Raw genomic sequence first — 57,671 nt, forward strand, 5'->3', positions numbered from 1 at the left:
CGGCCGACCCGCGCCGGATGGCGGAATGGCTGGACTGGTTCGACGCGCACAAGGTGGAGGCGGTCGGCTTCGGCCTCGTCTCGCTGCGCCGCGCCGGCCACGACGACCCGGTCGTACGCGTGGAGGACCTGCGCCAGCGGGTGCAGGCGCCGCTCGGCGACCGGATCGGCACCTGGTTCGACCGCCAGGACTGGCTGCGCGCCCGCGACACCGACGGGCTGCTCGCCGCCCGGTTCCGGGCCGCCGACGGCCTCCAGCTGCGGCAGGAGGCCACCATGGGTGACGAGGGCTGGGCGGTGGACCGGCAGGTGCTGGCCATGCCCCACGGGCTGCGCTGGACCGAGGAGATCGACCCGCTCGTGCTGGCCCTGGTCGGCGGGGCCGACGGGCGGCTGCCGCTGCGCGACCAGCTCGCCCTGCTCGCCGCCGCGCACGACGTCACGCCCGGGGAACTGGCCGAGGCGGCGGGCCCGATCGTCGCGCACCTCGTCGAGCGCGGCTTCATCGAGCCGGTGACCGACTGATGCGGGCCGTGGTGCAGACCGTCGGCCGGGCCGGTGTGACGGTCGACGGCGAGCTGGTCGGCGCGATCGACGACGGGCTGCTGGTGCTGCTCGGGGTCACCCACACCGACACCGTCGAGACCGCCCGCACGATGGCCCGCAAGGTGCACGAGCTGCGGATCCTCGACGAGGAGCGGTCCGCGGCCGACACCGGCGCGCCGATCCTGGTGGTCAGCCAGTTCACGCTCTACGGCGACGCCCGCAAGGGCCGGCGTCCGAGCTGGACGGCGGCGGCCCCGGCCGAGGTCGCGGAGCCCCTGGTGACGGCGGTCGTGGAGGCGCTGCGGGCCCGGGGCGCGAAGGTGGAGACCGGCCGCTTCCGCGCCCACATGCTGGTCGAGAGCGTCAACGTCGGCCCGCGCACGGTGCTGCTCGAACTCTGACCGGCCCGGCGTCCGGCACCGGAGCCGGTCGGTGGCGGAGTCGCGCCGTGGCGCAACCCCGCCGACGGGAACTGTTCACGGGGCGCGACGATGGCGGTAGAACCGTCGCATGTCATCCCCCTCACAGCCCTTCACCTGGGCCTACGCGAGACGGCGGCTGACCGCCGCCGCCGCGTCGGCCGGCCTGGTCGCGGCCGGCCTCGCCGCGGTCCAGACGCCGGCCACGGCGGCCGGCCCGCCCCCGGCCGCCCCGGCCGCCACCCGGGACACCCACACGGTCACCCTGATCACCGGAGACGTGGTCACGGTGACGACCTTCGCCGACGGCAAGGCCACCGCCGAGGTCGACCGGCCCGACGGCGCCACCGGCGGCGTACGCGTCCGGCAGAGCGGCGACGACCTGTACGTGCTGCCCGACGAGGTGCTGCCGCTGCTGGACGGCGACAAACTCGACCGGCGGCTGTTCAACGTCACCGGCCTCATCGAGATGGGGTACGACGACGCGAAGACCCCGACGCTGCCGCTGATCGCGGCGTACACCCCGGCGAAGGCCCGCACGGCGAAGCCGGCGGCTCCGCGCGGCGCGAAGCTGGTCCGCGACCTGCCCAGTGTCGGCGGCGCGGCGCTGGCCACGGAGAAGAAGCAGGCCCGCGCCTTCTGGTCCGCCGTCGCGCCCGCCACGGCGACGGCGCCGGTCCGGACTCTCGGCGGCGGGGTGGCGAAGCTCTGGCTCGACGGCCGGGTGACGGCGGCGCTGAAGGAGAGCGTGCCGCAGGTCGGCGCGCCCGCCGCGTGGGCCGCCGGGTACGACGGCAGCGGGGTGACCGTCGCGGTGCTCGACACCGGGGTCGACCCCGACCACCCCGACCTGGTCGACCAGGTCGACGACAAGGCCAGCTTCGTGCCGGGCGAGGACACCTCCGACGTCCACGGGCACGGCACCCACGTCGCCTCGACGATCGCCGGCACCGGCACGGCCTCCGGCGGCGACAACCGGGGCGTCGCCCCGGGCGCCGACCTGATCGTCGGCAAGGTGCTCGACAACGGCGGCTACGGCCTGGACTCCTGGATCATCGCCGGCATGCAGTGGGCGGCCGAGTCCGGGGCCGACGTGGTCAACATGAGCCTCGGTGACGGCTCGCTGACCGACGGCACCGACCCGATGGCCGCCGCCGTGGAGACGCTGTCCGCGCGGCACGGCACGCTCTTCGTCGTCGCCGCCGGCAACTCCGGCCCGCAGACCATCGGGTCGCCCGGCACCGCGCCGAGCGCGCTGACGGTCGGCGCGGTGGACAAGCAGGACGCGCTGGCGCCCTTCTCCAGCACCGGGCCGCTGGCCCGCACCGGCGCGCTCAAGCCGGACCTCGCCGCGCCCGGCGTCGGCATCGTCGCGGCCCGCTCGCAGCAGGCCGCCGGCGAGGGCGCGTACCAGAGCATGGACGGCACCTCGATGGCCGCGCCGCACGTCGCCGGGGCCGCCGCGATCCTCGCCCAGCGGCACCCCGACTGGACCGGGCAGCAGCTCAAGGACGCGCTGATGAGCAGCGCGAAGGGCCTGGCCGACGACTACCGGCCGTACCAGGTCGGCACCGGCCGACTGGACGTGGCGGCGGCGGTCCGTGGCACCGTACGGGCCACCGGGTCGGCGTTCTTCGGCACCTTCGACTGGCCGCACGAGCCGACGGACGCCCCGGTCACCCGGTCGGTCACCTTCACCAACTCCGGCACCACCGCGGTGACCCTCGACCTCGCCCTGGCCGGCGGCGGGCCGTTCGCGCTGGGCGCCTCCTCGGTGACCGTACCGGCGGGCGGCAGCGCCGACGTGGCGGTGACCGGCGACCCGCGCGGCGACGCGCACGGCGAGCTGACCGGCTACCTGGTCGGCACCGACACCGCCACCGGCACGGCGGTCACCCGTACCGCGCTGGGGCTGCTGAAGGAGAACGAGCGGTACGACCTGAAGGTCAGGCTGGTCGGCCGGGACGGCAAGCCGGCCAGCGCGATGGTCCTGGTGAACCGGGCCGGCGACCTCAACCCCGGGCAGTACCCCGTCGCCGGTGAGCGGACGCTGCGGCTGCCGGCGGGTACGTACACGGTGGAGGCGGTGCTGGACGTCCCCGGCGAGCGGGCCGACCGGCTCGGCTTCGCCCTGCTAATGGACCCGGAGACGGTGCTCGACCGGGGCGCCGAGGTGGTGCTGGACGCGCGCCGGGCACGGCTGCTCGACACCGCCGCGCCGGAGCGCACCGAGGACCGGCAGCGCAAGCTCGACTACACCGTCGGGTACGCCGACGGCAGCGACTTCCGCGCGGCGTACCAGCTGCCGGTGCGCTACGACGACCTGTACGTCCTGCCGACCGAGCGGGCCGGCACCGTCTCGTTCACCATGGCGGCGCGGTGGCGCAAGGGCGAGCCGATGCTGAGCCTGCGTGTCCCCGGCCGGGCCCCGATCGACGCCACGGTCCAGCCCGGCAGCACCGTCACCGCCGGCACCGAGACCCTGCGGCCGGTCTACGCGGGCACCGGCGCCCCGGACGCGTACGCCGGTCTCGACGTCAAGGGCCGGGCCGTGGTGGTGACCCGCAGCGACGCGGTCGACCCGGTCGCGCGCGCCACCGCCGCGACGGCCGCCGGGGCGAAGTTGCTGCTGGTGGTCAACGACGGTGCCGGCATCCTCACCGAGTACGTCGGCGAGTCCGCCATCCCCGTCGCCTCCGTGCACCGTGACGCCGGCAGGCAGCTGATCGCCGCGACCCGGGGCGGGCCGCGGAAGCTGACCGTCACCGGGGTCCCGTACGCCGGCTACGTCTACGACCTGGCCCGGGTCTTCCCCGGTCAGGTGCCGGACCGGCCGCTCGTCTACCACCCCCGGCAGCGGGACCTGGGCCGGATCGACGCCCGCTACCACGCGGCCGTGGACTCCCCCGGCTCCGGCTACCGCTACGACATGGTCTTCAGCCCCTCGTTCGGCTTCCCGGAGGCCGAGTCGCACCCGGGCACCCGCACCGAGTGGGTCACGCCCGACGTGGTCTGGCACGAGGTGCACGACCAGGGCGGCTGGACCGACACGGCCTACCTCAACACGTACGCCAGGGGCACGACGACCAGGCTGGACTGGTTCGCGCCGGCCGTCCGGCCGGCGTTCAACCGGGCGTTCGGCGTGCGCAACAGCCGCTACCGGGACTACCTGACACTGAACGTGCAGGCCTGGAGCCCGTCGGACGACGTGCTGGAGCACGGCGGCAACATGGAGTGGGGCTCGGTGCCGACCAACCTGAAGCTCTACCAGGGCGACACGCTGGTGGACGAGAACACCTGGAGCTCGGACCTGCAGTGGGTGCCGGTGCCCGCCGGCACGCTGCCGTACCGGCTGGTGCTGGACGCCTCGCGGCCGGCCGAACGGTGGCGGCTATCCACGCGCACGCACACCGAGTGGGACTTCGTCTCCGGCTCGAACGACGCCGACAACTTCGTCCCGTTCGCGCTGCTCCAGCTCGACTACGCGCTGGAGACCGACCTGCGGGGCGACGTGCGGGCGGGCACCAGCCGGCAGATCAGCGTCAAGGCCGGGCCGCAGCCGGGCGGGACCGGCACCGGCACGGTCACGTCGGTCACGTTGGACGTCTCGTACGACGACGGCACCACCTGGCGGAAGGTGACTCTGCGCAAGGGCCCGGGTGACCGCTGGACCGGTTCGCTCGACCTGCCGGAGCGGCCGGGCGGCTTCGTGTCGGTGCGGGCCAGCGCCGCGACGGACGCCGGCTTCGGCATCCGGCAGGAGCTGATCCGGGCGTACGGCCTGCGGTGAGATGGCTGGCGGGGCCCCGGGACGGTACGCGCCCCGGGGCCCTTCCCGACGATCGGACAGGCTTCCCGGGCTGGTCGGGACCGTTCGGCGTGTCCCATACTCTGCGTGCCGCAGGGGGCAGAGGGAGGCAGCCACCGATGCTGGGCGCGTTGGGTCTGAGCCCCGAGGACGAGGCGGTCTACGGCCTGCTGGTCCGGCGGGACCAGGCCGGCGTGGCCGAACTGGGTGACGCCCTGCGGATGCCCGCCGCGACGGTCGAGGAGGCGCTGACCCACCTGGCGGCGTGCGGCCTGGTGAAGCGCGGCCCGGACGGGCAGTTCTCCGTGGCGCCGCCCGCCGTCGCGCTCGGAGCGCTGATCAGCGAGCAGCGGGGCGCCCTGCACAGTGCGGAACTCGAGCTGGTCAGGCTCGCCGAGGAGTACCGCTCCTCGATCGCCGGGCGCTCCATCGACGAGCTGATCGAGGTGGTCAGCGGAATCGACGCCGTCCGGCACCGGTTCGCGCAGGTGCAGCACGCCGCCCGTACGCAGGTGCGCAGTTTCGTCACGACGCCGTTCATCGCGGTGCCACCGGGCGCCAACGCGGTGGAGTCGACGGCGGTCGGCCAGGGGGTGCGCTTCCGGGTGGTGATCGACCGGCCGACGCTGGCCGAGCCCGGGGTCGTCGCCGAGACGCTGGAGTCGCTGCGCGACGGCGTCGAGATACGGGTCGTCGACCACCTGCCGATCAAGCTGATCCTGGCCGACGCGGAGCTGGCCCTGGTGCCGTTGACCGCCACGCCCGGCGGTGAGCCCGGCGCGGTGCTGCTGCACCGCACCGGGCTGCTCGCCGCGATGGACGCGCTGTTCGAGATCGTCTGGCGGCACGCCCACCCGCTCGACCCGTCGGCGATGATCGCCCCCGCCGGGGACGACGGCGCGGGCCCCACGGCCGACGGCCCGACCGAGCTGGACCGGAGGATCCTGGCGCTGCTGCTGGCCGGGCTCACCGACCCGGTCGTCGCCGCCCAGCTCGACCTGTCGTTGCGGACGCTCCAGCGACGCCTGCGCCACCTGATGGACCTCGCGGGGGTGGAGACCCGGATGCAGCTCGGCTGGCACGCCGCACGCCACGGCTGGGCGTGACGGTCGGCGGGCAACGGGCGGCTCGCCGTGCCTGCCGCTGCCGGCCGCACCCGTCGGGGCCCGCCCGCCGTCAGAAGAAGAGACCGCGCCGCTGCATCGACTGGCTGATCCAGGAGTCGAGCTGGGCCGTCCAGTCGGTGCGCTCGGCGGTGGCGTGGTCGATGCTGAAGCGGCCGAACGCGTCCCGGCCCTCGGTGAACACGCCGCCGCGCTTGTCCAGCTCCAGCACCACCTGGATCTGCTGCGGGTCGGTGACGAAGGTGACCTCGAGCTGGTTGATCCCCCGGGCGTACTGGGGCGCCGGGTAGAACTCGATCTCCTGGTAGAAGGGCAGGCTCTGCCGCACGCCGTAGATGTGGCCCCGCTCCACGTCGGCACGGGCGAACCGGAAGCCCAGCCGCAGGAACGCCTCCAGGATCTTCTCCTGGGACGGCAACGGGTGCACCGCCACGGCGTCCACGTCGCCCTTGTCGATCGCGCGGGCCACCTCCAGCTCCGTACGCAGCCCCATCGTCATCCCGTGCAGGTGCTGCCCGTACAGCTCGGTGAGCGGCGTCTCCCACGGCACGTCGAAGCGGAACGGGATGTCGTGGCGCTGCCCCGGGCCGAGCTGGAACGCGCCTGTCGCCGCCTGCCGGTGGAACTCCTGTGTGGTCTGGTACTCGTTGTCGCCACTCTCCACCTCGACCCGGGTGACCAGGCCCAGCGAGATGTAGGAGATGTCGACGGGGTGGTCGCCGCCCGCGACGTGGATGACGCCCTCCAACTGCCCGCCGGGACGGCAGTTCGGGTTGGCCAGCACCGTTTCCACCGACGGGCCACCCACACCCATCGCCTGCATGAGCCGCTTGAAGACCACGAAATCCTCCATCACCTGTTCAGTACGCCGATGTCGCCGGCGACCCCGGCCGTGCCGGCCGGTCGCTGGCACGGTAACCGCCTGCGGCAACAGCGCGCTCGGCGACCGGCCGCCCACGCTGAGCAGGCCGTCGACCGAATTCGTGTCGGGTCTCCGATCGCCTCACTCCCGTTTCACGCCCCGCCCGCCAAGCTGTGTGTCACACCGGCACCACTGGGCCGGAACCAACGGCACAGACGTGGACACGGGGAGAAACTGAGATGGCCCTGCAGATGACGGAGCACCGGACGCGCCCGGCCGGCACCACCGAGGCCGCGAGCGCCACCGACACCCTGACCGACCTCGACGCCACCGACGAGCGCGGCGTCTCCACGGATCTGGTCCGGGCATACCTGAACGGGATCGGTCGGACGAAGCTGCTGACCGCCGCCCAGGAGGTCGACCTCGCCAAGCGGATCGAGGCCGGCCTGTTCGCTGAGGAGAAACTGGCGACCTGCACCCCCGTCTCGACGGAGCTGCGTGCCGACCTGGAGCTGATCGTCGCCCAGGGCCGGGCCGCCAAGGACCACCTGCTGGAGGCCAACCTCCGGCTGGTCGTGAGCATCGCCAAGCGCTACACGGGTCGCGGCATGGCCTTCCTCGACCTGATCCAGGAGGGCAACCTGGGCCTGATCCGCGCGGTCGAGAAGTTCGACTACGCCAAGGGCTACAAGTTCTCCACCTACGCCACCTGGTGGATCCGGCAGGCGATCACCCGGGCGATGGCCGACCAGGCCCGCACCATCCGCATCCCGGTGCACATGGTCGAGCAGGTCAACCGCATGGTCCGGGCCCGCCGCGAGCTCTCCGTCTCGCTGGGCCGCGAGCCCACCGTCGCCGAGGTCGCCCGGGCCATGGACATCCCGGAGTTCCAGGTGATCGAGCTGATCTCGTACGACCGGGAGCCGGTGAGCCTCGACCAGGCGGTCGGTGAGGACGGCGAGAGCGCGCTCGGTGACTTCGTCGCCGCCGTCGACCCGAGCGCCGAGCCGGGCGACGCCGCCGCGCAGGGTGAGCTGCGCAACGAGGTGAGCATCGTGCTGTCCACCCTCTCCCAGCGGGAGCAGGCCGTGATCCGGCTCCGGTTCGGCCTCGACGACGGCCGGCAGCGCACCCTCGACGAGGTCGGCCGGGAGTTCGGCCTGTCCCGGGAGCGGATCCGGCAGATCGAGAAGGTGACCCTGCTGAAGCTGCGTGACCCGGAGCGGGCGCAGCGCCTGGAGGCGTACGCCTGCTGAGGTCGTCCGACCACGCGAGGCCCCGGCGGTTCGCCGGGGCCTCGCGTACGTGCGGGCGCTGGTCCTTGATCCAGGCTGCCGGGTGGGCTACCAATAGCCATGAACTGGACACTGGAAGTGGTGGTCGTGCCGGTCTCCGACGTGGACCGGGCCAAGGCCTTCTACGCCGACCAGCTCGGCTTCGCCGTCGACCACGACAGGACGTTCGGCGAGAACGCGCGGATCGTGCAGCTGACCCCGCCCGGCTCCGGCTGCTCGATCGTGATCGGCAGGGGGCCGCTGCCCGAGATGCCGCCCGGCTCCCTCAAGGGCCTCCAGCTGGTCGTGCCCGACCTGCGCCGGGCGCGGGCGGAACTCGTCGAGCGCGGCGTCGAGGTCAGCGAGATCCAGGTGCTCGGCGAGAACCCCCGCCCGGTGCCTGACCCGCTGGACAACGTCGGCTTCGTCCACTTCGCCGACCCCGACGGCAACGCCTGGTCCGTGCAGCAGATCTCCGACCGGGCCTGACCGCTCCGCCGCCCGCCGGACGTTCCCGCAGCCCCGCGTCCTGACCGTGCGCGGTGCGACCGGCGGCTCTCCCCGGCCCCGGTCGCACCGCCCCCGTCGGGGGAAGATGATCTTCCTCACAGGCGGCGGGGGCCCGTGTCGGGGCGGGCCACGGCGGAGCCGATCCGGACGGTGGCGTGCAGCACCGAGATGCCGTCCGGGCGGGCCAGCACCGGATTGAGGGTCAGGGCGCGGACCCGGGGCTGTTCGTCGGCGAGCCGGCCCACCCGCAGCAGCAGGTCCGCCAGGGCCGCCCGGTCTACCGGCGCCGCGCCCCGGTGCCCGCGCAGCAGCGGCGCCGCCCGGGGCTCGTCGACCAGTTCGGCGGCGTCCAGGTCGGTCAGCGGCACCGCCCGCCAGGCCCGGTCGCCGAGCAGTTCGGTGGCGACGCCGCCGAGCCCGAAGCCGACCACCGGCCCGAACGCCGGATCCTCCACCAGCTCGACCACGCAGGCCACGCCGGGCGGCACCATCGGCTGCACCAGGACGTCCGCGCCGAAGAGCGCCGACATCTCCGCGTACGCGCGCTGGACCGTGGCCGCGTCGGGCAGGTCGAGCCGGACCGCGCCGAGGTCGAGGCGGTGCCGCAGACCGGGGTCGGCGGCCTTGAGGGCCACCGGGAAACCCAGCCGCCGCGCCGCGTCGGCGGCCTCCCCGACGGAACGCGCCGGCACCGACTCGACCACGTCGATGCCGTACGCCGCGAGCAGCCCCGCCGGATCGAGGGCCTCCGGGCGCAGGGCGGCGTGCGCCGCCTCCCGGTCCACCCGGGACAGCTCCGGCGGCACCCCGGCGGGCCGGCGCAGCCACTCGGCGTACGCGGTGACCCGGGCGAGGGCGCGCACGGCCTCCTCCACGCTCGGGTACGCGGGCACCCCGGCGGGCGCCCGGCCGACCAGGAACGTCGCCACGGTCGGCTTGCCGGCGGCGGAGGCGCCCGGCAGCGCGGCCGTGAAGTCGGCGTCGGTGTCGGTGAGCTGGCCGGGCAGCGGCGGGGCGAACACCACCACCAGCGCGTCCACCTCGTCGTCGGCGCCCGTCGCGGCGAGCGCGGCGGCGAACTCGGCCGCGCCGGCGCGGGGGCCGACGTCGCGCGGGTAGCCCCGGGCCACGGTGAGGCCCTGCGCGGTGCAGGCGGTGGCCGCCAGCCCCGTCAACGCCGAGGAGTTGCCGACCACCCCGACGCGGGACCCGGCCGGCAGCGGCTGGTGGGCGAGCAGCACCCCGACGTCGAGCAGCTCGGCGACCGTGTCCACCCGGATCACGCCCGAGTGGGCGAACAGCGCGGCGACCGCCACCTCGTCCGGGCCGGCGGCCTCGCCCACGCCGGGCGGACGGGCCGGCGAGGCGAGCGCCACGACGGGCTTGTCCCGGCCGATCCGGCGGGCCAGCCGGGCGAACTTGCGCGGGTTGCCGAAGGTCTCCAGGTACAACATGATCACGTCGGTGCCGGGGTCGTCCTGCCAGTACTGGAGCAGGTCGTTGCCCGAGACGTCGGCCCGGTTGCCGGCCGAGACGAAGCTGGACAGGCCCAGCCCACGCCGGTCCGCCTCGGCCAGCAGCGCCACCCCGAACGCGCCGGACTGGCTGAAGATGCCCACCCGCCCGGGCACCGGCAGCCGCGGGGCGAGGGTGGCGTTCAGGCGTACCGCCGGGTCGGTGTTGGCCACCCCCAGGCAGTTCGGGCCGACCACGCGCATGCCCGCCGCGTGCGCCGCGCGGACCAGCGCGCGCTGTGCGGCCGCGCCCTCGCCGCCGGCCTCGGCGAAGCCCGCCGAGATGACCACCAGGCCGTGCACGCCCGCGGCGGCCGCGTCGGCGACCACCTCCGTCGCCGCCTCCGGCGGGACCGCCACCACGGCCAGGTCGACCGGCACGCCGGCATCGGCCGCCGAGGAGTACGCGGGCAGCCCGGCGACCGTCGTAGCGCTCGGGTGCACGGGGACCACCGCGCCGGGATAGCCGCCGTCGCGCAGGTGCCCGAGGACCGCCGCGCCGACGCCCCGCCCGGAGGCGCTGGCCCCGTAGACGACGACGCCGCGCGGGGCGAGCAGCCGGGCGATCGAGCGGGCCTCGGTGCGATGCTCCCGGCCGCGCTGCACCTCCAGCGTCGCGTCGGTGGGCGCGATCGGGAAGGTCAGGTGCACCACCCCGTCGGCGAACTGCCGCTGCACCTGGTAGCCGAAGTCGGAGAAGACCCGCAGCATCGCGCCGTTGGCCGGCAACACCTCCGCCACGAAGTTGGCGATGTCGTTGCGACCGGCCGCGTCGGCGAGGTGCTCCAGCAGCACCGAGCCGATGCCCCGGCCCTGGTAGGCGTCCTCGACCACGAACGCCACCTCGGCCTCGGGCGCCTGCGGGCCGAGGCGCTCGTAGCGGCCGACGGCGACGATCCGGTCGCCGACCAGCACCACGAACGCCTCCCGGTCGCGGTGGTCGACGTTGACGAAGCGTTGCAGGTCCCGGTCGGGAATACGCGGGTACGGGGAGAAGTAGCGCAGGTAGCGGGTGCGCTCGGAGAAGCGCGAGTGCATCGCCACGATGCCCGGCCCGTCAGACGGACGGATCGGCCGCAGCTGCACGGTGGTGCCGTCGCTGAGCAGCACGTCCACCGGCTGGTCCACCGTGGTCACCGTTCGGCCCTCCCCGGCCGGCTCAGTCGCGGGGGTCGTGCGGGTCGAGCCCGAACAGCGGGAAGGCGGTCTTGCGGGCCGCCGCGATCGCCCGGTCCACCGCGCTCGGCTCCCCCGTCGGCTGCCACGGCTCGTACGCCGGGTCGACGTCGTCGGTCATCCGCAGCGGGATCTGCCGGCCGGGGCGACGGGCGGCGGCCAGCTCCCGCCACGCCGGCGGGGTCAGCGTCGCCGGGGCGAGCGGATCGCCGGTGGCCACCGCGAGCAGGTGCGTCCAGGCCCGGGGCACCACCTCGACCAGCGCGTACCCGCCGCCGCCGGTGGCCACCCAGCGGCCCTCGCACAGCTCGTCGGCGAGCGCCCGCAGGGCCAGGTACGTGGCGCGCTGCCCGTCCACGGAGAGGTTCAGGTCGGCCAGCGGGTCGAGCCGGTGCCCGTCCGCCCCGCACTGGGTCACCAGTACCTGCGGCCGGAACGCGCGCAGCACCGACGGCACGACCGCGTGGAAGGCGCGCTGCCAACCGGCGTCGTCCACCCCGGGCGGCAGCGGGAGGTTGACGGCACTGCCCTCGGCGCCCGGCCCGCCCGTCTCGTCGGGGAAGCCCGTGCCCGGGAAGAGCGCCAGCGGCGTCTCGTGCACGCTGACCGTGAGCACCCGGGGGTCGTTCCAGAAGACCTGCTGCACCCCGTCGCCGTGGTGCACGTCCACGTCCACGTACGCGACCCGCTCGGCGCCCAGGTCGAGCAGGCGGGCGATGGCCACCGCCGGGTCGTTGTAGACGCAGAACCCGGCGGCGCGGGCCGGCATGGCGTGGTGCAGGCCGCCGGCCACGTTGACCGCCCGCCGGGCCTCGCCCCGCCAGACCGCCTCGGCCGCCGCCACCGTGGCGCCGGCGACGAGCGCGCTGGACTCGTGCATCCCCTCGAAGACCGGGTTGTCGGAGGTGCCCAGCCCGAAACCGGCGAAGAGCGGGTCGCGGGGGGCGACCTTCACCGCGGCAAGGTAGCGCGGGTCGTGCACCCGGCTCAGCAGCGCGTCGTCGGCCGGCTCCGGCTTGACCAGCCGCACCCCGGGACGCTCCAGAATGCCCAGTTCCCGGGCCAGGGCGAACGTCAGCTCCACCCGTACCGGGTCGAGGGGGTGATCCCCCATGTCGTAGGCGAGCAGGGACTCGTCCCACACCACCACCGTGTCGTCGGACATGGCCCCATCGTCGCACGCGCGCCCGGAGACACCCACGCACGCGCTGCGTGGCCTGTCGTTCAGTCGGCCGGGTTCGGGCCGGTGGCGACCGGGCGGGCCGGGTCGGCGACCCAGTTGCTCCACGAGCCGACGTAGAGGGCGGCGTCCGGTCGGCCGGCGAGGTGCAGCGCGAAGACGGCCTGCGCGGCGGTCACCCCCGATCCGCAGTACGCCCCGACCGGCCGGTCGTCGTCCACCCCGGCGGCGGCGAACCGCGCGCGCAGCGCGTCGGCGGCCGGGAACCGGCCCTCGGCGACGTACTCGCCGGCGGGCAGGTTCACCGCGCCGGGGATGTGACCGGCCGCCGGGTCGATCGGCTCGGTCTCGCCCCGGTAGCGGGGCGCGGCGCGCACGTCGAGCAGGACGCCCTCGTCGGCCGCGGCCAGCCGAGCCGCCTCTGCGGTGTCGAGCACCGGCAGCGCGCCCGGGCGCACCTCGACGTCGCCCGGCTCCGGGTTCGGCACCGACGTGCTGACGGGCAACCCGGCGGCCAGCCACGCCGGGAAGCCGCCGTGCAGCAGTCGTACCGGCCGGTGGCCCGCCCAGCGCAGGGTCCACCAGGCGCGGGCGGCGGCCATGCCGTCGCCGCCGTCGTACACCACCACGGGACGACCGGCGCGGACGCCGGCGGCCCGCAGCGCGTCCTGGAGCGCGGCGGGGTCGGGCAGCGGGTGGCGACCGGCGGGGCCGGGCGGTCCGCAGAGGGCGGTGTCCAGGTCGACGAAGACCGCGCCGGGCAGGTGACCGGCGACATAGTCCTCCCGGCCGGGCGGGCCGGCGAGCCGCCAACGGACGTCGAGCAGCGTGGGCGGGGCGGCCTGGCCGAGTTCGACCGCGAGCTGATCGGCCTCGACCAGGAGATCACCAGTGGCGGACATGGCGTCCAGTCAACACCATCCCGGCACGGACCTGGCGGTTCGCCGTGGGTCGTTCGGTGAACGCCGAGGTAGCATCGTTGGCCGGAGGTCCGCTGACGTGAAGCATGATCTGGTCGACACGACCGAGATGTACCTCAAGACCATCCTCGAGCTGGAGGAGGAGGGGGTTCCGCCGCTGCGTGCCCGCATCGCCGAACGGCTGGGGCAGAGCGGGCCCACCGTCAGCCAGACCGTCGCCCGGATGGAGCGCGACGGCCTACTGACCGTCGAGGGCGACCGCCACCTGGCGCTGACCCCGCTCGGTCGCAGCAACGCGGTCTCCGTGATGCGCAAGCACCGGCTCGCCGAGCTGCTGCTGGTGAACGTCATCGGGATGCCCTACGAGGAGGCCCACGAGGAGGCCTGCCGGTGGGAGCACGTGATGAGCGACGCCGTCGAGAAGCGGGTCTACGACCTGCTGAACCGGCCGACCCGCTCGCCGTACGGCAACCCGATCCCCGGTCTGGACCAGCTGGGCACGCCGGAGCAGACGACCGCAGCCCCGGTCGACGGCGAGCGCAACCTGGCCTTCCCCGGGCTGTCGGGGCCGGTCGTGGTGCGACGCATCTGCGAGAGCGTGCAGACCGACGCCGACGTGCTCCGGCAACTGCACGCCGCCGGCGTCGACCCGGGCGCGACCGTGACGGTGGCGCAGGAGCGCGACGGGGTGTCGATCGACCGCTCCGGTGACCGCATCCGGTTGCCGCGCGAGATCGCCTCCCGCGTCTTCGTCGCCGCGCACTGACCCGTCCCGCCGACGTCCGTTCTGATTCGTTTCGCCGACGTCCGTTCTGACTCGCCCTGGCCCACGCCCGTGTGCAACAGGCGGGGGATCCAGAGGGGCGAGGCCGTTCGAGCTGTGGCGGGGCGGCTTCGACGACCCTGGCCGGGGTCAGATGGCGCGGGTGTCGAGTCCCTGTGCCAGGGCGACGAGGGCGGTGGTGAGTTTCTCGGCCTCCGCCTTGTCGGCATCGCGCGCGGTGGCGTAACGCAGGGTGGCGAGGCGGCCCTCAGCGGCCAGCCAGCCGACCTCAGCGACCGGACCGACGTCGCCCTTGGCCGAAATGGTCCGCCGGTACGCCCGCTCGCCGAGCCCCGAGACCTTGGCCGCCTTCTCCGGCACCACGTCGGCGGCGAAGGTCGCCGCGTCGATCGACGTCTTGGTGACGGTCAGCGCCAACTCCGGCAGTGCCTCCCGGCCGACGCGCACCACGCAGGTCTGGCTGTCGCCCGTGGCGCTGGCCGCCGCGACGTCGAAGCGGACGCCGGCATGCTGCTCGATGACGCCGAAGTCCAGCAGCCGGCACGCACCGCCGGAGGAAGCGGCGGCCACGTCGACCGCGACCGGCGCGGCAGGCGGTACGGCCACCTGTTCGGTCTCCGCGCCGCAGCCCGTCACCAGCAGGACCGCCACCCCGGCGCCTAGTATCCGCTCGCGCACGATCGTTCCTCCGCTTGTTCGCCCCCGGCTACGTCCGCCGGAAACACCGTACGGTCTTTCGCTGGCGACGCAAGAGCCTGAGAGGCGGACGTCGGAATGTCGAAGCGGTGGGCCAACCAGCGTGTGTACTGATTGCGCGTGGATGCGCAGCGCCGAACGCGACACCAAAACGACAAGTGGTCCCTACTCTGACGAGAGTTACCCGCCGCCCACGCGTGACGGACGTTGTCGTCAGGGACTGAAGGCCGCGGTCAATGCTCACCGTAATCCTCGAACTCGACATCCCGATGCGGCCGGCCTTCTCTGCCGCTCCCGCCCAGTCCTCCGCTTCCAGCGACCCGACTTGTCGACGCAGGAAATTCCGCAATCTTCCTCGGGTCGAAGCGATCGACCAACAAGTAGCGGCGTCCGACAATCGGACCGGCCTCCGATGTCCGACGGTCCAGCCACACTGGAGTGCAGACCATCAGATCGAACGAGTCTCCGCGATCACCTCCGCCGGCCCTACGGTCATTCGGACCGGGAGGCAAAAGCCCGAAAGATCCTCAACCTGCCCGGAATGGAAATCAATGTCCGGGCTGCAAACGTGCTCAAATTCTGCTCTCATCAAATGAGATCCAGCTGGCCGTTGGATTGGAATCGCCCACCAGGACTGAACCTCCACTCGAAGTTGGCCCGCACTCTCTGCTGACCCGGCTTGAAGGTGGGCGGCCGGTATTGAGGGATCCGTCGGTAATCGCACTGTCAGTCGTCGACGTAGGGGCAGTGCCGGCAGCCGCGCCCGCAGCAGGTGCCGCGCCGGGCCAGGAAGCCGGCACTGAGTACGAACAGACCCGTGGACGGGTCGAGGTAGCCGGCCTCGCCGGCGGTCAGGGCAGCGGCGTGCGCGCTCATGATCCGCTCCCGGTCCGGGTGCTCCGGCGGCAGCCGGGACGGGTGCGGCTCGCTCAGGGGCCGGTCCGCCAACGGTCGTCGCTCTCCGGTCACCGGAGCAAGTCTAGAGACGCCCCCGGCCCCGGAGACGCCCTCGTCGCCCCGCCCGAGACCGGACGCTCCACCACCGGCGGGTCCCGCAGACCTCGGCGCTGCGCTCGCCCGGCCCGGCCCGCATCCCCAGCCGGCGTGCCGGGTACGGTCCGCCGACCATGCCCGCCAGGAGCCCGCCGCCCGTACCGCGGAGTCGGATAACCAGTGGCGTCGATCCGGGCGGGGCCGGCAGGCTGACCGGATGGACCAGGGACGTCCCGGGAAGCGGCGGCGTGTGTGGGCGACCATCCCACGGCGTTGGCCGGCCCGCACCGGGGATCCCCGGTGACGCAACAGGCGGCCAGGCCTGCCGGAGGTGCCGCCCCGAAACGGTCCTCGCTGCTGCGCAGCCGTAACTTCGGGCTGCTCCTGGCCGGGCAGACGGTCAGCGAACTGGGCACCCGGGTCTCCAACGTGGCCGTGCCGCTGCTCGCCGTCGGCACGCTCGATGCCAGCGTCCTACAGGTAGCGCTGCTGACCGCGCTCGCCTGGCTGCCGTACCTGATCTTCTCCCTGCCCGCCGGGATCCTCGCCGACCGGGTCGACCAGCGGCGGCTGATGGTCGCCTGCGACCTGGGCCGGGCCGCGCTGCTGCTGTCGGTGCCGGTGGTCGCCCTGACCGGCCGGCTCACCCTCGCCTTCCTGTACGCGGTGGTCGGGCTCTCCGGCGTGCTCACCGTCCTGTTCACCGTGGCCTACAAGAGCATGCTGCCGAGGCTGGTGCCCCCGGAGCGGCTCGTGGACGCCAACGCGAAGCTCACCGTCAGCCAGGACTCCGCCGAACTCGTCGGCCCGACGATCGGCGGCGTGCTGGTCGGGCTGGTCGGCGCCGCCCGGACCTTCGTCGTCACCGGCCTCGCGTTCGCCGTGAGCGGGTTGACCCTGCTGCTGATCCGGGATGCGCCAGCCGGGCCCGCGCCCCGCCGCGACCGGGTGCCGCTGCGCGTGGAGATGACCGAAGGGCTCGGCTTCATCCGACGCCAGCCGATCCTGCGCCGGATCCTCGCCTGCACCACCGTCTCGAACTTCTTCGTCATGGCGTCCGGCTCCATCGAGGTGGTCTTCATGATCGAGGAGTTGCACGCCACGCCGGCGCTGGTCGGGCTGGTCTTCTCGGTGAGCGCCGTGGGCGGCCTCGTGGTGGGCGCGCTCGCCGACCGGTTGACCGCGTGGCTCGGCTCGGCCCGGGTGATCTGGGTGGCGATGGCCGCCCCGGGCCCGCTGTACCTGCTCATGCCCCTGGCGCAGCCCGGCTGGGGGATGCTGCTCTACGGCGTCGGCCTGGCCGCGTTCTCCGCGAACGCGGTGCTCTACAACGTGGCCACCCTCACGTACCGCCAGCGGATCACACCGCCGGCCCTGCTGGGCCGGGTGAACGCGGCGTTCCTCTGGATCTGCTTCGGCGTGATCCCGCTCGGCGCGCTCACCGGCGGCGCGCTCGCCACCCACCTCGGGTTGCGGCCGGCGCTGTGGATCTGCGTGCTCGGCACGTGGAGCGCCGCGCTCTTCGTCGTCTTCTCCCCGCTGCGGCGGATGCGGGACATGCCGGCGACCTGACCAGCCGGTGTCGCAGGTCACACCTCCCGGCCGGGGGTGCGCCGGGGCACCGGCAAATCCTCGGGCGTACGGAAGCACGTTGGCTTTCCGATCCGCCCGGCCTATGGTGGCTGCATGTGTTCGACCGGTCAGCAGAGCAGCACCGCCGTCATGGTGACGGCGGCGTCCGCTGCTGCCTGCCGGTGTGCCCTGCGGGTGACCGTGGCGACCCGGGTGGTGCGATCCGCGGTCGCGCCGTCGTGCGCCGGCTCGGTCGCCTCCCGACTGCCGAGCCCCGCCGGACGTAGCCCTCCGTGGACCGGTTGCAACTCTTGCGAACGGCCACCAGGGCGAAGCTATCCAGCTTCGGCCCTTTTTCTTTTTCCCGGACAAGGAGCTACGCCATGACCACGCCCACCCAGTCCAGCGAGCAGAAGTGGCTCGACGACCTGCGTACGACACTGACCAACGACTTCGAGGCGCAGACCGTCCGGCTGACGCAGCTCACCGCCGACACCGGCGACCCGGGCCAGGCGCACACCCAGAGCGCACTGATCGCCGCCACCCGGCAGAGCATCGACCAGATCAGCGGCGCGCTGCGTCGCCTCGCCGAGGGCCGCTACGGCGTCTGCGAGCGGTGCTCCGCCTCGATCCCCCGGGAGCGCCTGGAGGTGCTGCCGCACGCCCGCTTCTGCGTGCCCTGCCAGCAGAAGCAGCACTGACGTACCAATCGGGCTGCCGTGCCGGTGCACGGCAGCCCGTCGGGTCACCCGAACCAGGTCATCGCCTGCCCGTGCGGGCTCGTCCAGGCGAGTGGCCGGCCGTCCAACGCGAGCACGTTGTACAGGGCCTCGTCCGGCGGCTCCGGCAACGCGTCGTGGGGCAGCACGTCCGGGGAATCGTTGGAGATCCAGTGGCCGGGCAGGCGGCGTACCACGTCGGCGAACGCCGCCCGGCGCGGCGCCGGCACCTGGTAGAGCACGGAGGTGTGGAACACCACCAGCGTCGCGCCCGCTGGCGCCCGCGCGGCCAGCGCGGGCAGGTCGTCCACCAGGTCGCCGCGCGCGAGCAGCGGCGGGTCGGACGCGGCGACGGCCGCAGCGGCCCGCAGCCGGGCGCGGCGGTGCGTGTGCTCCGGCCAGATGAGGGCGTCGAGCCAGGCCACGTCCGCCGGCTCGGTCACCCGCAGGGGATTCAGGTCCAGGCCCGCCCGCCACACCACCTCCGGTAGCCGGTCCGGCGGGGCCAGGCCGGTGGCCGCGCAACCGAGGACCGGTTCACCCGCACCGAGCGCGTGGTCGCCGTAGCGGTAGGCGTACCGGTCGGGGTAGAGGCAGAGCCCAGCGGACGCGCCGACCTCCAGCAACGCCAGCGGCTGCGGCAACGCGGCGAGCACGGGCAGCAGTACGGCACACCGCCCGGGCTCGTTCGTCTGCGTCGCGCGGGTGCGCAGTTCCGCCTCGATCGCCGGCCAGTTCGCCAGCACGAAGTCGCGGAAGGCCACCGGGTCGTCGACCGGCCCGCCGAGCAGTCGTACGACGCCGAACAGCAGGTTCGGCTGCCGCTTTCCTTGCGGGAGCGCACCGATCAGTGCGAGGACCTCTTCGTCGCGGGAGACGGCGAGGGACAGGCGCTCGTACGCCGGCGACACGCCGCGCGCCTCCCGGGTGGCGAACTCGACGTACGTCTGGGAGGTCGTCATGTCCCGATGATCGCAGTCGACGCCTCTCGTTGTTCGCCACCCGTGACGCGGTCGGGCGCCATCCCGGCTCACGAGCCCCGGGCGCGCCAACGCCCGGGGCTCGTTGCTCTTGTCAGCTGCAGCCGCTGGTGGAGCCGCAGCCCTCGCAGACGTAGCAGCTACCGGCGGGGCGCATCTTCGTACCGCAGGTGAAGCAGAGCGGCGCGTCGGCGGCCTTGCCGATCACGGCCTCCAGCAGCTCGGTGCTGGAACCCACGGACGGCGCCGGCTTGGCGGCGGCGACGTCGGCGACCTCCTGCGCCGGCTGGGCGATCGGGCCGGTCTTCGGCTCCTCCGGCCTCGCCTCGACCGGGGCGGAGGCGGCCATCGCGGTGAGGTCCGCACCGTTCGCCTCCGCCTCCGCCTCGGCCCGGAGCTGGGCGGCCCGCTCCTTGGCGGTGAAGATGCCCAGCTCCGCGCGGCGCTCGTACGGCAGGAAGTCCAGCGCCAGGCGACGGAAGATGTAGTCCATCACCGAGGCGGCCATCCGCACGTCCGGGTCGTCGGTCATGCCGGCCGGCTCGAAGCGCATGTTGGTGAACTTGCTGACGTACGTCTCCAGTGGGACGCCGTACTGGAGACCGATGGAGATGGCCACCGAGAAGGCGTCCATCACGCCGGCCAGGGTCGAGCCCTGCTTCGACATCTTGAGGAAGACCTCGCCCAGGCCGTCGTCCGGGTAGGACGACGCGGTGAGGTAGCCCTCGGCGCCGCCGACGGAGAAGCTGACCGTCTCCGACGGGCGCTTCTTCGGCAGCCGCTTGCGCACCGGGCGGTACTCGACGACCTTCTCGACGACCTTCTCCACCTCGGCGGACGCCTCCGTGGGCGCGGCGGCCTTGTTCGGCTTGGCGGCCGACAGCGGCTGGCCGACCTTGCAGTTGTCGCGGTAGATCGCCAGCGCCTTGAGGCCGAGCTTCCAGCCCTCGAAGTAGATCTTCTCGACATCCTCGACGGTCGCCTGCTCCGGCATGTTGACCGTCTTGGAGATCGCGCCGGAGATGAACGGCTGGACGGCCGCCATCATCCGCACGTGGCCCATCGGGGCGATGGAGCGTTCGCCCATCGCGCAGTCGAAGACCGGGTAGTGCTCCGGCTTCAGGCCCGGCGCGTCGACCACGTGGCCCTGGTCAGCGATGTGCTCCACGATCGCCTCGACCTGCTCCTCGGGGTAGCCGAGGCTGCGCAGGGCGCGCGGCACGGTCTGGTTGACGATCTGCATCGAACCGCCGCCGACCAGCTTCTTGAACTTGACCAGCGCCAGGTCGGGCTCGACGCCGGTGGTGTCGCAGTCCATCATCAGGCCGATGGTGCCGGTCGGGGCGAGCACGCTGGCCTGCGAGTTGCGCCAACCGAACTTGTCGCCGATCTTGTTGCCCTGGGTCCACTGCTTCGTCGCCTCGCGGACGATCGCGGTGGCCACGGTGCCCGAGGGCTTGATCTCGTCGTTGGCGGCGGCGTGCTTGCGCATGACCCGCTTGTGCGGCTCGGCGTTGCGGGCGTAGCCGTCGTACGGGCCGACGACGCCGGCCAGCTCGGCGGAACGGCGGTACGCGGTGCCGGTCATCAGCGAGGTGATCGCGGCGGCGACCGAGCGGCCCTGGTCCGAGTCGTACGGCAGGCCGGAGGCCATCAGCAGGGCGCCGAGGTTGGCGTAGCCGATGCCGAGCTGCCGGTAGGCGCGGGTGGTCTCGCCGATCTTCTCGGTCGGGAAGTCGGCGAAGCAGATCGAGATGTCCATCGCCGTGATGACGAACTCGACGGAGCGGACGAACTTCTCCACCTCGAAGCCGCCGTCGGCGCGCAGGAACTTCATCAGGTTGAGCGAGGCCAGGTTGCACGAGGAGTTGTCCAGGTGCAGGTACTCCGAGCACGGGTTCGACGCGGTGATCCGCCCGGTCTCCGGGCAGGTGTGCCAGTCGTTGATGGTGTCGTCGTACTGCAGGCCGGGGTCGGCGCACTCCCAGGCGGCCTGGGAGATGGTGCGGAACAGGTCCTTGGCGTCGATGGTCTCGATGACCGCGCCGTCGAGCCGGCCGCGCAGGTCGAAGCCGCCGCCGTTCTCCACGGCCGTCATGAACTCGTCGGAGACGCGGACGGAGTTGTTGGCGTTCTGGTACTGCACACTGACGATGTCGGCGCCGCCGAGGTCCATGTCGAACCCGGCGTCGCGCAGCGCGCGGATCTTGTCCTCCTCCCGCGCCTTGGTGACCACGAACTCCTGGATGTCCGGGTGGTCGACGTCGAGGATGACCATCTTGGCCGCGCGCCGGGTGGCGCCGCCGGACTTGATGGTGCCGGCGGAGGCGTCCGCGCCGCGCATGAAGCTGACCGGGCCGGAGGCGTTGCCGCCGGAGGAGAGCAGCTCGCGGGAGGAACGGATCCGGGACAGGTTCACGCCGGAGCCGGAGCCGCCCTTGAAGATCAGCCCCTCCTCCTTGTACCAGTCGAGGATGGAGTCCATCGAGTCGTCGACGGCCAGGATGAAGCACGCGCTGACCTGCTGCGGCGACGGCGTGCCGACGTTGAACCAGACCGGCGAGTTGAAGCTGAACACCTGGTGCAGCAGCATCCAGGTCAGCTCGTGGGCGAAGACCTCGGCGTCGGCCGGGCCGGCGAAGTAGCCGTACTCCTCACCGGCGGTGCGGTAGGTGGTGACCACCCGGTCGATCAGCTGCCGCAGCGACCACTCCCGCTCCGGGGTGCCGACGGCGCCCCGGAAGTACTTGGTGGTCACGATGTTCGCCGCGTTGACGCTCCACGACTCCGGGAACTCGACGCCGCGCTGCTCGAAGTTGATCGAGCCGTCCCGCCAGTTCGTCATGACGACGTCGCGGCGCTCCCACGTGACCTCGTCGTAGGGGTGCACCCCCTCGGTCGTCCAGACCCGCTCCACCTTGAGCCCCGCGCCGGCCTTGTTGCGTGCCCTGCTGGTTGTCACACCGTCCCCCGACATCTCATCCGCCCCCTCGTCCGCACGGCCACCCGCCGCCCGATCCGACTTACACCTGCAAAGAAAAATCAACTGGTACGGCCGGCGGCCTCCGCCGCGTCGGCCCCGGCGCCCTCCCGGGCGCGCGCGGCGGCCCGCAGCGTCTCGATCTCGCGCTCGAAGTCGGCGAGCGAGTCGAACGAGCGGTAGACGCTGGCGAACCGCATGTAGGCCACCTCGTCCAGGTCCCGCAGCGGGCCCAGGATGGCCAGCCCCACCTCGTGGCTGGGGATCTCGGCGGCCCCCTTGGCCCGGACGGTCTCCTCGACCTTCTGGGCGAGCAACGCGATCGAGTCGTCGTCCACGGGCCGGCCCTGGCACGCCTTGCGCACCCCGCCGATGATCTTCGTACGGCTGAACGGCTCGGTGACCCCGCTGCGCTTGACGACCGCGAGGACCGCCTCCTCCACCGTGGTGAACCGCTTGCCGCACTCCGGGCAGGACCGCCGGCGGCGGATCAACTGACCGTCGTCGGCCTCCCGCGAGTCGACCACCCGGGAGTCGGCGTGTCGGCAGTACGGACACCGCATCGGCCCGGCCTCCTCCATCGATCGCGGGCCCCGCCGCCCGCTCCCCGGGCACGCGTCAGCGCGACGGAGCCATCTGTCGATGATCTTCGCCGTGTCGACGGTGCCGGAGTGCGGTCGGTAGTCGAACCCAACCTGTAGGCGACTTACGCCCGTGTGACTACTACATCTAGGGGTCGACCGTAGGCCGCTGCGGATCTGCGGTCAAGTTGGCCGGCGTGTCCGGCGCGTCACCCGACCTCCCTGCCGCCCGACGTCGCCCCCCGCCGCAGGACCAACCGCCGGACGCCCCCGGGAGTTACCGGTCCGGCCGTGGCGAAACGGCCGACGATCGGACCGAAGTCGAACACCCGTTCGACCCGACGTACCATTTATCAGAACACGAGTACGAGCGGACCGGTTTTTCATCCCGACACGCCGAGCAAGGTCGTACAGATGTTTGAAAATGACCGATCTCACCTATACGGTCTTGAAGAACCGGGCGCGGATCCTCCGTCCACCGGTCGACTCGCACCACCGCACGCACCACGAGCCGCCAAGGCACCCAGCGCCGACCAGGGAGGACGGACGTGACCGAGGATCGGGCCAGCCGGCCGAAGAGCCCGCAGCAGATCACCGAGGCGGGCCCGCCAGCCACCCGGCGCCGGGGCGCCGCGCGCAGCCGGACGGGGCAGCCGGCCGTGCGCCAGGTCACCCCGGTGGTCAGTGCCTTCCCCGACCCGGCGACGGTGGATCTCACCGCCCGTCAGCGCCGGATCCTGGAGTTCATCCGCACCTGGGTCGAGCGGCACGGCTATCCGCCGAGCGTGCGCGAGATCGGCGAGGCCGTCGGCCTGGTCTCGCCGTCCAGCGTCGCCTACCAGCTCAAGGAGCTGGAGAAGAAGGGCTTCCTGCGTCGCGACCCCAACCGGCCGCGCGCCGTGGACGTCCGGGCGCCCGCCGACATCGACGACGAGCTGACCCGCTCGCAGCGCCCCGCCCCGGCCTACGTGCCGATGCTGGGCCGGATCGCTGCCGGTGGCCCGATCCTGGCCGAGCAGGCCGTCGAGGACATCTTCCCCCTCCCCCGCGAGCTGGTGGGTGAGGGCGAGGTCTTCATGCTCCAGGTCAAGGGCGACTCGATGCTCGACGCGGCGATCTGCGACGGCGACTGGGTCGTGGTCCGGCAGCAGCCGACGGCCGAGGCCGGCGACATCGTCGCCGCCATGCTCGACGGCGAGGCGACCGTGAAGACCTACCGCCGCCGCGACGGGCACGTCTGGCTCATGCCGCAGAACCCGGCCTTCGACCCGATCCCCGGCGACGACGCCACCATCATGGGCCGGGTCGTCGCGGTGCTGCGCCGCATCTGATCCGCACCGGGTGGCCGCCGTCGGCGGTCACCCGGCAGCCGTCACGGGAGGATCGGCCGGCTCAGGTCGGTAGCGGACCGCAGGTCAGTAGCGGACCGTCGGCCGGTCAGTAGCGGTCGCCTCGGTAGCCCCGGCCGCCGCCGGGCACGTGACCGTAGCCGCGCCCGTCCTGGGGCCCGTAGCCACGGCCGTCTTCGGGACCGCCGTCGCGCCGACGGACCGGCCGCTGGCCACGCGGATCCGACTCGTCGCCCCGACGGGGCGGCTCGGCCCGGCCACCGCCGTAGACACCGCCGCCCTGCTGCCCCCCGCCGCCGTAGACGCCGCCGCCGGGGCCTCCGCCCTGGCGTCCGCCGCCTCCGCCGGGTGCGCCACCGCCCTGCCGGCCACCCGCGCCGCCACCCTGACGTCGGCCACCGGACGGCGGCCCGCCCCGGCCGGGCGGGGCGTCGACGGGCGGGCGACCGCCGCCGTAGACACCGCCGCCGGACGCCGGACGGGCGCCGCCGTAGACGCCGGCACCAGCCGGACGGGCATCGCCGTGGCCCCCGCCACCGGACGGGCCGCCGCGCCCACCGGCCGGGCCGCCGTAGACGCCGCCAGCGGGCGCACCGCCGTAGACACCACCACCCCGTCCCCGGTCGCCCGACGGAAGGAAGCCGTCGTCCGCGGGCCCGCGCCGGTCGTCGGCGAGGACGTCGTCGCGCTCCGGCCCCCCGTCGCCGCGGGCAGGTGCCGGCTTGCGCCGGGCCCGGAGGATGCCGAAGACACCGGCCGCCACCATCAGCGCGCCGATCACCCCCACGGCCGCGATCAGGTAGGTGATGTCGCTCAGGCTCAGGCCGTCGACCCAGGACTGGCTGGCCTTCTTCGGCGCGTCGCCCCCCTCGTCCACCGGCTTCGCGCCCTCCGTGGAGGGGGTGTAGGCGAGGATGTCGATCGGGGCGTCGTCGTCGAGCTGACCGCCGTCGGAGACGGTGAGGAAGGTCTTGCCGTCGGGGCTGTAGGAGATCGCCTCGCCGAACGGGTCGGCGAGCGCCGTCACCCGGGGCTTGCCGCCGGTCAGGGCCGCCGCGACGTTGCCGTCGGCCACGTCGTACTCGAAGGCGTCGGCGTAGGTGCGCAACACCACCCGGGAGCCGTCCGGGGACCGGGCCGCGCCGGTGATCGCCACCCGTCCGGGGGCGCCGAGCCGGTTCTCCGTGTCGGTCTTCGGCAGGCTTATCTCGCCGACCTTCTTCATCGGTACGGCCGGGGTGTCCCCGCTCTTCATCTTCTCGGCGGGGGTGAAGATCTGGGCCTTGCCCGACATCACCTTGGTGATGATCAACGGGTTGCCGTCGTCGCCGATCAGCAGCGCCTCGGCGTCGTGCGGCTTGCCCTCCGGGTACGAGAGGCGGTGCAGCACCGGCCGCTTGGAGCCGTCGACCGGCATGCTCCACAGCGCCACCCGCTCGCGACGCTCACGGCTGGTGACGTTGTCGCCGGTGTCGGCGATCCAGAGCGTGGCGCCGTCCGGGGAGAGCGCCAGGTCCTCCGTGTCGAACGGCCCCTGCCCGGAATAGCGGACCGGCTCCTTCGAGATCCCGCACTTGGTGTCGAGGAAGAAGACCCGCTTGCGGCTCTCCACCTCGGTGCCGTCGTTGATCACGATGTAGCCGCTCTTGGTGGCCACCAGGCCCGACAGCTCACGCAGTCGTTCGTCGGTGACCGTGCACCGCTTCTTGCCGGGAGCGGCCGCGAGCGGGGACGCGGCCGAGGCCGGTGCCGCAGCCAGGGCGACCCCGGTACACGCCACGGTCGCCCCCAGCAAGCCGAGGGCGACCGTGACCGAAGAAACAGCGCGGCGCATTGAATCAGTGTCGCACGCCGGAAGTTTCCGGCGCGTGACGCCGGGAGGCAGTCATCGCGCGCCCGCGACCGCCTGCTGCTCCTCCGCCCGGAACGGCGCCAGCTCGGCGGCGAGCGCCGCCCCTACCCGGACGTGCAGCAGGGTGCCCTCCGGCAGGTGGGAGGTGCTCAGCACCTCACCCTGGCGGTGCACCCGGGCCACCAGGTCACCCCGGTCGTACGGCAGCACCGCGCGGACCTCCACGGCCGGGCGGGGCAGCCGCGCCTCGACGGCCTCGCGCAGCCCGTCGATGCCGCGACCGGTGTGCGCGGAGACGAAGACCGCCTCCGGCCAGAGCCGCTTGAGCCGCAGCAGCGTCTCCTCGTCGGCCGCGTCGGTCTTGTTGACCACCAGCAGCTCGGGCAGCCGGTCGGCGCCCACCTCGGCGAGCACCTCGTGGACGGCGCGCACCTGCTCCTCCGGGTCCGGGTGGGTGCCGTCGACGACGTGCACCACCAGGTCGGCCTCGGCGACCTCCTCGAGCGTCGAGCGGAACGCCTCGACGATCTGGTGGGGCAGGTGCCGGACGAACCCGACCGTGTCGGAGAGGGTGTAGAGCCGCCCGTCGGCCGTGGTGGCCTTGCGGGTGGTCGGGTCGAGGGTGGCGAAGAGCGCGTTCTCCACCAGCACGCCCGCCCCGGTGAGCCGGTTGAGCAGGCTCGACTTGCCGGCGTTGGTGTAGCCGGCGATGGCCACGGCCGGCACGGCGTTGCGGGAACGGCGGGCGCGCTTCGTCTGGCGTACCGTCTTCATGCCCTTGATTTCCCGGCGCAGCCGGGCGATGCGGTGGCGGATCCGGCGCCGGTCGGTCTCCAGCTTCGTCTCACCGGGGCCGCGCAGACCCACGCCGCCGCCGGCGCCGCCGCCGCGACCGCTACCACCGGTCTGCCGCGAGAGGGTCTCACCCCATCCGCGCAGGCGCGGCAGCAGGTATTCGAGCTGGGCCAGCTCGACCTGGGCCTTGCCCTCCTTGCTCTTGGCGTGCTGGGCGAAGATGTCGAGGATCAGCGCGGTGCGGTCGACCACCTTGACCTTGGTGCGCTGCTCCAGGTTGCGCAGCTGCGACGGCGACAGCTCGCCGTCGCAGATGACCGTGTCGGCGCCGCTGGAGAGCACCACCGCGCCGAGGTCGTCGACCTTGCCCCGGCCGACGTAGGTGGCGGGGTCGGGACGGTTGCGCCGCTGGATCAGCCCTTCGAGCACCTGTGAGCCGGCGGTCTCCGCCAGCGCGGCCAGCTCGGTGAGGGAGTTCTCGGCGTCGCTCTGCGTGCCCTCGGTCCAGACGCCGACGAGGACGACGCGTTCCAGGCGCAGCTGCCGGTACTCGACCTCGGTGATGTCCGCGAGCTCGGTGGAGAGGCCGGGGACCCGCCGCAGCGCCTGCCGCTCCGACAGCTCGTACTCACCGGTGGTGGCGTCGAGCTCGTCGTCCTCGTAGGGAAGTAGGGTCTCCTGGTTGTGCAAGCCGGTCTCCTGTCCGTTCTGTCACGTACCGAGCAATCCTGACATGTGCCAACGCCAGACGCACCCGCTATATGCCCGCGGGGAAAGGCCACAAAAGCGGGGGCGGTTGCCGAGCGGGCGAGCCGGGGCGAGTAGAAATGCGGGCGAGCCGTTCAGCGTCGACGGAGGGATCCCGTGGCCATCACCCGACTTCCAAGTGCCGGATTCTCAATCACGATACGGATCGCGGTGCCCGCGGACGCGTCCTCGATCGGCCGGCTGACAACCTCGGTAGGTGAGGCCGGAGCGATCGTCACCGCCCTCGACGTGGTGGACTCCGACCCGACCCACGTGCTCGTCGACCTCACCTGCGACACCGCCGACGCCAGCCACGCCGACCAGGTGGTCGACGCGTTGACGGCGCTGGACGGCGTGGACGTGCGCAAGGTCTCCGACCGGACCTTCCTGCTCCACCTCGGCGGCAAGATCGAGGTCAGCTCGAAGGTGGCGCTGCGCAACCGTGACGAGCTGTCCCGCGCGTACACCCCGGGGGTGGCGCGGGTCTGCCAGGCCATCGCCGAGAACCCCGCCGACGCCCGCCGGCTGACCATAAAGCGCAACACCGTCGCCGTGGTCAGCGACGGCTCCGCCGTGCTGGGCCTGGGCAACCTCGGGCCGGCGGCGTCGCTGCCGGTGATGGAGGGCAAGGCCGCGCTGTTCAAGCGCTTCGGCGGGGTGGACGCCTGGCCGGTGGTGCTCGACACCCAGGACACCGACGAGATCGTGCAGATCGTCAAGGCGATCGCCCCCGCGTACGGCGGGATCAACCTGGAGGACATCGCCGCGCCGCGCTGCTTCGAGATCGAGGCGCGGCTGCGCGAGGCGCTGGACATCCCGGTCTTCCACGACGACCAGCACGGCACCGCGATCTGCGTACTGGCCGCGCTGACCAACGCGCTGCGCGTCGTGGGCAAGCAGCTCGCGGACGTCCGGGTCGTGGTCTCGGGCGCGGGCGCGGCCGGCACCGCGATCATGAAGCTGCTGCTGCGCCAGGGCGTCGGCGACATCATCGCGTACGACCGGCAGGGGGCCCTGCACCGCGGGATGACCGGGCTCAACCCGGCCTGGCAGTGGCTGGCCGAGAACACCAACAAGGAGAGCTACTCCGGCGACCTGCCCGGGGCGGTACGCGGCGCGGACGTCTTCATCGGGGTGAGCGCGCCGAACCTGCTCACCGGCGACGACATCGCCGCCATGGCCAAGGACTCGATCGTCTTCGCGCTCGCCAACCCCGACCCGGAGGTCGACCCGCGCGAGGCGCGCAAGTACGCGGCCGTGGTCGCCACGGGCCGCTCCGACCAGCCGAACCAGATCAACAACGTGCTCGCCTTCCCGGGCGTGTTCCGGGGCATGCTGGACGCGCACGCCGAGGAGTTCACCGAGGAGATGGCGATCGCGGCGGCCCAGGCCATCGCGGACGTGGTCGGCGAAGACAAGATCAACCCGACGGTGATCGTGCCCAGCGTCTTCGACTCCCGGGTCTCCCCGGCGGTCGCCGCAGCGGTACGCGCCGCCGCCCAGAACCCGGCCCCGGCTCCCGCCGCCGACCCGGGTCCGGCCGACCTCCCCGAGATCGCCGCCGAAGCCAGCGCCACCCCCTAACCCACCCCACCCCCCATCCCCGTCTCCCACCCCGCGCGACCCCGCGCGACCCCACCCCGCCCCGCGCTGCGCTGCCCTGCGCTGCGCTGGCCGCCCCGCGCTGCGTTGCGCCGCGTTGGCCGCCGCGCGCCGCTGTGATCATGAAGTTGTTGCCCCCGGAAACCGCTCTCCCGGGCAATAACTTCATGATCGACGGGGAGGGGTGGGTGACCGGGGCACAGTCAGGCGCGAACGTTCCGCCCGTTGGCAGTCCTGGGAACTTGCCCGCCTGTGGGAACGCGGGTTCCGCAGGGCATCTCGCGTCACCGCTCGCCGTCTGCGTCGCGGGCCTGATCGTTGACAGTCGAGCTAGTCGACACGCCGCCAATCGAGCAGCTCAACTGTCAACGATCAGGGGGACGGGTGGGGGCGAAGGGGCAGGAGTTGGGGGCCGGGAGCAGGAGCCAGAGCGGGCGCAGGAGTCGGGAGCGGTGGGTTAGGCGGGGGGTAGGGCCGTCAGGGCGGTTGGGTCTAGGGTGCCGGTGGCCACCAGCGTGGCCGGGCCGGCCAGCCAGCAGGAGTCCTCCGTCACCGTGACCGACAGGCGCCCGCCCGGGACGTCCACCGCCAGCACGCCCGTGTCGCGGCCGGCGTCGCGCAGGGCCACCGCGGCCACCGCGCAGGCGCCCGTACCGCAGGAGAGGGTCTCGGCGGAGCCGCGCTCGTGGACCCGCATCCGGACGTGGCCGTCGGTGCCGTCGACCGGCTCGCCCGGCGCCGTGAACTCGACGTTGACGCCGGCCGGGAAGACCGCCGGGTCGACGTCGGGGGCCCGGGTTAGGTCGAGCGCGGCCAGTTCCAGCCCGGCCGGCAGCGCGCAGACCAGGTGGGGGTTGCCCACGTCCACCGCCGTGCCGGGCAGGGTCAGCCCGCCGAGGGTGGCCGTCGCGGTGTCGTACAGCCGGGGGCGGCGCATCTCGACGGCGATGGCGTCGTCCGTGACCAGCGCGCGCACGACGCAGGCCCGGGTGGCCACCGGCAGCGCCCCCTCCGCCGGCTCGGCCAGCCCGGTGGCGACCAGGTAGCGGACGAAGACCCGGGCGCCGTTGCCGCACATCTCCGCGAACGAGCCGTCGGCGTTCCAGTAGTCCATGAACCACTCGGCCTCGTCGGAGAGGTCGATGCCCTCCGGGTGCTTCGCGGCCCGGACGACCCGCAGGACGCCGTCGCCGCCGAGCCCGCGCCGCCGGTCGCAGAGGGCCGCGACCAGCCCCGGTGTCAGATCGAGTCGATTGTCCGGATCGGGCAGGATGACGAAGTCGTTGCCGGTGCCGTGGCCCTTGGTGAACTGCACGCCCCCATCATCGCGCAGCGGCGGGCAGCAGGCGCAGGGCGGCCGGAACCAGGTCCGGCGCCGACGAGTCCAGCCAGTGGATCCGCGGGTCGCGGCGGAACCAGGAGCGCTGCCGCCGGACGAAGCGGCGGGTGGCCCGGACGGTCTCGTCGTGCGCCTGCGCCTCCGTCAACTCCCCGGCGAGGAAGCGCAGGACCTGCTGGTAGCCGAGCGCGCGGCTGGCCGTACGCCCCTCGGGCAGGCCGCGCCCGACCAGAGCCCGGGCCTCGGCGACCAGCCCGTCGGCCCACATCCGGTCCACCCGCAGGGCGATCCGCTCGTCGAGCAGCGCGGTGTCCAGGTCCACGCCGAGCTGCACCGAGGGGTAGTACGGAGTCGGTTCGGGCAGCGCGGCGGTGAACGGCGCCCCGGTCAGCTCGATGACCTCCAGGGCGCGCACGATCCGCCGGCCGTTGCCGGGCAGGATCCCCGCCGCGGCGGCCGGGTCGGCCTCGCGCAGCCGGGCGTACAGGGGTGCGGGGCCGACCTCGGTCAGCTCCCGTTCCAGCCGCTCGCGCACCGCCGGGTCGGTGCCGGGGAACTCGAAGCGCTCCAGCACCGCCCGCACGTAGAGGCCGGAGCCGCCGACCAGCAGCGGCACCCGGCCCCGGGCCAGGATGTCGTCGACGGCGGCGCGGGCCAGCCGCTGGTACTCCGCGACGCTGGCCGGCTCGGTGACGTCCCAGATGTCCAGCAGGTGGTGCGGCACCCCTTCGCGCTCGGCCGGGGTGAGCTTGGCGGTGCCGACGTCCATGCCCCGGTAGAGCTGCATCGAGTCGGCGTTGACGACCTCGCCGTCGAGGGCGTGCGCGAGCGCGACGCTCAGCGCCGACTTGCCGGCCGCCGTCGGCCCGACGACGGCCACGACCGTCCCGGTCGGGTGGGCGGTCACGCCGGCGCCCAGGAGGCCACGAAGTAGGCGACGCCGTAGGGCGCCGAGTGGTGGCGCAGCTCGCCGCGCCAGTCGCCGCCCGTCGCCCGGACCGCGCCGGCCAGCACCTGCCAGGGCGCGCGGCCGGCGGCCTTCAGCTGCGCCGACAGGACCGGGTCCAGGTCGAGCAGGGCCTCGGCGTCCGCGTCGGCCAGGGCGCGGGCGACCCCGTCGTCGTACGCCTCGGCGCGCGGGTCGTCGTAGCCGGGCGACTTGGGGCCGTGGCAGGCCGACCCGTCCCCCGTCACCAGCAGCGCGGTACGCCGCTCCGTCTCCCCGCATATCGCCGCGCCCAGCTCGGCGCACTCGGCCGGCGTGGCGTCGGCCGCGACGGACCGGGCCAGCCGGGGCAGCGTGGTGCGGGAGCGCCCGACCAGCCACGCGCCGACGGTCAGGCTGAGCGGCAGCCGTTCGCCGCCGGCGCAGTTCACCTTCCACAGCCGCACGTACCGGTCGAGGCCGTACTGCCGCAGCGAGCCGTAGTCGGCCGAGTTGAAGCGGGTGGTCTGCGGCCCGTCACCGACCAGGACGAGCACCTCGGGCTCGGCGGCGAGCAGCCCGGCGACCGCGGCGTCGCAGGCGGCGCGGAGCTCGTCCAGCTCGGGCGCGGCGGCACCGGCCAGCTCGGGGACGATCAGCGGCGGGTGGGGGCAGACGGCGGCGGCGACCAGGGACACCAGGCAACGGTATCGGCACGGCCGCACCCCGGCGCCCCGCACCCATGCTCCTGAGACCACCGCCGCCCGCCAGCGCCCAGACCACGTGCGTCCCCCCACCGCGTGCGCCGCCTCGACCACGTTGCGCCGCCCCGACCACGTGCGCCGCCCCGACCGCGTTACGCCGCCTCGGCCGCTTCCGTCGCCCCGACCACGTGCGTCGCCTCGGCCAGCCCCGCCTGCTCGCCGGTCCGCGCCACACGTCGCCCCGTGCCGGTCCGGCCGCCGTCGTGCCCACGCCGGGCCGAAGGGTCGGCCCGCCGCGCCGGGACGCCCGGCTCTCCGGGGCTCGCCGTACCAGAATGCGACACTCCCCCGGTGAGCCCGTCCGCGGGCGCTAGGACACCGTATGGTCACGGTCGGCGATAGGCGCTCGACGGGAACGGGGTCGCACCTGTGACAATGCCGGGGGAAACTTTGCTGCGCCGTGGCGGCGATCGCGGGACTGCTCCCCGACGCCGGGAGAACGAGGATGGGCACATGAGCGACTGGACTGCCTTCGGACGGGTGGACGCGGACGGCACCGTGTACGTCAAGACCGCCGACGGCGAGCGGGTGGTCGGATCCTGGCAGGCGGGAGCGCCCGAGGAGGGGCTGGCCCACTTCGCCCGCCGCTTCGACGACCTGGTGACCGAGGTCAACCTGACGGAGGCCCGGCTCAACTCGGGTGCCGCCGACGCCGGCCATTCACTGACCACCATCCGGCGGATCCGTGCGTCGCTCGCCGAGGCGCACGTCGTCGGCGACATCGACGCGCTGGCCGCCCGGTTGGACCGCCTCGCCACGGTCGCGGAGGAGAAGGCCGGCGAGGCCAAGGCCGCCCGGGACGCCGCGCGTACCGAGGCGCTCGCCCGCAAGCAGGCCCTGGTGGAGGAGGCGGAGAAGCTGGCCGCCGAGTCGACCGGCTGGAAGACCGCCGGGGACCGGCTCAAGGAGATCCTCGACGAGTGGAAGACCATCCGCGGCGTCGACAAGAAGACCGACGGTGAGCTGTGGAAGCGCTTCGCCGCCGCCCGCGACGGCTTCACCCGCCGCCGGGGCGCCCACTTCGCCTCGCTCGACGCGCAGCGCAAGCAGGCGCAGACGGCCAAGGAGGAGCTGGTCGCCGAGGCCGAGAAGCTGAAGGACTCCACCGACTGGGCGGCCACCGCCAACCAGCTCAAGGAGCTGATGAACCAGTGGAAGGCCGCTCCGCGGGCCTCCAAGGAGGCGGAGCAGAAGCTCTGGGAACGGTTCCGGGGCGCGCAGGACGAGTTCTTCACCCGGCGCAGCGAGGTCTTCTCCGCCCGCGACAACGAGCAGCGGGGCAACCTGGAGCGCAAGCAGGCGCTGCTGGCCGAGGCCGAGGCGCTGGACATCGACGGTGACCCGAAGGGCGCGCAGGCCAAGCTGCGGGAGATCCAGGCCCAGTGGCACGAGGCCGGCCGGGTGCCCCGCGAGGCGGCGGCCGGGCTGGAGCGCCGGCTGCGGGCCATCGACGAGAAGGTCCGCGAGGTGATGGACTCCGCGTGGCGGCGTACCACCAAGGAGGACAACCCTCTGCTCGCCCAGATGCGGGCGCAGGTCGCCGAGGCCGAGGAGCGGCTGGCCCGGGCCCAGGCGGCCGGGGACGCGCGGCGGGTCAAGGAGGCCGAGCAGGCGCTGTCCTCCAAGCGGCAGTTCCTCCAGCTCGCCGAGCAGGCCGGCTGAGCCGAGCCAATCCACCACGGGAGCCCCCGGTCCGCCACGGACCGGGGGCTTTCGCGTGTGTGCGTGGCCCGCCGGCCCGCGCCGGGTCACGGGCGGTTGACGCATCGAGGCGGGCTGATCAGAATGAGCGGCGGAGCCAGGTCCAGCACCGGCGCGAGGGCACCGACGGCGCACGTCACGCCGTCGGGGGACGCCGGTGGTCCCGCGAGCGGCCGCATCCCCACGTGGCACGTCCCGTCGCGCCCTGTCCGCGTACTCCCTGAGGGAGCGTGACGGCCGTCGCCCGGTTCCCGCCCGCGCCGCCGGTGGCGGCGGCGGGCAGTTCGAAGTGGAGCTCGCATGCACCGACGCAGCGCCCTCGGCGGCGCGATCACCGCGCTCGCCACCGCCGCGGCCGGCGTCCTCGTCGCCGCCGCCGTCAGCACCGCCCCGGCCGTCGCCGCCCCTGCCGGCACCGGGACCGGCTACCTGCACACCAACGGCAACAAGATCGTCGACAGCACCGGCGCGACGGTACGCATCACCGGCATCAACTGGTTCGGCATGGAGACCGACAACAAGACCTTCCACGGGCTGTGGTCGACCAACCCGTGGCGGGGCCAGATCGACAAGATGGCCAGCCTCGGCTACAACACGCTGCGCGTGCCGTACTCGAACGACGCGCTGAAGCCGGGTGCCACGGCCAGCGGCATCAACGACTTCGTCAATCCGGACCTGGTCGGGCTCTCCCCGTTGCAGATCCTCGACAAGGTCATCGACTACGCCGGCGACAAGGGGATGCGGGTCATCCTGGACCGGCACCGGCCGACGTCGGCCGGCCAGTCCCCGCTCTGGTACACCCCGACGGTCTCGGAGGCGACCTGGATCAACGACTGGAAGATGCTCGCCCAGCGGTACGCGGGCAACACCACGGTGATCGGGGCGGACCTGCACAACGAGCCGCACGCCGAGGGGACGAACCCGGCGGCCACCGGCGCGTGCTGGGGCTGCGGCGATCCGGCCCGGGACTGGCGGCTGGCCGCCGAGCGGGCCGGCAACGCGGTCCTGTCGGTGCAGCCGAACTGGCTGATCTTCGTGGAGGGGGTGAGCTGCCCCAGCGGCGGCCTCTCCGACGTCTGGGACGGCGACCCGAGCAACGACGAGGACTGCGGCTGGTGGGGCGGCAACCTGACGAAGGCCAGGGACTTCCCGGTGCGGCTCGACGTGCCGAACCGGCTGGTCTACTCGCCGCACGAGTACGCCACCTCGGTCTTCGAGCAGAACTGGTTCAAGTCCCCCGACTTCCCGGACAACCTGCCGGGCATCTGGGACAAGTACTGGGGTTACCTGTACAAGCAGAACATCGCGCCGATCATGATGGGCGAGTTCGGCAGCACCCTGGCCGATCCCCGGGACCGGGTGTGGTTGGAGAAGTTGATGGCCTACACCGGCACCGGGGTCGACGGGATGTCGTTCACGTACTGGTCGTGGAACCCGAACTCGGGTGACACCGGGGGCATCGCGCTCGACGACTGGACGAACATCAACACCACCAAGCAGGCCATCCTCCAGCCGTACCTGATCCCGCCGGTCGGTGGTGGGGGCGGCCCGACGCCGACGGCGACGGCGACGCCGACCTCGACGCCGGCCGGGGGCTGCACGGGCGCGTACCGGCAGGTCAACGCGTGGCAGGGCGGCTTCCAGGGGGAGCTGACGGTGACGAACACCGGCACCGCGACGGTCAACCCGTGGCAGGTCACCTGGAGCTGGCCGGCCGGGGTGAGCCTCGCCAGCGGCTGGAACGCCACGGTGACCCAGTCCGGCACGACGGTGACGGCGGCGGCCCCGACCTGGGCGGGGGCGCTGGCGCCGGGCGCCTCGGTGACCGTCGGCTTCACCGCCAACGGCTCGTCCGCCGCGCCCGGCACGGTGAGGCTCAACGGCGTCGCCTGCTGATTCCACCCCCGTCGGCCGGCACGGCGTCCGCCGACGCACCGGCCGGGGCCCGCGCGTGCGGGTCCCGGCCGGTCGCGGGTCAGTGCGCGGCGCAGCCCGTCGTCGGCGCGGGCGCCGCGGCCGGCGCGCCGATCGTCGGCAGCCCGAGCAGCACGCCCGGCGTACGCGGGGCACGCCCCGCCTCGGCCGCGTCGCCGGCCCGGGTGCGCCGGTGCGACAGGGGCGCGCCGTCGGCGTTGAGGTGGTGCGGGGCGGCGTAGGTGATGGTGGTGTGCACGACGTCACCGGGGCGGATGGGCCCCGTGCCGCCGCCCTGGCCGGCCGCGCCGGTGGCGAAGTGGACCAGGCGACCGTCGCGGGCGCGGCCGGACATCCGGCCCGTACGCTCGTCCTTGCGCCCCTCGCCGACGGCGACCAGCACCTCGACGGTCTCCCCCACGAGCTTCTTGTTCTCCGCCCAGGTGATCTCCTCCACGCAGGCGATCAGCCGCTCGTAGCGCTCCTGCACGACCTGCTTGGGCAGCTGGCCGTCCATCGTGGCGGCCGGCGTGCCGGGGCGCTTGGAGTACTGGAAGGTGAACGCGGAGGAGAAGCGGGCCTCGCGGACCACGTCGAGGGTGCGCTCGAAGTCGGCCTCGGTCTCGCCGGGGAAGCCGACGATGATGTCGGTGGTGATCGCCGCGTCCGGCATCGCCGCCCGGACCCTGGAGATGATGCCCAGGTAGCGGTCGGCCCGGTAGGAGCGGCGCATGGCGCGCAGCACGTCGTCGGAGCCGGACTGCAGCGGCATGTGCAGCGAGTGGCAGACGTTGGGCGTCTCGGCCATCGCGGCGATCACGTCGTCGGTGAAGTCCTTCGGGTGCGGGCTGGTGAACCGCACCCGCTCCAACCCCTCGACGTCGCCGCAGGCGCGCAGCAACTTGCCGAAGGCGAGCCGGTCGCCGAACTCGACGCCGTAGGAGTTGACGTTCTGCCCGAGCAGGGTCACCTCCAGCACGCCCTCGTCGACGAGCGCGCGGACCTCGGAGAGGATGTCGCCGGGGCGGCGGTCCTTCTCCTTGCCCCGCAGAGAGGGCACGATGCAGAACGTGCAGGTGTTGTTGCAGCCGACGGAGATCGAGACCCAGCCGGCGTACGTGGACTCGCGGCGGGTGGGCAGGGTCGAGGGGAAGACCTCGAGGGACTCGAGGATCTCCACCTCGGCCGCCGCGTTGTGCCGGGCCCGTTCCAGCAGCACCGGCAGCGACCCGATGTTGTGGGTGCCGAACACCACGTCGACCCAGGGCGCCTTGCGGACGATCTCGCCCCGGTCCTTCTGGGCCAGGCAGCCGCCCACGGCGATCTGCATCCCCGGGTGCCGGGCCTTGACGGGGCGCAGGTGACCCAGGTTGCCGTAGAGCCGGTTGTCGGCGTTCTCCCGGACGGCGCAGGTGTTGAACACCACCACGTCCGGGTTGTCGTCGGCTTCGGCGGCGCGTACGTAGCCAGCCTGGTCCAGCAGGCCGGAGATGCGCTCGGAGTCGTGCACGTTCATCTGGCAGCCGTAGGTGCGCACCTGGTAGGTGCGCGGGCTGCTCGCCGCTGCGGTAGTCATGACCCGGACAGCGTATCCGGGTCCACCGACCTGACCGAACGAGGAGGAGCCGTGTGCCGGAGCATCAAGACCCTGCGGGAGCCGTACACCGAGGAGGTGACCCCGGCCGACGTCGACGCCGCGGCGTTGCAGTACGTCCGCAAGATCTCGGGTTTCCGCAAGCCCGCCGCCCACAACGCCGCGGCCTTCGACGCGGCGGTGGCCGCCGTCGCCGCGGCCACCGCGACCCTGCTCGGGGAGCTGGAGGTACGCGGCGGCCGCTCCGCCGGCCGGGCGGGCTGACCCCGCCGGGCCGGCCCGGGCAGCTCAGGCGGCGGCGAGCGCCGGGAGCACCGAGTCCGGCGCCCAGCGCGAGCGGTGGCACTGCGACCAGCCGCGACAGCGCGGGTCCGCCTCGGTGCACAGCCGCTGGTTGGTGAGCAGTTCGCCGTCGTCGGTCTCCCGCACGTCGAAGTGCACCGGCCGGATCGTGCCGTCGGGCGCGACGAGCAGGTGCCGCCCGGCGTCGAGCGTGTCGTCGCGCAGCAGGCAGTTGCGGTCCAGCAGCCGCGCGAGCGCGGCGATGCTGCCGTGCTCGGAGAGCCGCTCGGGCACCCCGTAGCAGTCCACGATCGTGGCGAACTCCCCCGGCGCCTGCCAGACGTCGCAGATCACCGCGTACGTCGGCAGGCGGGCGGGGTCCGCCGCCGCCAGGGGCATCACCACCCGGCCGAGCGCCTCGGCCAGTGCCGGGTAGACCTCCACCGGCCGCACCTGGTCGATTCTCCAGTTCCACAGCTCGGTCATGCCGCCTCCTCGCTGTGCTCGTCCCACCGGCCTCCGGATCGGGCCTTATGACGATGGTGGGGGGCATATGACCTCAGCCGGGGGCAAGTTACCGGTCTGTGACCATTCCGGGCAAAATTTCCCCGAGCGCCGTTGCTCAGAGCAGCCGAAAGATGACAGTTTATCGGGTACGGTGGCCCACTCCGGGCGCCACACGCCGGGCGCGACACCTCCGGCCGGAAGTCCGGCGCACGGTCCCCGCAGCGCACGCCGGTCGCGGTGCCAGGCACGCCGAGGGACCGGCCTCAGCGCACCAGCACGCGGTGCTCACCGGGCGGCAGCAGCTCACCGACCACGGTGGCGCCGGGCAGCTCACCGGCGACCAGCAGGCCGCCCGAGGTCTGCGCGTCGGCCAGCAGCAGCCGGTCCTCCTCGGCGACCCGGCCGAAGTCCGTCCACGGGGTGACCCACTCCAGGTTGCGCCGGCTGCCGCCGCTGACGTGCCCGTCGCGCACCGCCTCCCGGGCGCCGGCCAGGTAGGGCACCCGGGCCGCGTCGATCGCCACCGTCAGCCGGCTCGCCCGGGCCAGCTTGGACGCGTGGCCGAGCAGGCCGAATCCGGTCACGTCGGTGCCGCAACGGACGCCGGCCGCCACCGCGGCCCGCGCCGCGTCCCGGTTGAGGGTCGTCATCGCGGCGACCGCCTCGGGGAAGCTCTCCCCGGTGGCCTTGTGCCGGGTGTTGAGCACGCCGACGCCGAGGGGCTTGGTCAGCGACAGCGGCAGGCCCGCCCGACCCGCGTCCAGGGTGATCAGCTCCTCGGGCCGGACCACCCCGGTGACGGCCAGCCCGTACTTGGGGCCCTCGTCGTCGACGCTGTGCCCGCCGGCGAGGTGGCACCCGGCGTCGCGGGCCACGTCCTGCCCGCCGCGCAGCACCTCCCGGGCCAGCTCCAGCGGCAGTACGTCGCGCGGCCAGCAGAGCAGGTTGAGGGCCACCAGGGGGGTGCCGCCCATGGCGTACACGTCGGAGAGGGCGTTGGTCGCGGCGATGCGCCCCCAGTCGTACGCGTCGTCGACGACGGGGGTGAAGAAGTCGGCCGTGGTGACCAGGCCGGTGCGTTCGTCGAGCCGGACCACCGCCGCGTCGTCGCCGTGGTCGAGCCCGACGAGCAGCTCGGCGGTGCCGGTGGCCGGGCCGAGTCCGGCGACCATGGTCTCCAGCTCTCCCGGGGGGATCTTGCACGCGCAGCCGCCGCCCCGGGCGTACCGGGTGAGCCGTACCGGTTCGGTCATCCCCACATGGTCTCCCGGAGGTTTCGCCTGCCGGAAAGGCGGGGTCCGACGGGTCAGAATCGGACTCCCGACCGCGATCTGAGCTGGTGTTACCGCTCCGTGACCAACTGAGTTGCGTACCGCCACATCCCCCCGCCTAAAGTTGCCGCACCGGGGGTCGTCCGACCCCCGCGCGACGACAGGGACGGTGAACGACGTGACGACGGGCGAACCGCTCATCGTGCTGGACTCGGTCAACAAGTGGTTCGGGCCGCTGCACGTACTGGACGACGTCTCACTGTCGGTCGGGCGCGGCGAGGTGGTCGTGGTGATCGGGCCGTCGGGCTCCGGCAAGTCCACGCTCTGCCGCACCATCAACCGCCTCGAACCGATCAGCTCCGGCACGATCACCTTCGACGGGCAGGCGCTGCCGGCCGAGGGCAAGGCTCTGGCGAAGCTGCGCAGCGAGGTCGGCATGGTCTTCCAGTCGTTCAACCTCTTCGCGCACAAGACGATCCTCGAGAACGTCACCCTCGGGCCGGTCAAGGTCCGCAAGGAGAAGCCGGCGGCGGCGCGCGAGCGCGGGCTGGCCCTGCTGGACCGGGTGGGCATCGCCAACCAGGCCGACAAGTTCCCGGCGCAGCTCTCCGGCGGCCAGCAGCAGCGGGTGGCGATCGCCCGGGCGCTGGCCATGCAGCCCAAGGCGATGCTCTTCGACGAGCCGACCAGCGCGCTGGACCCGGAGATGGTCGGCGAGGTGCTGGACGTGATGACGTCGCTGGCCAGTGACGGCATGACCATGGTCGTGGTGACCCACGAGATGGGCTTCGCCCGGCACGCGGCGAACCGGGTCATCTTCATGGCCGACGGCCAACTGGTCGAGGACGCGCCGCCGGCCGAATTCTTCGCGAACCCGCGCAGCGAGCGGGCCAAGGACTTCCTCTCCAAAATCCTCACGCACTAGCCGTCCGTACCCGGAGCGCGCCGTCCCCCGGCGGTTCCGTCCAAGAAGGAGATCAACATGCGTATCACGCGCGTAGCGGCGCTTGCGGCGGCCGCCACCCTGGCGCTCGGCATGACCGCCTGCGGTGGCGACGACGCCGACGAGGGCACCGGCGCCGGCAGCAAGTCCTTCGCCGCCGGCAGCACGATGGAGCGCCTCAACAAGGCCCAGGCCATCAAGATCGGCACGAAGTTCGACCAGCCCGGCTTCGGCCAGAAGGGCCTCTCCGGCAAGCCGGAGGGCTTCGACGTCGAGGTCGCGAAGATCATCGTCAAGGAGCTCGGCATCCCCGAGGACAAGATCGAGTGGGTCGAGGCCCCCTCGAAGGTCCGCGAGGACGTGATCGTGAACGGCACGGTCGACCTGGTCGCCGCCACCTACACGATCAACGACAAGCGCAAGGAGCGCATCGCGTTCGCCGGGCCGTACTACGAGGCCGGCCAGAACATCATGGTGAAGAAGGACGACGCGGCCATCACCGGCCCGGACTCGTTCAAGGACGGCACCAAGAAGGTCTGCTCGGTCACCGGATCCACGCCGGCCGAGGAGATCAAGAAGCACGTCAAGGACGTCGCCACCCAGCTGGTGCTGTTCGACACCTACGACAAGTGCCGCGACGCCCTCAAGGGCGGCCAGGTCGACGCCGTCACCACGGACAACGTGATCCTGCTCGGCTACATCGCCAAGGACGAGGCGTCGTTCAAGCTGGCCGGCAGCAACTTCACCAAGGAGCCGTACGGCATCGGGGTGAAGAAGGAGGACACCGACTTCCGCAACTTCATCAACGACACGCTGGAGAAGGCGTACGCGGACGGCAGCTGGAAGAAGGCCTGGGACGACACCGCCGGCAAGTTCGGTGCCGAGCTCGGCGCCGCCCCGACCGTCAACCGCTACTGAGCCTGAATCGCTGATCTGGAGGGTGGGGAGGAAGACCGTCCCGTGAGTGTGCTCATCGACAAGTTCGACGTCTTCGCGGGTGGATTTTGGCTCACCCTCCAGATCTGCGTACTCGCCGCGGTCGGCGCCCTGGTCCTGGGCGCTGTCCTGGCGGTGCTGCGGATCTCCCCGGTGCCACCGCTGCGGGCGCTCGGCACCGGCTACGTGAACGTGTTCCGCAACATGCCGCTGACCGTGGTGATGTTCTTCGCCGCGTTCGGTCTGCCGGCGCTCGGCTCCAACGCGGACTTCCTACGGATCCCCGGCCTGGACGCGGTGTTCAGCCGGCTCGACACCGACCTGCCGTACTTCCGCTTCGCGCTGATCGCGCTGGTGCTCTACACCGCGGCGTTCGTCTGCGAGGCGCTGCGCTCCGGCGTGAACGCGGTGCCCGCCGGCCAGGCGGAGGCCGCCCGGTCGCTCGGGCTCACCTTCGGCCAGAACCTGCGCTACGTGGTGCTGCCGCAGTCCTGGAAGGCCTCGGTGGTGCCGCTCGGGTCGGTGATCATCGCGATGATCAAGAACTCGGCCCTGGTCGGCTTCTTCGGCGTGGTCGGTGACCTCTCGCAGACCGCCGACCAACTGACCTCGGCCGAGGGCTACGCCTTCGTCCCCGTCGCCATCGGCATCTCGATCGGATACCTGATCATGACCGTCCCCCTCGGCGCACTCCTCGACCGGATCGAGAAGCGGCAGGCGGTGGCCCGGTGAGCCAGCAGAGCGTCCTCTACGACGTCCCCGGGCCCCGGCAGCGCCGGCTCACCCTGATCGGCAGCGTGGTGGCGACGGTGCTGCTGCTCGCCGCCGCGTACTTCCTGGTCTACCGGCCGCTGAACGACAAGGGCCAGTTCTCGATGGAGCTGTGGGGGCCGCTGATCGACCCCTCCAACGAGAACTTCTCCCTGGTGTGGAAGCGGATCGGCACCGGCATCACGAACACCCTGACCGCCGCCGCGCTGGCCATCGTCTCCTCGCTGGTGGTCGGCACCCTGCTCGCGGTGCTGCGGATCCAGCTCAAGAGCCTCACCCAGCGCCGGTTCACCGGGTTGGCGACACCGCTGGCGTACCTGCTGCGCGGGCTGAGCACGCTGCTGTCGGCGGTCACCCGGGTCTGCGTCGAGGTGTTCCGGGGCCTGCCGGTGGTCATCACGATCTTCTTCGTGGCCCGTGGCTTCCCCGAGTTCGGCGTCTCGTTCGACACGCTGTGGTACCTGGTCATCGGCCTGACCATCTACAACTCCGTGGTGATCGCCGAGATCCTCCGCTCCGGCATGGAGGGCCTGCCCGGCGGGCAGGCCGAGGCGGCCTCCGCGATCGGCCTCTCCCCGTTGCAGACCACCCGGATGATCCTGCTGCCGCAGGCGTTCCGGATCATGCTGCCGGCGCTGATCAGCCAGCTCGTCGTGGTGCTCAAGGACACCTCGCTGGGCTTCATCATCAGCTACGAGGAGACCCTGAACATCGGCAAGCAGATCATCGGCGCGCTGGACAACCCGATCCAGGTCTACATCGTGATCGCGCTGCTGTTCATCCTGGTGAACTACGCGCTGTCGAAGCTGGCCCAGTACGTCCAGCACCGGCTCTCCCGGGGCCGCAAGACCGCCGGCACCCCGGCCCAGAACCCGCCCCCGGCGGCGCTCACCGCGCAGGCGGAGGGCACCGGCGCCGCCTGATCCGCACGTACGACGAAGGGCCGGCCCGATCGCATCGGGCCGGCCCTTCGCGTTGCGCCGTCAGCGGGCGATCTCGGTGACCCGGGACTCGCGGACCACGGTCACCCGGATCTGCCCCGGGTAGGTCAGCTCCTCCTCGATCTGCTTGGCCACGTCCCGGGCCAGCACGGCCGCGCCGATGTCGTCCACGTCGTCCGGCTTGACCATCACCCGGATCTCCCGGCCGGCCTGCATGGCGAAGACCTTCTCCACACCGAGCTTGCCGGCCGCGATCTCCTCGATCCGCTCCAGCCGCTTGACGTACGCCTCAAGGCTCTCCCGGCGGGCCCCCGGCCGGCCGCCCGAGCAGGCGTCGGACGCCTGGGTGAGGACGGCCTCGACGGTCTGCGGCGGCACCTCGTTGTGGTGCGCCTCGATGGCGTGGACGACGTCCTCGCTCTCGCCGTACTTGCGGGCGAGGTCGGCGCCGATGATGGCGTGGCTGCCCTCCACCTCGTGGGTGAGCGCCTTGCCGATGTCGTGCAGGAACGCCGAGCGCTTGATGAGCGGCACGTCCAGCCGCAGTTCGGCGGCCATGACGCCGGCGATGTGCGCGGTCTCCACCAGGTGCTTGAGCACGTTCTGCCCGTACGACGTCCGGTAGCGCAGCCGGCCGAGCAGGGTGACCAGCTCCGGGTGGATCTCGGTGATGCCCACCTCGACCAGGGCGTCCTCGGCGGCCCGCTGGCACAGCTCCTCCACCTCGTGCCGGGCCAGGTCGTAGACCTCCTCGATGCGGTGCGGGTGGATCCGCCCGTCCAGGACCAGCTTCTCCAGGGTCAGCCGGCCGACCTCCCGGCGCACCGGGTCGAAACAGGAGAGCAGCACCGCCTCGGGGGTGTCGTCGATGATCAGGTTGACGCCGGTGACCGACTCGAAGGCGCGGATGTTGCGGCCCTCCCGGCCGATGATCCGCCCCTTCATCTCGTCGCCGGGCAGGTGCAGGACGCTGACCACGCTCTCCGCGGTCTGCTCGCTGGCGACCCGCTGGATGGCGTCGACGACGATGTGCCGCGCGCGCTGCTCGGCGGTGCCGCGCGCGTCGGACTCGATGTCCCGCACCAGCAGCGCGGCCTCCCGCTTGGCCTGGACCTCGATCGCCTCGATCAGCTCGGCGCGGGCCGCGTCGGCGGTGAGGCCGGCGACCCGCTCCAGCTCGCGGCGCCGCTGCTCCTCCGCCTCGGCGAGCTCGGCCTCGCGCTGGACGAGCGCGGCCTCCCGGGCCGACAGGGCCGCGCTGGCGGCGGTGAGCTGCCGCTCCCGCTCGGCGAGCCGCTCCACCTCCTCGGTGTGCAGCCGCTCGCGCTCGTCCATCCGGGCCGCCCGCCGCTCCACCTCGGCGGCCTGCTCCCGGGTGGTGGCGGCGAGCACCGCGACCTCCCGCTCGCCGCTGCGCCGGGCGGTGACCCGCAACTGCTCCGCGTCGGCCTCGGCCTGCTTGTGGGCCCGCTCCAGGACGGTGTCGGCCTCCGCCCGGGCGTCGTCGAGCACCCGGCGGGCCTCGGCCCGGGCCGCCTTCGCCTCGGCCCTCGCGGCGGCTGCCTCCGCGCGGGCCGCCGCGGCGGCGGACTTCGCCACGTCGATCGTGCTGTTGGCCTCGTCGGCGGCGGTGCGCAGGGCCGCGAGGGACTGCTCCTGCCGGTCCTTCTCGGCGATGAAGGCGGGGTCCTCGGGCGCCGGCGCCGCGCTGAACCGCCGCAGCGCCCGTACGCCGAGCAGCACCGCCCCGAGCACGACCACGGTCAGGACCAGCACGACGGCGAGGATCACGGCGTCGAACCCGCTCATGTCGGCACCCCGGTGCAACTGCGCCGCCTCGCCATGGCCGCCTCCCCTGAACGTCGGGACCGCAGCGACCGTGCCGATGGGCACGCACCCTGCGGCTGTGGACGCCCGACCGGAGCGACTGGCCGTGGGGTAGCTTCCGTCGGCGGTGCGCCACATGGGAGCATCGCCGACGGCCGGGTGCAGTTGTCACGCCAGCGTCGGACCGGCCAGTCCGAGCTGCCGCCAATGACCGATCGGATCGGTCAAAGTGATGCTGTTCCGTTACACGATCTATGTTGTGCGCTTAGCCTGCGCTTGGTCGGGCAATGTGAGCCTGTATGGCGAGGCTAGGTCTCCCGGGGCGGTCTGGTCAAGAAGTCATGATCAAACCCCCCGAACGGAGAGAAGTTGTCGCGTTACTCAGCGCTGATTTCGTGCCGGACACCGACGGACAAAAGCGGCGGCCAATCGACGCCGGTCACGCATCGGCCCTGCTCAGCCGGGCCGACGCGGACGCGGTCCGCGTGGACCCGGTGCGACCGACTGTGACGTAACCGTCGGCGCGTCGGCGCGCCGGTCAGGGGGCGCCCGCGGCGAGCGCCGCCGACACCAGTGCGGCGTTGTCGGGCGCGGTCGAGCCGTCCGGCAGCGACAGGGTGTCTTCCAGCCCGACGCGGCGGTGCAACCCTCGACGCACCGCTTCGGCCAGCACCGCCCATGTCGCCGGCCCCTCGGCGTGCAGCAGCACCGGTGGGCCCCCGCTCACCCGGGGCGGCAGCGCCGCCAGCATGGCGGCGGCGTCCGCCAGCGCCGCCATGCGCTCCTCGGCCATGCACTCGATCAGGATCCGCCCGGCCGGCACCCGCCACCGCGTGTGAGCCCGCACCGCGTCGACCGTCCAGAGCCCCGCTTCCACCATGACGCCCCGCTCGTGCAGCGCCGCCGCCACCGCCTCCGCGCCCGGCTCGTGCGCGTTGACCGAGGCAAAGTCGGGCAGCACCCGCCAGGCCCGAACGGCGGCCACCCGGGCGGCCGGGTCCGGCTCGATCCAGGCCCCGGTGCTCACCCCGACGGGCAACCCCGGTCGGGCGGCCCGGATCGCGTCCAGCGCGGCGGCGACCGCCGACGGGTGCAGGGACTCCCGGCCGGCGCCGTCCCGTGGGTGCATGTGCACCGCGATGGCACCGAGCGCCGCGCAACGGGCCGCGTCGGCCGCCAGCTCGGCCGGGGTGACCGGCACCGCCGGATGCTCGTCACGCATCCGGGCCCCGTTGAGGCACGCCTTCAGCATCGGAGCTCTCCCTCCGCCGCGCTCACCCGCCGGAACCGCTGTCCCGGTCGAGATCGCCCTCGGCGTCGGCGAGCGCGTCGGCGTCGATCTGCTCGGCGAACTCGGCCGCCTCGGCGCTCTGCGCGGCCAGCGCGTCCTTCACCGCCCGGATCGCCACGCCCGGCGGATAGCCCTTGCGGGCCAGCATGGCCACCAGCCGGCGGAAGACGGCGTCCGGCTCACCCCGGGCGGTACGCAGCTTCCGTTCGACCAGGACGCGGGCGGTCTCGGCCTCGGTCTCCTCGTCCAACTCGCCGAGCGCCTCGCTCGCGACCTCGCCGTCCACCCCGCGCCGGCGCAGCTCGTTGGCGAGCGCCCGGCGGGCCAGGCCCCGACCGTTGTGCCGGCTGGACACCCAGGCCCGGGCGAAGGCGGCGTCGTCGATGATGCCGACCTCGTCGTAGCGGTCGAGCACCTCCGCCGAGACCTCGTCGGAGACGCCCCGCTTCGCCAGCGCCCCGGCCAGCTCGGCCCGGGTGCGGGGTCGGACGGCGAGTTGGCGCAGGCAAATCTCCCGCGCCAGCTCGGCCTCGTCGCGGGGTGGGGCCGAGGGCTGCTCGGGATCGGTGTCGCCGGCTGCACCGCGCCGGGCCCGACGGGGTCGGGGCGTGTTGTCGTCACCCGCGCGGGCGGGGCTGGCATCCCAACCCCGCCCGGTGCGGGCGCGTCGTCCTGCCACGGGTCAGGACCGGTCAGAAGTCGACCGGCGGCAGCTCCGGGCCACCGGCGGCGTCACCCGCGCCGACCCCGACGCCGAGCTTCTCCAGGATCTTCTTCTCGATCTCGGCGGCCACGTCCGGGTTCTCCCGGAGGAACTCGCGGGCCTTCTCCTTGCCCTGACCCAGCTGGTCGCCGTCGTAGGTGTACCAGGCGCCGGACTTGCGGATGATCGCCTGCTCGACGCCGACGTCGATCAGCGAGCCCTCGCGGGAGATGCCCTTGCCGTACATGATGTCGAACTCGGCCTGCTTGAACGGCGCGGCGACCTTGTTCTTCACGACCTTGACGCGGGTGCGGTTACCGACCACGTCGGTGCCGTCCTTGAGGCTCTCGATGCGACGCACGTCGAGCCGGACGGAGGCGTAGAACTTCAGCGCCCGACCACCCGTGGTGGTCTCGGGGCTGCCGAACATCACGCCGATCTTCTCGCGGAGCTGGTTGATGAAGATCGCCGTGGTGCCGGTGTTGTTGAGCACACCGGTGATCTTCCGCAGCGCCTGGCTCATCAGCCGGGCCTGGAGGCCCACGTGGCTGTCACCCATCTCGCCCTCGATCTCGGCGCGCGGCACCAGCGCGGCCACCGAGTCGATGACGATGATGTCGATCGCGCCGGAGCGGACCAGCATGTCCGCGATCTCCAGCGCCTGCTCGCCGGTGTCGGGCTGGGAGACCAGCAGGGCGTCGGTGTCGACGCCGAGGGCCTTGGCGTATTCCGGGTCGAGCGCGTGCTCGGCGTCGACGAAGGCGGCGATGCCGCCGGAGCGCTGGGCGTTGGCCACCGCGTGCAGCGCCACCGTGGTCTTACCGCTGGACTCCGGGCCGTAGATCTCGACGACCCGGCCCCGGGGCAGACCGCCCACGCCGAGCGCCACGTCGAGCGCGATCGAACCCGTCGGGATCACCGACGTCTGGATGACCGGCCGCTCCCCCAGCCGCATCACCGAACCCTTGCCGAACTGCTTGTCGATCTGAGCGAGAGCAAGGTCGAGTGCCTTCTCCCGGTCGGGCCCTGCGGCCATGTTTGCCACCCCTGCCTTCGCCGGCGTCTTTCCTGAGCTTCGCGTCACGCGGACACGCTAGGCGCTGGGTCCGACAGAAAACCAGCCGACCGGCCGTGAGCTGTGGACGAGCGCCCCGCTGTGGACAATAGCCGAACAGGTGTACGAGTCGGCAAGCGACACGCGCGAGCCGGGAAACGGCTGCTCAGCGTAGTCGCGCGGGCACCCGGTCGGGATAGGCGGCGCAGACCGCGCGCCACACCACGTGGGTCTGCTCACCCGCCGCCAGGGCCTGCTCGACGGTCCGCCCGCCGAGCTGCGAGAGCACCTGGTCGCGGGCGATGCTGGCCGCGTAGCCGGGACCGAACGCCTCCTCCAGCCGGGTCCAGAAGTCGGTCAGCCGCACGTGATCAGTCCTCCTCGTCCGGTGCCCCCACCGGCACCGGCCGCAACGCTAGCGTCACCAGGGGCACCACCGCGACCGCCGCGAGTCCGGTGAGCACCGGATATCCGGCCACCTCCACGACAAACCCGCTGACCGCCCCGGCCCCGGCGCCGGCGAGCCCCATGGTCAGGTCGGAGAGCCCCTGCACGCTCGGCCGGACCCCCACCGGCACCGACTCCGACAGCAGCGTCGAGCCCGCGACCATGGTCCCCGACCAGCCCAGGCCGAGCAGGAACAACCCGACCGAGAGCCGGGCCGTGTGGTGCCCGGCGGTGCCGGCGACCGCGCAGGCCGCGAGCAGCAGCCCGACGCCACCGAGGATCACCGCCCGGCGACCGACGCGGTCGGTGAGCCACCCCGCCAGCGGGGCGAGGGCGTACATGCCGGCGATGTGCAGGCTCAGCACGAGACCGACCACCCGCAGCACGTCGGCGTCGTCGTGCCACTCGTGCAGGCGTACCGGGGTCATCACCATCACCGAGACCATCACCAGGTGGCCGACCGCCACGGCGACGATGCCGAGCCGGGCGGCCGGGCGGGTGCGTACCACCGACCAGGCGGCCCGCATGCCCGCACCGCGCCGGGCGGTCGGCGCCGGCGCGAGGACGGGGGTCGCCGGCGTGGCGGCCGTCGCCAGCCGGCGCGCCGTGAGCAGCGGGTCCGGCCGCAGCAGCGCCAGGATCGCCCCGGCGGCGAGCACCAGGGCGACAGCGCTGAACGCGAACGGACCGGCCAGCGGCGGCAGCCCCCAGCCGCTGGTGGTGCGGTCGGCGAGCGTGGCGAAGTTCGGCGCGGCGACCGCGCCGAGGGTGGTGGCCCAGACGATCACCGAGAGCTGGCGGCCCCGGCGGGCGGGGGCCGCCAGGTCGACCGCCGTGTAGCGGGCCTGGAGGTTGGCCGCGCTGCCGCCGCCGAACAGGAGCATGCCGAGGAAGAGCAGCGGAACCCAGCGGGTGACCGCCGCCAGGACCACGAGGGCACCGCCGGCCGCGCCGGTCAGGTACGCCACGACCAGGCCCGGCCGCCGGCCACGGGCCGTCATGAGCCGGGTGACCGGCACGGCCAGCAACGCGCCGCCGACCACGGCCGCGCTGCTCGCCAGCCCTGCGACGGCGGTGCCGGCGATGTCGGCGGCGAGCAGCGCCCCGACCGTGACCCCGATGGTCACCCCGATCCCGCCGATGATCTGGGTGACGAAGAGCAACCGCAGCGTACGCCGCTGGATGGGCGCGACGTCGGAGGCGGCGAGCGGCGCGACGAGGTCTGTGGCCACGTCTGCTCCTTCGGGGTAAGGGGTGAACTACCGTTCCATCCTTGCGCACCCCGCGCGCCGTACGGCAGCCGGTCGCGCGGCGCTCAGCCGGCGAGGGCGCGGGCGGCGACGGTGAGGTCGGCGACCAGCCCCTCGTACGCCTTGTCCTGGTCGTCGGCGCGCAGCACGGCGGACGGGTGGATGGTGGCCAGCAGCCGGGCCGGCGGGGCGTCGGCGACGGCGCCGGCGGAGTCCACCGGAACCCGCCGGAAGTCCTCCGGGCGCTGGGCCGACTCCGGCCAGGGCAGCAGTTCGCCGCGCTGGCGGGTGACCCGGAACGTCGGGCCGAGCAGGGCCTTGGCGGCGGTCGCGCCGAGCACGACCACGATCTCCGGGCGCAGTTGGGCGAACTCGGCCACCAGCCAGGGGCGGCAGGCGGTGACGTGCACCCGGTCCGGGGTCTGGTGGATGCGCCGCTTGCCGCGCAGCTCGAAACGGAAGTGCTTCACCGCGTTGGTGAGGTAGATGTGGCCGGGGTCGAGCCGGGCGTCGTCGACCGCCCTGCGCAGCAGCCGGCCGGCCGGGCCGACGAACGGCAGGCCCTTCTGGTCCTCCATGTCGCCGGGCTGCTCGCCGACGAAGACCACCCGCGCGCCGGCGTCGCCGCGGCCGAAGACGGTCTGCGACGCGTCGCGGTAGAGCTCGCAGCCCCGGCAGCCGGCGGCGGCGACGCGCAGGTCGTCGAGGGTGTCGGCCTGCGGCGGGATGAACTGCTGTGCGCCCGGTGCGGTCTCGGTCTGCTCGGCCATGGCGACTGTTCTACCCGGTGCGGGAGGGACACGCGCGGGGACCCGCCGGGCGGGACACGCCGGTGCGGACAGAGTGGACGGTGGGACGCGCGACGCCGCCCGCCCCCGGGCCGGGTAGCGGTGGGCGACGACGCCGGCCGGCGGGTGACCGACGGGGCGGCCGGCGCCCGCTCACGCCGTGAAGCCGGCGGGCGGGGTGGGCCGCACCGCCCGGGCCACCGCCCCGGCCAGCTCCGGGATCTCCGCGTCGGAGAGCGAGCTGACGGTGATCCGGATCGCCGGCGGGCCGGCGATGCTGTGCAGCGCGCCGGGCGCGACCGCCCAGCCGGCGTCGCGCAGCGCGGTCAGCACGCTGGTCTCGTCGTCGACCGGCAGCCAGACGTTGATGCCGCTGCGCCCGTGGGCGGTCAGGCCGTGGCCGGCGAGCGCGTCGACCAACGCCGTGCGCCGCCGCTCGTAGCTGCCGGCGGCCCGGTCCACCAGCACCGCCACGGCGGGGTCGCGCCAGAGCGCCAGGACCAGTCGTTGCAGCACGGTGGAGACCCAGCCGGCGCCGACCCGGGCCCGGCCGGCCACCCGGGCCACCGTGGTCTCGTCGCCGACCAGCACGGCCAGCCGCAGGTCGGGGCCGAACGGCTTGCTCACCGAGCGGACGAAGGCCCACGTCGGGGTCGCCCCGGCGAGCGGGTGCAGCGGTACGCGGGCCAGCTCGGCGGCGTGGTCGTCCTCGATCAGCAGCAGGTCGGACCGGCCGGCGAGCAGGGCGCGCAGCTGCCCGGCCCGCTCGGCGGAGACCGCCGCGCCGGTGGGGTTCTGGGCCCGGCTCGTCACGATCAGCGCCCGCGCGCCGGCGGCCAGCGCGGCGCCGACCCCGGCGACGAGCGGACCGTCGTCGTCGACCGGCACACCGATCGGCCGCAACCCGAGCGCGGCGATCAGGTCGAGCAGGTTGGCCCAGCCGGGGTCCTCGACCGCGACCGCGTCCCCGGGGCGCAGGTGCGCGCCGAGCAGCCGCTCGATGCCGTCCAGGGCGCCGCCGGTGACGGTCAGCTCCGTCGCCGGTACGCCGTCGGCGGCCAGCCGCTCGCGGGCCGCCCCGGCCAGCTCGGGCAGCACCCCGGCGGCGGGGTAGCCGACCGGCTCGCCCGCGGCGGCGGCCAGGCCGGCCAGGTGCTCCCCGAGGGGTGGCAGCAGGCGCACGTCCGGCTCGCCCCGGGAGAGGTCACGCAGGCCGGGGACGGTCGGCGGGCGCAGCGCGGAGCGGCGGGCCGCCACCGGTGGGCGGGGCCGCACCCGGGTGCCGTGCCGGCCGGCGGTGACCACCAGGCCCCGCTGGCGCAGCTCCTGGTAGGCCCGGGCCGCGGTGGCCGGGCTCACCGCGAGCCGGGCGGCGAGCTCCCGCACCGGCGGCAGCGCGTCGCCGGGGGCGAGGGCGGCGCTCCGGATGCCCGATTCGATGCTGGCCGAAATCTCGGCGGCCGTCGTACCGACGACCTGATAGCGTGCTGACACAAATCAGGGATTGTACTAGAACAAAGGTCGAGCCATGTACGCACCCACCGAACGGACCGCCGCCAGCCGCTCGCGGGAGCGGATGAGCTACGACGAGGCCGCCGCGCACGCCGTCCTCGACGAGGCGTACGACTGCGCGCTCGGGTTCACCGTCGACGGCGAGCCCCGGGTGCTGCCCACCCTGCACGTGCGCATCGGCGACACCCTCTACCTGCACGGCTCCACCGGCAGCCGGCCGCTGCTCGCCGCCCGGGGCGACGGACTGCGGATCTGCGTCGCCGTCACCCTGCTCGACGGCCTCGTCTACGGCCGCTCGCAGTTCCACCACAGCGCCAACTACCGCTCGGTGGTGGCGCACGGCACCGCCCGGCTGGTCACCGACCAGCGGGAGAAGCTGCGGATGCTGACCGCCCTGGTGGAGAAGGCCGCCGCGGGGCGCAGCGCCGACAGCCGGCCGCCCTCGCGCCGGGAGCTGGCCGAGACGGCCGTACTGGCCCTGCCGCTGCGCGAGGTGTCGGTGCGCGCCCGCGCCGGCGGCGTACGCGACGAGCCGGCCGACCTCGCCCTGCCGTACTGGGCCGGCGTGGTGCCGCTGCGACTGACCGCCGGACCGCCCGAGCCCGACGCCGGGGTGGGCGTGCCGGTGCCTGCGTACCTGCGGCCGGAGACGTCGCCGTGGCTCGACCCGGCGGTGCTGCGCGGGGAGCACGTGCTGCTCGAACCGCTCGACCTCGCGCACGCCGACGAGCTGCACGCCGCGACCGCCGACCCGGAGGTCTGGCGGCACCTGGGCAGCCCGCCGCGGCCGGCCGACCCCGCCGGCACCGCCGAGGCGATCGCCGTCGCGCTGGCCGCACACCGGCGGGGCGAGCGGGTGCCGTGGGTGCAGCGCTGCGCGGTGACCGGCGCCGTGGTGGGCACCACCTCCTTCTACGAGGTGGACCCGGAGCGCCGGGCGGTGGCGATCGGCTACACCTACCTGGGCCGGCCCTGGTGGCGCACCGGGATCAACACGGAGGCGAAGCTGCTGCTGCTCACCCGCGCCTTCGAGGAGCTGGGCGCGGTACGGGTGGTCTGGCACACCGACATCCGCAACGAGCGCTCGCAGCGGGCGATCGAGCGCCTCGGCGCGTCCCGCGAGGGGGTGCTGCGGCGGCACCGGCAGCGCCCGGACGGCTCCTGGCGGGACACCGTGCAGTATTCGATGACCGTCGACGAGTGGCCGAACGCACAGGTCACGCTCCGGAAAAGGCTTCGCCGGGAGGCACCCGTGGCCCCATGATGACGGGCGTGCTGGGCATCACCGACATCTGGACGTACGTGCTGGGCACCGTGGCGATCGTTCTGCTGCCCGGGCCCAACTCCCTCTTCGTGCTCTCCACCGCCGCGCAGCGGGGCGTGGCGGCCGGCTACCGTGCGGCCGGCGGGGTCTTCGTCGGCGACGGGGTGCTGATGTTCCTCTCCGCCGCCGGCGTGGCGTCGCTGGTCAAGGCGTACCCGCCGATCTTCCTCGTGATCAAGTACGCCGGTGCCGCGTACCTCGGCTATGTGGGGTTGACGATGCTGCGCGGCGCGTGGCGACGCTGGCGCACGCGCAACGACCCGGCCAGCCCGCGGCTCATCGACGCCGCGGAGCCGGCGGCGCTGCGCAGCCCGTTCCGCAAGGCGCTGGTGATCAGCCTGCTCAACCCGAAGGCCATCCTGTTCTTCGTGTCGTTCTTCATCCAGTTCGTGGACCCGAACTACGCCTGGCCGGCGCTGTCGTTCCTGCTGCTCGGGCTCATCGCCCAGGTCACCAGCGTGCTCTACCTGACCGCGCTGATCTTCACGGGCACGTTCCTGGCGGCGCAGTTCCGTCGACGCCACCGCCTGGCCGCCGGCGCCACCACGGGCGTCGCCGCGCTCTTCCTCGGCTTCAGCCTCAAGCTGGCCACCGCCTCCGCCTGACCCGGCCGGGCCGGGTGCCGCCTCCCCCTGACGCTGCCGGGTCGGGTGCCGGCGCCTGAACCGGCCGGGTCGGGTGCCGCCATCGCCTGGCGCTGCCCGGCCGGCGCCGACCGAACCCGACGGGGTCAGGCGCCGTCGCCGCCCCCGGAACCGCCGATGCCGGCTCCGCCGGCGGTGCCGCCCAGCCCGAAGCCGGGATGGATCGGCGCGTCCGGCGGGCGGCTGACGTGCGCCGACTCGGAGATGTTCGCGGACCAGTCGGCGTGCGCGGCGGCGGCAGCGTGCCGGTTGATCGCCGCGCGCAGCCAGGCGTCCACGGTGGCGACCCAGTCGCGCTGGTCGGCGCCGGTGTGCCAGACCCGGAACCGGCTGATGCTCTGGTGGGTGATCCCGGCCAGGGCCAGCCGCCGGTCCATCCAGAGGATCACCTCCAGGCCGGCCGGATCGGCGATGAAGATCAGCTCCAGTTCGGTGATCGGCCCGGCGTAGAGCGGCGCCACCCAGTAGCCCAACCGCTGGTGCAGCGGCAGCGTCTGCGCCACCCCCGGCAGCCGCCCGTCGACCAGGCCGGCCTGACGCATGCTGAAGCCGAGCGTGTCGAGGGCCGCCAGGACGTGCGCCTGGGTGGGCAGCGGATGCACGAAGACCGGCACCATCGCGCCCTGGTCGAGCCGGGGCTCGACCGCCACCTCCGTACGCAGCCCCATCCGCAGGCTGAGCAGGGGGACCTCGCCGAACACGGTCACCGGGGTCTGCCACGGCAGCGGGAACTCGAACGGGATCGTGCGGCCCCGCCCGGCCCGCAGCACGAAACCTTCCGCCACCGTCGCCTGGTGGAACTGCACCAGGCGACGGGGTGCCTCCGGGTCCTCCGGCTCGGCCGTGGTGACCAGGCCGAGCCGGACGTGCAGGACGGGTACGTCGGTGGAGCCGGCGATGACGGTCACCCGTCCGGGCAGGCGCAGCCCCGGGCGGGTGCTCGGGTTGGCCAGGGCCGTCCGCACCGACAGTCCGGTCCAGCTGGACTCGGGTGACACCCCCGTCAGCCGCACGGCACTCCCCCGTCCACGACCAGGCCGGCCCGGCCGCCCCGTGACCGCCGATCCCGCGCGCGTGGGGCCGCCCCCGCCGTCACGTGCCCGGCCGGCGCCGCCCCCGTGCGTCGCGGGCCCGGCGGACGCCGTCCCCGTCGTCGCGGACCGGTGGGTGGGGCCCACCTCCATGGTCGCGGACCCGGCGGGTGGCCGCCCCGACTTCGGAGAAGAGCGGCCACCCGTCCGTTCTCACCTCATGCGTCGCCCGCGCGGCACCGGGTCGGTCTCGTCGTCGAACTCGCCGATGACCTCCTCCAGCAGGTCCTCCAGCGCGACGAAGCCGATGGGCCGGGTCGGCCCGCCGCCGTTGCGCACCAGCGCGAGCTGGGACTGCCGGGCCCGCATCTCCGCCACGGCGTCGGTCACCGAGGCCGTGGCCGGCAGGGTGAGCGCGTTGGTCATCAGCTCGGCCGCGGTGACCGTACGACCCGTGGTGGTGGCCCGCACCGCCTCGCGGACGTGGACCAGGCCGCAGACGTCGCCGTTGGCGTCCAGCACGGCCAGCCGCGACCGGCCGCTGTCCCGGCTGACCTGCTCGATGCGGTCGGCCCCCTCGTCGCGGCGCACCGTCACCATCTGGTCGAACGGCTCCATCACCTGGGCCACCGTGGTGCCCTGCAACTCGAGCATGCTGGTCAGCATCTCGTGCTGCTCGGCGCCCAGCAGCCCGTGCTCGCGGGACTGCTCCAGCAGCATGCGCAGCTCGTCCGGGCCGTGCACCTGGGCGAGCTGGTCCTGCGGGTTGACCTTGACCAGCCGCAGCATCGCGTTGGCCAGCGCGTTCATCACCGACAACACCGGCCGGGCGACCCGCGCGAAGGCGCGGAACGGCAGGGCCAGCAGCACCGCCGAGCGCTCCGGGTGGGTGATCGCCCAGGACTTCGGCGCCATCTCCCCGACCACCAGGTGCAGGAAGGTGACGACGCTGAGCGCGAAGATCAGCGCGATCACGTGACTCGCGGCGGTCGGCAGCCCCACCGCGTGCAGCAGCGGGCTCAGCAGGTGCTCGATCGCCGGTTCGGCGAGCGCGCCCAGCCCCAGGGTGCAGAGCGTGATGCCGAGCTGCGCGCCGGCCAGCATCAGGGACAGCTCGCGTACGCCGTCCAGGGCGGCCCGGGCGGCCCGGCCGCCACCGGCGGCGGCGTGCTCCAGCCGGTAGCGCTTGCTGGCCACCAGGGCGAACTCGGCGGCCACGAAGAAGCCGTTCAGCGCCAGCAGGATCACCGACGTGAAGAGTGCGATACCGGGGGTCATGCGGACACCTCCCCCGGCTCGGCGATCCGCAGCCGGACCGAGTCGGCCACGTGCCGGTCGACGGCCAGCACCTCGACCAGGGCGCGCGGCTCCTCCGCGCCGTCCTCGCCGTCGGCCGGCAGGCTGATCTCCAGCCGGTCACCGACCTCGGGGACCCGTCCCAGCTCCCGCATGACCAGGCCGGAGAGCGTGTCGTACTCCGGGGCCTCGGGCAGCGCGATGCCGGTGCTGTCGGCGACCTCGTCGATGCGCCAGCGGGCCGGCACCACCCAGGAACCGTCCTCCTGGCGGGCCGGGGCCCGCTCCGGCGGGTCGTCCTCGTCCCGGATCGGCCCGACGAGTTCCTCGGCGATGTCCTCCAGCGTGATCACGCCGGCGAAGCCGCCGTACTCGTCGACCACGCAGGCCAGCTGCCGGTGGCCGGAGCGCAGCCGATCCAGCACCGTCGGCAGCGGCAGGGTCTCCGGCACCAGGAGCGGGGGCCCGGCCACCGCGCTGACCGGGGTGCTCGCGCGCTTCTCCGGGGGTACGCCGAGCACGTCGGCGATACCGACCACGCCGACGAGGTCGTCGACGCCCTCGGTGCCGCGTACGGGGAACCGGGACTTGCCGGTGTCCAGCAGCTCGACCACCCGGCTGAGCGGCTCGTGCGCGCGTACGGTGTGCACGTCGACGCGGGGCACCATGACCTCGCCGGCGGTCAGCTCCCGGAAGTCGAGCCCCCGGTCGAGCAGCGTCGACATCTCGTCGGTCAGGTGCCCCTCCTGGCGGGACTCGGCGATGATCTGCTCCAGGTCCTGCGGGGTGGCCCCGCTGGGCAGCTCCTCGATCGGCTCGATGCCGACGCGGCGGAGCAGCCGGACCGCGGCCCGGTCGAAGAGCTTGATCAGCGGACCGGCGATCTTGAGGTAGATCAGGGTGGAGCGGCTCAGGGCCCTCGCGAGGGGCTCGGGTCGGGCGATGGCGAGGTTCTTCGGTGCCAGCTCGCCCAGGACCATCTGCACGAGGGTGGCGAGGATCAGGGCGAGGACGACGGAGAGCGGCAGGCTGACGGCCGTGGAGACGCCGGCGACCCCGAGCAGCTCGGCCAGCCCGGCGCCGAGGAACGGCTCGGCGACGTAACCGACCAGCAGGGCGGTGACGGTGATGCCGAGCTGCGCGCCGGAAAGCATGAACGACAGCCGTCCGGTCACCTCCAGCGCCCGGGCGGCGGCCTTGTCGCCGTCGTCGGCCAGCTGCTTGAGCCGGCCCCGGTCCACGGCGACGTAGCCGAACTCCTGGGCCACGAAGTAGCCCGTGGCGACGGTGAGAACGATGATGAGAAGAAGACCGACGACGATCAACACGGGTCGCTCAGGGCTCCCGGGGACGTCGGGGTCGGGATACGCCGGGCACGACCCGGCTGGCTACTGCTGCCCTCCTGGGCAGAAGAGTCGATCATGCGGCCCATTTTATCCGGCCCCCCTGGATGTCCGCTGAAGGTGTGCCGAAGGCCCCGCCGGGCGCCCGCGATCCCCGGTCAGTGGTCGGCGAGTTCGTCGGCGTCGAGCAGGGCCGGGTCGACCCGGCCGGCGCGGTACGCGGCCCGGCCGACCATCTGCGCCGCCACCGGGGCCGTGGCGAGCTGGAACACCCCGACCAGCGCCAGCATG

The 57,671-nt window shown here is 73.4% G+C and carries 50 protein-coding genes (2 of these 50 running past the window's edge); 20 read left to right on the top strand and 30 right to left on the bottom strand.

All coding sequences use genetic code 11. From position 1 onward, the window contains the following. The 4 genes from ACGFIR_RS10660 to ACGFIR_RS10675 form a co-directional block, all read left to right on the top strand. A protein-coding gene (locus ACGFIR_RS10660; RefSeq protein WP_393144458.1) for a methyltransferase crosses the window boundary here: on the top strand, positions 1-524 show its 3' end. 961 nt of this gene lie to the left of the window's left edge; the window shows 524 of its 1,485 coding nt (coding positions 962-1,485); the start codon falls outside the window, past its left edge; it ends in the stop codon at positions 522-524. Then, positions 524-946 carry a D-aminoacyl-tRNA deacylase gene (gene dtd, locus ACGFIR_RS10665; RefSeq protein WP_393004110.1) on the top strand — a complete coding sequence of 141 codons (423 nt, stop codon included), beginning with the start codon at positions 524-526 and terminating at the stop codon, positions 944-946. Before ACGFIR_RS10660 ends, dtd begins: the two co-directional genes overlap by 1 nt. Before the next feature lie 109 nt (positions 947-1,055). After that, on the top strand, positions 1,056-4,754 hold the full coding sequence (locus ACGFIR_RS10670; RefSeq protein ID WP_393144460.1) for a S8 family serine peptidase: 3,699 nt from the start codon (positions 1,056-1,058) through the stop codon (positions 4,752-4,754). A 137-nt stretch (positions 4,755-4,891) separates the two neighbouring features. Next, positions 4,892-5,878: a helix-turn-helix domain-containing protein gene (locus tag ACGFIR_RS10675; RefSeq protein WP_393144462.1), complete on the top strand. Its 987-nt coding sequence runs from the start codon at positions 4,892-4,894 to the stop codon at positions 5,876-5,878. 70 nt (positions 5,879-5,948) lie between these two features. Here the strand turns inward: ACGFIR_RS10675 and ACGFIR_RS10680 are convergent, their stop codons facing one another. Beyond that, positions 5,949-6,737 (bottom strand): sporulation protein, encoded by a 789-nt coding sequence (locus ACGFIR_RS10680; RefSeq protein ID WP_393144744.1) that lies wholly within the window; start codon positions 6,735-6,737, stop codon positions 5,949-5,951. 260 nt (positions 6,738-6,997) lie between these two features. On the opposite strand from ACGFIR_RS10680, the gene sigB reads away from it, so the two are divergent. Beyond that, positions 6,998-8,014 carry an RNA polymerase sigma factor SigB gene (gene sigB / locus ACGFIR_RS10685; protein WP_393004116.1) on the top strand — a complete coding sequence of 339 codons (1,017 nt, stop codon included), beginning with the start codon at positions 6,998-7,000 and terminating at the stop codon, positions 8,012-8,014. A gap of 99 nt (positions 8,015-8,113) precedes the next feature. Further along, entirely contained in the window at positions 8,114-8,521 is a 408-nt protein-coding gene (locus ACGFIR_RS10690) for a VOC family protein (protein WP_393144464.1), read from the top strand. 116 nt (positions 8,522-8,637) lie between these two features. On the opposite strand, the gene ACGFIR_RS10695 is transcribed toward ACGFIR_RS10690, so the two are convergent. From ACGFIR_RS10695 to ACGFIR_RS10705, 3 genes are read right to left on the bottom strand one after another with little or no spacing between them, the layout of a single operon-like run. Further along, entirely contained in the window at positions 8,638-11,193 is a 2,556-nt protein-coding gene (locus ACGFIR_RS10695) for a GNAT family N-acetyltransferase (protein ID WP_393004120.1), read from the bottom strand. A gap of 22 nt (positions 11,194-11,215) precedes the next feature. Beyond that, positions 11,216-12,397 carry an acetoin utilization protein AcuC gene (locus ACGFIR_RS10700; RefSeq protein ID WP_393004122.1) on the bottom strand — a complete coding sequence of 394 codons (1,182 nt, stop codon included), beginning with the start codon at positions 12,395-12,397 and terminating at the stop codon, positions 11,216-11,218. A 59-nt stretch (positions 12,398-12,456) separates the two neighbouring features. After that, entirely contained in the window at positions 12,457-13,314 is an 858-nt protein-coding gene (locus ACGFIR_RS10705) for a sulfurtransferase (protein WP_393144466.1), read from the bottom strand. A 97-nt stretch (positions 13,315-13,411) separates the two neighbouring features. On the opposite strand from ACGFIR_RS10705, the gene ACGFIR_RS10710 reads away from it, so the two are divergent. Then, complete coding sequence (locus tag ACGFIR_RS10710; protein WP_393004126.1) at positions 13,412-14,098, top strand: metal-dependent transcriptional regulator; 687 nt, start codon at positions 13,412-13,414, stop codon at positions 14,096-14,098. A 147-nt stretch (positions 14,099-14,245) separates the two neighbouring features. On the opposite strand, the gene ACGFIR_RS10715 is transcribed toward ACGFIR_RS10710, so the two are convergent. The 3 genes from ACGFIR_RS10715 to ACGFIR_RS10725 all read right to left on the bottom strand — a co-directional run bounded on the left by ACGFIR_RS10715 (position 14,246) and on the right by ACGFIR_RS10725 (position 15,781). Beyond that, entirely contained in the window at positions 14,246-14,794 is a 549-nt protein-coding gene (locus ACGFIR_RS10715) for a hypothetical protein (protein WP_393004128.1), read from the bottom strand. A 251-nt stretch (positions 14,795-15,045) separates the two neighbouring features. Next, on the bottom strand, positions 15,046-15,324 hold the full coding sequence (locus tag ACGFIR_RS10720) for an Imm8 family immunity protein (RefSeq protein WP_393004130.1): 279 nt from the start codon (positions 15,322-15,324) through the stop codon (positions 15,046-15,048). Between the two features lie 214 nt (positions 15,325-15,538). After that, a complete protein-coding gene (locus tag ACGFIR_RS10725; RefSeq protein ID WP_393004132.1) occupies positions 15,539-15,781 on the bottom strand; it encodes a DUF5522 domain-containing protein in 243 nt (80 codons plus the stop codon). Positions 15,782-16,105: 324 nt separating this feature from the next. Here ACGFIR_RS10725 and ACGFIR_RS10730 point away from each other — a divergent pair, with 324 nt between their 5' ends. Together ACGFIR_RS10730 and ACGFIR_RS10735 are read left to right on the top strand one after the other, a co-directional pair. Then, complete coding sequence (locus ACGFIR_RS10730; RefSeq protein ID WP_393004134.1) at positions 16,106-17,377, top strand: MFS transporter; 1,272 nt, start codon at positions 16,106-16,108, stop codon at positions 17,375-17,377. 383 nt (positions 17,378-17,760) lie between these two features. Then, positions 17,761-18,078 (top strand): TraR/DksA family transcriptional regulator, encoded by a 318-nt coding sequence (locus ACGFIR_RS10735; RefSeq protein ID WP_393004136.1) that lies wholly within the window; start codon positions 17,761-17,763, stop codon positions 18,076-18,078. Between the two features lie 44 nt (positions 18,079-18,122). Here the strand turns inward: ACGFIR_RS10735 and ACGFIR_RS10740 are convergent, their stop codons facing one another. The 3 genes from ACGFIR_RS10740 to nrdR form a co-directional block, all read right to left on the bottom strand. Further along, positions 18,123-19,058 (bottom strand): DUF2332 domain-containing protein, encoded by a 936-nt coding sequence (locus ACGFIR_RS10740; protein ID WP_393004138.1) that lies wholly within the window; start codon positions 19,056-19,058, stop codon positions 18,123-18,125. 112 nt (positions 19,059-19,170) lie between these two features. Beyond that, positions 19,171-22,053 (bottom strand): vitamin B12-dependent ribonucleotide reductase, encoded by a 2,883-nt coding sequence (locus ACGFIR_RS10745; RefSeq protein WP_393004140.1) that lies wholly within the window; start codon positions 22,051-22,053, stop codon positions 19,171-19,173. 65 nt (positions 22,054-22,118) lie between these two features. After that, positions 22,119-22,619, bottom strand: a complete 501-nt coding sequence (gene nrdR / locus ACGFIR_RS10750; protein ID WP_121395973.1) for a transcriptional regulator NrdR — start codon at positions 22,617-22,619, stop codon at positions 22,119-22,121. A gap of 566 nt (positions 22,620-23,185) precedes the next feature. Between nrdR and lexA the strand changes: the two genes are divergently transcribed. Beyond that, a complete protein-coding gene (gene lexA, locus ACGFIR_RS10755; RefSeq protein WP_393004142.1) occupies positions 23,186-23,968 on the top strand; it encodes a transcriptional repressor LexA in 783 nt (260 codons plus the stop codon). A gap of 106 nt (positions 23,969-24,074) precedes the next feature. On the opposite strand, the gene ACGFIR_RS10760 is transcribed toward lexA, so the two are convergent. Together ACGFIR_RS10760 and hflX are read right to left on the bottom strand one after the other, a co-directional pair. Beyond that, a complete protein-coding gene (locus ACGFIR_RS10760; RefSeq protein ID WP_393144468.1) occupies positions 24,075-25,820 on the bottom strand; it encodes a hypothetical protein in 1,746 nt (581 codons plus the stop codon). 51 nt (positions 25,821-25,871) lie between these two features. Continuing rightward, entirely contained in the window at positions 25,872-27,323 is a 1,452-nt protein-coding gene (gene hflX / locus ACGFIR_RS10765; RefSeq protein ID WP_393004146.1) for a GTPase HflX, read from the bottom strand. A 174-nt stretch (positions 27,324-27,497) separates the two neighbouring features. On the opposite strand from hflX, the gene ACGFIR_RS10770 reads away from it, so the two are divergent. Continuing rightward, on the top strand, positions 27,498-28,964 hold the full coding sequence (locus tag ACGFIR_RS10770) for an NAD-dependent malic enzyme (RefSeq protein WP_393004148.1): 1,467 nt from the start codon (positions 27,498-27,500) through the stop codon (positions 28,962-28,964). 475 nt (positions 28,965-29,439) lie between these two features. Here the strand turns inward: ACGFIR_RS10770 and dapF are convergent, their stop codons facing one another. Genes dapF through ACGFIR_RS10785 form a run of 3 tightly spaced genes read right to left on the bottom strand, consistent with a single transcriptional unit; the run spans position 29,440 to position 31,944 of the window. Beyond that, entirely contained in the window at positions 29,440-30,297 is an 858-nt protein-coding gene (gene dapF, locus ACGFIR_RS10775) for a diaminopimelate epimerase (protein ID WP_393144470.1), read from the bottom strand. Positions 30,298-30,304: 7 nt separating this feature from the next. After that, positions 30,305-31,228: a tRNA (adenosine(37)-N6)-dimethylallyltransferase MiaA gene (miaA, locus tag ACGFIR_RS10780; protein WP_393144472.1), complete on the bottom strand. Its 924-nt coding sequence runs from the start codon at positions 31,226-31,228 to the stop codon at positions 30,305-30,307. Beyond that, positions 31,225-31,944, bottom strand: coding sequence for a class III extradiol dioxygenase subunit B-like domain-containing protein (locus ACGFIR_RS10785; RefSeq protein WP_393144474.1), 720 nt, complete (start codon positions 31,942-31,944; stop codon positions 31,225-31,227). The genes miaA and ACGFIR_RS10785 overlap by 4 nt, the downstream gene beginning before the upstream one ends. 519 nt (positions 31,945-32,463) lie before the next feature. On the opposite strand from ACGFIR_RS10785, the gene ACGFIR_RS10790 reads away from it, so the two are divergent. Continuing rightward, complete coding sequence (locus ACGFIR_RS10790) at positions 32,464-33,672, top strand: DUF349 domain-containing protein (RefSeq protein ID WP_393004154.1); 1,209 nt, start codon at positions 32,464-32,466, stop codon at positions 33,670-33,672. Between the two features lie 339 nt (positions 33,673-34,011). After that, the gene (locus tag ACGFIR_RS10795; protein WP_393144476.1) at positions 34,012-35,607 is read left to right on the top strand and encodes a cellulase family glycosylhydrolase; all 1,596 of its coding nucleotides are present in this window, start codon (positions 34,012-34,014) and stop codon (positions 35,605-35,607) included. 79 nt (positions 35,608-35,686) lie between these two features. Here the strand turns inward: ACGFIR_RS10795 and miaB are convergent, their stop codons facing one another. Then, the gene (miaB, locus tag ACGFIR_RS10800) at positions 35,687-37,201 is read right to left on the bottom strand and encodes a tRNA (N6-isopentenyl adenosine(37)-C2)-methylthiotransferase MiaB (protein ID WP_393144478.1); all 1,515 of its coding nucleotides are present in this window, start codon (positions 37,199-37,201) and stop codon (positions 35,687-35,689) included. A 51-nt stretch (positions 37,202-37,252) separates the two neighbouring features. Between miaB and ACGFIR_RS10805 the strand changes: the two genes are divergently transcribed. Then, complete coding sequence (locus tag ACGFIR_RS10805; protein ID WP_393004160.1) at positions 37,253-37,483, top strand: DUF2277 family protein; 231 nt, start codon at positions 37,253-37,255, stop codon at positions 37,481-37,483. A 24-nt stretch (positions 37,484-37,507) separates the two neighbouring features. Here ACGFIR_RS10805 and ACGFIR_RS10810 read toward each other — a convergent pair whose 3' ends face one another. Continuing rightward, positions 37,508-37,987, bottom strand: a complete 480-nt coding sequence (locus ACGFIR_RS10810) for a hypothetical protein (protein WP_393004162.1) — start codon at positions 37,985-37,987, stop codon at positions 37,508-37,510. A gap of 284 nt (positions 37,988-38,271) precedes the next feature. Next, positions 38,272-39,261, bottom strand: coding sequence for a selenide, water dikinase SelD (gene selD, locus ACGFIR_RS10815; protein WP_393144480.1), 990 nt, complete (start codon positions 39,259-39,261; stop codon positions 38,272-38,274). A gap of 187 nt (positions 39,262-39,448) precedes the next feature. Between selD and ACGFIR_RS10820 the strand changes: the two genes are divergently transcribed. Genes ACGFIR_RS10820 through ACGFIR_RS10835 form a run of 4 tightly spaced genes read left to right on the top strand, consistent with a single transcriptional unit; the run spans position 39,449 to position 42,852 of the window. After that, positions 39,449-40,204 (top strand): amino acid ABC transporter ATP-binding protein, encoded by a 756-nt coding sequence (locus tag ACGFIR_RS10820; protein WP_393004166.1) that lies wholly within the window; start codon positions 39,449-39,451, stop codon positions 40,202-40,204. A gap of 57 nt (positions 40,205-40,261) precedes the next feature. Continuing rightward, complete coding sequence (locus tag ACGFIR_RS10825) at positions 40,262-41,140, top strand: glutamate ABC transporter substrate-binding protein (RefSeq protein ID WP_393004168.1); 879 nt, start codon at positions 40,262-40,264, stop codon at positions 41,138-41,140. A gap of 42 nt (positions 41,141-41,182) precedes the next feature. Then, the gene (locus tag ACGFIR_RS10830) at positions 41,183-41,890 is read left to right on the top strand and encodes an amino acid ABC transporter permease (RefSeq protein WP_393004170.1); all 708 of its coding nucleotides are present in this window, start codon (positions 41,183-41,185) and stop codon (positions 41,888-41,890) included. Next, positions 41,887-42,852 (top strand): amino acid ABC transporter permease, encoded by a 966-nt coding sequence (locus ACGFIR_RS10835; protein ID WP_393144482.1) that lies wholly within the window; start codon positions 41,887-41,889, stop codon positions 42,850-42,852. Before ACGFIR_RS10830 ends, ACGFIR_RS10835 begins: the two co-directional genes overlap by 4 nt. 60 nt (positions 42,853-42,912) lie before the next feature. Here the strand turns inward: ACGFIR_RS10835 and rny are convergent, their stop codons facing one another. The 8 genes from rny to ACGFIR_RS10875 form a co-directional block, all read right to left on the bottom strand. Next, positions 42,913-44,679, bottom strand: a complete 1,767-nt coding sequence (gene rny / locus ACGFIR_RS10840) for a ribonuclease Y (RefSeq protein WP_393004174.1) — start codon at positions 44,677-44,679, stop codon at positions 42,913-42,915. 556 nt (positions 44,680-45,235) lie between these two features. Further along, on the bottom strand, positions 45,236-45,949 hold the full coding sequence (locus tag ACGFIR_RS10845) for a 3-keto-5-aminohexanoate cleavage protein (protein WP_393144484.1): 714 nt from the start codon (positions 45,947-45,949) through the stop codon (positions 45,236-45,238). Between the two features lie 22 nt (positions 45,950-45,971). Next, positions 45,972-46,667, bottom strand: coding sequence for a regulatory protein RecX (locus tag ACGFIR_RS10850; protein WP_393004178.1), 696 nt, complete (start codon positions 46,665-46,667; stop codon positions 45,972-45,974). 13 nt (positions 46,668-46,680) lie between these two features. Then, positions 46,681-47,727, bottom strand: coding sequence for a recombinase RecA (gene recA, locus ACGFIR_RS10855; protein ID WP_393004180.1), 1,047 nt, complete (start codon positions 47,725-47,727; stop codon positions 46,681-46,683). A gap of 184 nt (positions 47,728-47,911) precedes the next feature. Next, positions 47,912-48,112 (bottom strand): DUF3046 domain-containing protein, encoded by a 201-nt coding sequence (locus ACGFIR_RS10860; RefSeq protein WP_393004182.1) that lies wholly within the window; start codon positions 48,110-48,112, stop codon positions 47,912-47,914. 4 nt (positions 48,113-48,116) lie between these two features. Further along, positions 48,117-49,424: an MFS transporter gene (locus ACGFIR_RS10865; protein WP_393144486.1), complete on the bottom strand. Its 1,308-nt coding sequence runs from the start codon at positions 49,422-49,424 to the stop codon at positions 48,117-48,119. Positions 49,425-49,507: 83 nt separating this feature from the next. Further along, a complete protein-coding gene (locus tag ACGFIR_RS10870; protein ID WP_393004711.1) occupies positions 49,508-50,284 on the bottom strand; it encodes a UdgX family uracil-DNA binding protein in 777 nt (258 codons plus the stop codon). A 99-nt stretch (positions 50,285-50,383) separates the two neighbouring features. Further along, positions 50,384-51,724: an aminotransferase class I/II-fold pyridoxal phosphate-dependent enzyme gene (locus tag ACGFIR_RS10875; RefSeq protein WP_393004186.1), complete on the bottom strand. Its 1,341-nt coding sequence runs from the start codon at positions 51,722-51,724 to the stop codon at positions 50,384-50,386. A 34-nt stretch (positions 51,725-51,758) separates the two neighbouring features. On the opposite strand from ACGFIR_RS10875, the gene ACGFIR_RS10880 reads away from it, so the two are divergent. Then, complete coding sequence (locus ACGFIR_RS10880) at positions 51,759-53,006, top strand: bifunctional pyridoxamine 5'-phosphate oxidase family protein/GNAT family N-acetyltransferase (RefSeq protein WP_393004188.1); 1,248 nt, start codon at positions 51,759-51,761, stop codon at positions 53,004-53,006. Continuing rightward, entirely contained in the window at positions 53,003-53,671 is a 669-nt protein-coding gene (gene leuE / locus ACGFIR_RS10885) for a leucine efflux protein LeuE (RefSeq protein ID WP_393004190.1), read from the top strand. The genes ACGFIR_RS10880 and leuE overlap by 4 nt, the downstream gene beginning before the upstream one ends. Before the next feature lie 125 nt (positions 53,672-53,796). Here leuE and ACGFIR_RS10890 read toward each other — a convergent pair whose 3' ends face one another. The 4 genes from ACGFIR_RS10890 to mnhG form a co-directional block, all read right to left on the bottom strand. Further along, on the bottom strand, positions 53,797-54,723 hold the full coding sequence (locus ACGFIR_RS10890; RefSeq protein WP_393004192.1) for a sporulation protein: 927 nt from the start codon (positions 54,721-54,723) through the stop codon (positions 53,797-53,799). Positions 54,724-54,954: 231 nt separating this feature from the next. After that, on the bottom strand, positions 54,955-56,019 hold the full coding sequence (locus ACGFIR_RS10895; RefSeq protein WP_393004194.1) for a hemolysin family protein: 1,065 nt from the start codon (positions 56,017-56,019) through the stop codon (positions 54,955-54,957). After that, positions 56,016-57,365, bottom strand: a complete 1,350-nt coding sequence (locus tag ACGFIR_RS10900) for a hemolysin family protein (RefSeq protein ID WP_393004196.1) — start codon at positions 57,363-57,365, stop codon at positions 56,016-56,018. The genes ACGFIR_RS10895 and ACGFIR_RS10900 overlap by 4 nt, the downstream gene beginning before the upstream one ends. Before the next feature lie 173 nt (positions 57,366-57,538). Continuing rightward, on the bottom strand, positions 57,539-57,671 hold the 3' end of the coding sequence (gene mnhG, locus ACGFIR_RS10905; protein WP_393004198.1) for a monovalent cation/H(+) antiporter subunit G. It continues 200 nt past the right edge of the window; only the last 133 of its 333 coding nucleotides appear in the window; its start codon lies off the right edge, out of view; the stop codon is at positions 57,539-57,541.

Origin of the sequence: Micromonospora sp. NPDC049051 (assembly GCF_043197575.1) — a bacterium.
Classification (GTDB): domain Bacteria; phylum Actinomycetota; class Actinomycetes; order Mycobacteriales; family Micromonosporaceae; genus Micromonospora.

Bases quoted from the DNA above. Each gene is read 5' to 3' on its own strand.
- ACGFIR_RS10895 (WP_393004194.1), bottom strand. From the start codon at position 56,019: ATGACCCCCGGTATCGCACTCTTCACGTCGGTGATCCTGCTGGCGCTG.
- ACGFIR_RS10700 (WP_393004122.1), bottom strand. From the start codon at position 12,397: ATGTCCGACGACACGGTGGTGGTGTGGGACGAGTCCCTGCTCGCCTAC.
- ACGFIR_RS10810 (WP_393004162.1), bottom strand. From the start codon at position 37,987: ATGACCGAGCTGTGGAACTGGAGAATCGACCAGGTGCGGCCGGTGGAG.
- ACGFIR_RS10825 (WP_393004168.1), top strand. From the start codon at position 40,262: ATGCGTATCACGCGCGTAGCGGCGCTTGCGGCGGCCGCCACCCTGGCG.
- ACGFIR_RS10790 (WP_393004154.1), top strand. From the start codon at position 32,464: ATGAGCGACTGGACTGCCTTCGGACGGGTGGACGCGGACGGCACCGTG.
- ACGFIR_RS10675 (WP_393144462.1), top strand. From the start codon at position 4,892: ATGCTGGGCGCGTTGGGTCTGAGCCCCGAGGACGAGGCGGTCTACGGC.
- dtd (WP_393004110.1), top strand. From the start codon at position 524: ATGCGGGCCGTGGTGCAGACCGTCGGCCGGGCCGGTGTGACGGTCGAC.
- ACGFIR_RS10670 (WP_393144460.1), top strand. From the start codon at position 1,056: ATGTCATCCCCCTCACAGCCCTTCACCTGGGCCTACGCGAGACGGCGG.
- ACGFIR_RS10735 (WP_393004136.1), top strand. From the start codon at position 17,761: ATGACCACGCCCACCCAGTCCAGCGAGCAGAAGTGGCTCGACGACCTG.
- ACGFIR_RS10760 (WP_393144468.1), bottom strand. From the start codon at position 25,820: ATGCGCCGCGCTGTTTCTTCGGTCACGGTCGCCCTCGGCTTGCTGGGG.
- rny (WP_393004174.1), bottom strand. From the start codon at position 44,679: ATGAGCGGGTTCGACGCCGTGATCCTCGCCGTCGTGCTGGTCCTGACC.
- ACGFIR_RS10740 (WP_393004138.1), bottom strand. From the start codon at position 19,058: ATGACGACCTCCCAGACGTACGTCGAGTTCGCCACCCGGGAGGCGCGC.
- recA (WP_393004180.1), bottom strand. From the start codon at position 47,727: ATGGCCGCAGGGCCCGACCGGGAGAAGGCACTCGACCTTGCTCTCGCT.
- ACGFIR_RS10845 (WP_393144484.1), bottom strand. From the start codon at position 45,949: ATGCTGAAGGCGTGCCTCAACGGGGCCCGGATGCGTGACGAGCATCCG.
- ACGFIR_RS10690 (WP_393144464.1), top strand. From the start codon at position 8,114: ATGAACTGGACACTGGAAGTGGTGGTCGTGCCGGTCTCCGACGTGGAC.
- selD (WP_393144480.1), bottom strand. From the start codon at position 39,261: ATGACCGAACCGGTACGGCTCACCCGGTACGCCCGGGGCGGCGGCTGC.
- sigB (WP_393004116.1), top strand. From the start codon at position 6,998: ATGGCCCTGCAGATGACGGAGCACCGGACGCGCCCGGCCGGCACCACC.
- ACGFIR_RS10745 (WP_393004140.1), bottom strand. From the start codon at position 22,053: ATGTCGGGGGACGGTGTGACAACCAGCAGGGCACGCAACAAGGCCGGC.
- ACGFIR_RS10705 (WP_393144466.1), bottom strand. From the start codon at position 13,314: ATGTCCGCCACTGGTGATCTCCTGGTCGAGGCCGATCAGCTCGCGGTC.
- leuE (WP_393004190.1), top strand. From the start codon at position 53,003: ATGATGACGGGCGTGCTGGGCATCACCGACATCTGGACGTACGTGCTG.
- miaB (WP_393144478.1), bottom strand. From the start codon at position 37,201: ATGACTACCGCAGCGGCGAGCAGCCCGCGCACCTACCAGGTGCGCACC.
- ACGFIR_RS10880 (WP_393004188.1), top strand. From the start codon at position 51,759: ATGTACGCACCCACCGAACGGACCGCCGCCAGCCGCTCGCGGGAGCGG.
- nrdR (WP_121395973.1), bottom strand. From the start codon at position 22,619: ATGCGGTGTCCGTACTGCCGACACGCCGACTCCCGGGTGGTCGACTCG.
- ACGFIR_RS10795 (WP_393144476.1), top strand. From the start codon at position 34,012: ATGCACCGACGCAGCGCCCTCGGCGGCGCGATCACCGCGCTCGCCACC.